The organism is Nocardia grenadensis (assembly GCF_050942415.1).
Classification (GTDB): domain Bacteria; phylum Actinomycetota; class Actinomycetes; order Mycobacteriales; family Mycobacteriaceae; genus Nocardia; species Nocardia grenadensis.
Genome location: NZ_CP192054.1, coordinates 3,835,417 through 3,893,087 on the forward strand (window position 1 = coordinate 3,835,417; position 57,671 = coordinate 3,893,087).

Consider the following 57,671-nt stretch of genomic DNA (forward strand, 5'->3'; position numbering starts at 1 on the left):
CGAGCCCGCGGCCCGTCTCGATTTCGGCGACCCCACGGTCCGAACCTTCGCACAACTGCTGGTGAACGTGCTGCTGGTGTCGTTCATCAACTTCACCGTCTGGTTCGGCATCACGTTCTTCGTGTACCTGCAGACCCGGTCGGTGTTCGCTACCGGGATGATCGCCGGCCTCTTCCTGGTCGCCATGGCCGGCACCGGGGTGTGGTTCGGCAGCATCGTCGACCACCACCGCAAGAAGAGCGTCATGCAGGTGTCCGCGCTCGTCTCGCTGGGGATCTATGCCGCCGCGCTGGTCTACTATGCGATCACCCCGGCCGAGTCATGGCGTGATCCGGCGAGCGTCCGGCTGTGGGTCCTCGTCATACTCGTGATGAGCGGGGTGATCACCGGTGGTCTGCGCACGATCGCGCTGCCCACCGTGGTCACCGCCATGTTCGACGAGCACCACCGGGATCGGGCCAACGGGCTGGTCGGGACGACGGGCGGTATCTCCCAACTGGCCACCTCGGTGGTCAGTGCGCTGCTGGTGGGCTGGAACGGCATGCTGGGTGTGCTGATGCTGGCCGTCGTCGTACTCACCGTCGCGGTGGTGCATCTGCGGGGGCTGATACTGCCGGAAGCGCTGGCCCACGCCGCCGCCGCGGGCGAACCACAGCAAGTCGATCTGCGCGGGACCGTCCGTGTCGTGCGGGCGATTCCGGGTATGGTCCCGCTGATCGTGTTCGCGGCGTTGAACAATCTGTTGTTCGGCGGGCTCATGGCACTGATGGACCCGTACGCGCTGTCGATGATGTCGGTTCAGGCATGGGGCGTCATCTGGGGAGCGCTCAGCGCGGTGATGATCGTCGGCGGGCTACTGGTGGCCCGTACCGGGACGTCATCGAACCCGGTGCGATTGATCCTGCTCGTCAATCTGGCGCTGTGGGCGGTGATGCTGATCTTCCCGATCCAGGATTCCGTCCTCCTGCTGATCGGCGGAATGGCCGTGTTCATGGTGCTCATGCCGTTCGCCGAGGCGGCCGAGCAGACCGTGCTGCAGAAGGTCGTGCCCTATCAGCGTCAGGGCCGGGTCTTCGGCTTCGCGCAGAGCGTCGAACAGGCCGCCTCCCCGCTCACCGCGTTCCTGGTCAGCCCGCTGACGCAGTTCTTCTTCATCCCGTTCATGACCGCCGGACCGGGCGCCCGCTGGATCGGCGGCTGGTTCGGCACCGGCGAGGCCCGGGGCATGGCCCTGGTCTTCGTACTACTGGGGGTGCTCGGCCTGCTCTTCACCGGCTATGCACTGGGCAGCCGGCACTACCGGCGACTGAGCCGTAGCTTCCGCACCGGCACCGATGCCGCGGAAACGGCCGCCGTGGGCCCGGCCGTCCCCGGCCCCGAGTCCCGACTCGCGGAACCGGACGCATTGCCGGACCGGCGGCACGACATACCGTGCCCGCAGGGCGCGGGAGCCGCCTGATCGCTCGCGGACGGCTGCACCGGAAATTCGGTGGACCGGTCCGCCGGGCCCGCCTAGGGTATGGCCCCATGGGATCTTTGGGCAGCAACGGAGTGTGCGCGGTCGGCGCGTGCTACATCCGGCAGCGCACGGCAGCTCGGACTCTGCCGGTGCATCGCTCACTCCGCTGACCGATCCGGGCGGTCCCCACCGCGGGGCCGCTCGGCGGTGATCGGCGCCGGTTCATTCGAACCGCCGCCGCGATCGTTCGGCGCCACTGCGCGCCGCCTCCTGCCCCGGCATGGGTCCGGGCGAATCAGCGTCTGTCGATTCGGCCCACTCTTCGGAGGATCCCATGTCCCGCCCTGCCTCGGGTCCGCGTACCCGCACGTCCGCGACCCGCAAGCGGCTGTCCCAAAATTTTCTCACCGATCCACGCATCGCTCGCCGTATCGTGCGGGCGTCCGGTATCGGCCGCGACGATCTCGTCCTCGAAATCGGCCCCGGTGACGGTATGCTCACCCGTCATCTCCTCCCCGCCGCGGCCCGGGTGGTGGCCTACGAGAAGGACCCGCACTATGCCCGCCGGCTCGCCGTCCGATATGGCGGTGACCGCCGTATCCGGGTGCACAACCGGGATTTCCGCTCGGTCGTCGCGCCGCGGGAACCGTTCGCCGTGGTCGCCAATATTCCGTTCGCGGTGAGCACCGATATCGTGCGCTGGTGCCTGGCCGCACCGCGGCTCACCTCGGCGACACTGCTCACCCAATACGAATTCGCCCGCAAGCACAGCGGAGACTACGGCCGATGGACCAAATTGACCGTCGCCCACTGGCCGGAGTCGGAACTGACGCTGGGCGAGCGGATCGATCGCCGGGAGTTCTACCCGGTCCCGCGGGTGGACGGGGCGGTGCTGCACATCGCGCGTCGTCCCATTCCGCTCTTACCCGACGCAGCCCGCGCGCAATACCGGCACCTGGTCGAACTCGGCTTCTCCGGTGTCGGCGGGTCGCTCGCCGCCTCGTTGCGCCGCATCCACCCCGCGCGCGCCGTCGCCGCGGCGTGTACGGAGGCCGCGATACCGACCGACGCACCGGTGGGCCTGGTGCCGCCGGACGCGTGGCTCACGATCTATCGGCGGCTACACGAGACACCTCGTCACGGACCGGGTACCAGGCGCCGCTGACCGGACACGGCGACGGGGACGAACCCGTGGTGGATTCGTCCCCGTCGCCCTGGGCAACTGCCCCGTCTACACCGGCGTGAACTCGCGATCGGCGATATACGCCGGCCGCCGGGCCGGTGCGGCGAACGGTTCCTCCAGGGTGTTCTCGACACTGTTGAACACCAGGAAGATATTCGACCGCGGGAACGGCGTGATGTTGTTGCCCGACGCGTGCATGATGTTCGAGTCGAACAGCAGCGCCGAACCGGCCGCACCGGTGAACTGGGTTATCCCGTATTTATGGGCCAGGTCGGTGATATCGGCCTTGGTCGGCACTCCGGTCTCCTGCTCACGCAACGACTCCCGATAGTTGTCCGCCGGCGTCGCGCCCTGGCAGGGCACGAATGTCCGGTGCGACCCCGGCATCACCATCAGGCTGCCGTTGTACGGGTAGTTGTCGGTCAACGCGATGGACAGGCTCACCGCCCGAGGCGCGGGCATGCCGTCCTCGGCGTGCCAGGTCTCGAAATCGGAATGCCAGTAAAAACCGGTGCCGAATCCGGGCAGGTAGTTGACCCGGCTCTGGTGGATGTACACATCCGATCCCAGTACCTGCCGGGCCAGGTCCACGACCCGCGATTCCCGCACCAGCTCCGCCACCGCCGGACTCAGTTTGTGCACCTCGAATACCGAGCGCACCTGCTGCGACGATTTCTCCACGACGAGCCGGTCGTCACCCCGCAGATCCGGATCGCCTGCCAGCCGGTCGATCTCGGCGGCGTACTCGGCAACCTCCTCGGGGGCCAGCAAGCGGTCCATGATCGCGAAACCGTCGGTATCGAACGCAGCCAACTCCGCGTTGCCGATCCGGCCCCACACAGTCGCGTCGTGCCGCTCCTGCAACGGCAGACGCTCGGCGGTTCTGGTCGGATAGCGATCGATCCGATTGTCTACCAACGTCGTTCGTCCTTCCTCTCAGTCGGCCGGAACGGCGATCAATGGATAAACGCCGTTCTCGTCATGCACCTCCTGCCCCGTGACAGGGGGATTGAACACGCACAGCATCCGCATCCGTGTCCGGGTCCGCACCTCGTGCTTCTCGTGCCCGTTGAGCAGATACATGGTGCCTGGGGCGAGGTCGTAGGTGCGGTCGTTGGTCAGGTCGTGGAGGGTGCCTTCACCCTCGACCAGCCAGACCGCTTCCACATGGTTCTGATAGTGGAAGACGTGAGAGGTGCCGGCTTCGATGGTGGTCTCGTGGAACGAGAACCCGACCCCATCACCGCCCAGCACGATCCGCTTGCTCCGCCAGCTCTCGGCGCCGACATCGCGGTGTGTGCCGGTGATCTCCTCGGTGGTGCGCACGATCATCGGTTGTTTCCTTTCAGCTGCAAACGGTCTCGACGGCGTCGCTCAGAATGTGCAGACCCTGGTCGAGTTCGTCCTCGGCGATGGTCAGCGGCGGAAGCAGTTTCACGACCTCGTCGGACGCACCCGAGGTTTCGGCCAGCAGGCCACGCTCGAACGCGACCTGGCAGACCTTCCCGGCCTGTGAGGCGTCGTCGAAGACCAGCCCGTGCACGAGGCCACGGCCCCGAGTGGACACCCCCGGGACGGCCCCGGCGATCTCCTCGAGCGCCGTGGCCGCCCGCTTACCCTTGGCGAGGGTGGACTTCTCCAATACATCATCGGACCAGAAATGCTCGAGCGCCACCTGCGCGGTCACGAAAGATGGATTGTTACCGCGGAAGGTGCCGTTGTGCTCGCCGGGTGACCACACATCGTGCTCGGGCTTGAACAGCACCAGTGCCATCGGCAGGCCGTAACCGCCGACCGACTTGGACAGCGTCACGATATCGGGGGTGATACCGGCCGATTCGAAGGAGAAGAACGGGCCGGTCCGGCCGCAACCCATCTGGACGTCGTCGACGATGAGCAGGATGCCACGCGCGGCGCACAATGAGGCCAGGTGGCGCAGCCATTCGTCGCGCGCCAGATTGACGCCGCCTTCACCCTGCACGGTTTCCACGATGACGGCGGCCGGCCGGTCCATACCCGATGACGAATCGTCGAGCACCCGTTCCATCCACAAGAAGTCGGCGGTGGCGCCGTCGAAGTAGCCGTCGTACGGCATCGGGGTGGCATGGTTGAGCGGGACGCCGGCGCCCGCGCGCTTCATGGCGTTACCGGTCACCGACAGTGCGCCCAGCGTCATCCCGTGGAACGCGTTGGTGAAGCTCATGATGGTCTGGCGACCGGTCACCTTGCGGGCCAGCTTGAGCGCGGCCTCGACCGCGTTCGCACCCGTCGGCCCGGGGAACTGGACCTTGTAGTCCAGGCCGCGGGGGGCCAGCAGGGTATCGCGAACGGTTTCGAGTAGTTTGCGCTTGGCGATCGTCGACATATCGAGGCCGTGCGTGATTCCGTCGCCGGCAATGTAGTCGACCAGCGCCGATTTCAACACCGGGTTGTTGTGCCCGTAGTTGAGCGCGCCCGCCCCGGCGAAGAAATCGAGAAAATCTTTACCGGACTCATCTCGCAGCCATGCGCCCTGCGCGGTCTCGAAGACTGTCGGCCAGGAACGGCAGTAACCGCGGACATTCGATTCGATTTCGTCGAAGATCGTCGTTTCGGCGGCAATCATGAGTGATCCCTTTCGGTTTTACGGGCGATCGGGGAAATGTGGTAGAGGTCCTCGGCAGCATGGCTGTCCGGGAAAACATCCGGCTCGAACAGCTCGCTGCGTACCATTTCGGCACCGCGGCGGCGGGCCAGCGACGCGAACATGGCGATCGAGGCGGGATTGTCGGGGGATACGGTGGTCTCCAGCGCCTCGACGGCGCCGCCGACCGGATGGCCGGGCGCGGTGACGGTGGATACCAGCCAGTCCAGCATGGCGACCCCCAGGCCACGGCCACGCTGGTCGGCGTCCACGGCGACCTGCCATACGAACAGGGTGCCGGGCGCTTCGGGTCGTACATAGCCGGTCACGAATCCGACGACTCGGCCTTCGCTCTCGACGACTACCGAACTGGCGGCGAAATCGCGACACCACAGCAGGTAGGCGTAGCTCGAATTGACATCCAATACTTGCGACTCGTCGGCGATCTGCCACAGCCGCGCGGCGTCGGTGATCCGCGGTGCCCGCAGGACCACACCGGTACTGGCGGGCTCCGCATCGGTGGCGGCGGACGAAGTGGCCGAGCCGTTGCCGGCGGCGCCGGCGGTCTGCGTGGACTCAGTTTGTAAAGACATACAACTCCGATGTCTGCGTGCAGTACTTTCCCAGGCTCACGAAATAACTCCGAAGCGACTGGTCGAGCTCTTTACGGTCGTGTTACAGGCGTGTTACGTGGGCCCCTCTCGTTGAATAACCGGAATCCGGAGAACGAAACGCACGATTCGGCGGGGCGCTCCTCACATTCCATCCCGCCGGGGTATACGGCCGCCGCCCCGCCCCGACCGGGCGGGTGCCCACCACGGAGCAGACGCCGCGGCGGTCTCCGCGCACGATCGCTCTCGGCGAATCCAGACGCAACCGGCCCGGATCGCCGGCTTCCGGGCTCACCCGGTGCGGCGCCGGGCGTGCACGCCGCGCACCGTCCTCGCAATACCGATCCAGTACACCCATCGCGGTGGCCGGCGCGGTCAGGGGGGTGCGCAGTTCGTGGCGCAAGTCACCGGAGAGCGGCCCCGCCCGGCCGGCGCGTTCCCGTCCGGGCGCCGCCGAGTCGGAGGGCGACGGGACAGCGGGGCATATCCGGCCGCGCAGCATCCAGCGGCCCGTACCGAGACCGATACGAGTTGCGCTCGTCGCGCTGCCCATGAGCTAGCGCTGGACGTCCAGCAGATGACCGAGGCCACCGACGGCGGCCACGATTCGCGAATCGGACAGATCCCGGTCGGCTCCACCGCCGGGCCCAGGATCGACAATGAGCACGCCGGAGACACCGGTCGCGCACGGAGTGAGCGCGGCCTCGGCTTCCTCGGCCGTCGCGACGTCGTAGCCCTCGTTCGGCACGGCCGGACGCACAGCACCTCGGACCCGCTCGCCGTCTTCCACGATCATCAGGTTCGCGCTCAATATTCAATCCCTTGCAGACACACGTGCGTGCCGCGGCGCGGGGTTTCGCATCCCCGTGCCGACGCGACAGCCCGCTACTCAGCTTACTCGAGCAACCTTTCGGTTATACGAATAGCCAGAAGGCCTGCCGGGTAAACCCCCAAAGTGAAATGCCTCACGTTCAGATCTCGCCGGACCGTTCCAAGCGGAAGAAATTGCTGGGCGTGCCGTCGGGACGCATCTCCTGGTATCGGAAGTTCAGTTTCCGGGCGTCGAAGGTTGCAAACCAGTCCGCCCAGCTGACCGGCTGCAATACCGCACCACCGTAGTGCGGGAAATCCAGCCGCAGGACCCCCACCTCACCGCCGTACTGACTGCCGGGTGTCGTCGCCGGGTTCGCACCGCGCCGCCGGGCCCACTGGCGGATGACCTCATGATTCGTGGTGACCATGGTTGTTCCGGGAGCGGCGGACAGGCCACCCTTCATGACGAACCTCCTTGCGGTAGGTGCGTGCGAGCTCTCCCGACGCGACCTCGGTAGCCGCACCGGCTTTCCCTCTTTTACCCGGCTTCGCACTATTGCAAACACAGCGGACACCGAGATGTCCGTTGTGCCCGTCGTCCGGTTCTCCGCCGAGCCGCCGCCGCAGCGACCGGTTCACCATATTGCCCGAGATTCGCCGAGACCGGCCGACAGATCATCCGGCGGCGGGAATCGGGGTCAGCGCGACTGTGATGTTATCGCTGCCACCACAGACGACGGCGTAATCTACGAGCGCCCGCGCGCCTTCGGTGATCGGCACGCCGAGCACGCGCCGCGCCAGATCGGCCGCGCCCGGTAGATAGTTCCACAGTCCGTCGGTGCACAGCAGGAGCGATCCGGGCGTATCCACGTAGTAGGTACGGATACTGTCCGCGGACCACGGCTGCTGCCCGGCGTCGGCTCCCAGCCAACGCATCAGGGTGTGCGCCCGAGGATCGGCCATGGCGGCCTTCTCGTCCATGGCGCCGGCTTCCACCAGCGTCTGCGCCCACGAATCGTCCAGGGTGAGCTTCTGCGCCCCGGCCAGCACCTCCGGATGACCCGGTCGGGCCGGTTGTCCGGCCGCGGGCTCGCCGGCCGCCAGCCAGTAGGCACGGCTGTCGCCGATATTCGAGACGGTGATCGAGATATGGCCCCCGGTTTCGGTGCGCACGATCGCCGAGACATAGGTGCACGACGGTGCGTCACCGTCGGGGCCGACCAGATTGCGCACCGCTTCCGAGGCCGCCGCCATCCCCGCGGCGGTGGCCTCCTCGGCCGTTCTGTCACCGGCCAGCGCGGACACACACGCATCGACCCCGGTGCGCACGGCAGTGCCCGAGGCGGCCTGCGGATCCGGTGAGGAGGAGACTCCGTCGCAAACCACCAGCACAATCGTCCCGGGCTCCCCGTTGTCATCCGGTACCACCGCGGCGGCCACGGCATCCTCGTTGCGCGCGTGCAGGATTCCGCGGTCGGTGACCAGAGCGGCGACACCCAGATCGGCCTCGAACCGGTCCTGGACACGATGCGGATGCTCGCAGGTGGGACAGCGCGGGCCCCGGCTCTGCGTCCCGCAGTTCACGCACACCACTTCGGCGAGTTCGTCGTCCGGCAGGGCGACCCGGTGGATGCCCGAGGCCAGTGACTGCCGCGGCACGGTCGCTTCCGCGGCGGCGGCGCGGCGACGGGTGTCGAACGTTTCCCGCACCCGCGGCACCGGCTCGGTCACCGCGTCGAGAATCTCCGCCGGGTCGGCGTCTCCGGTGTTCGCGTCAGGGTTCATCCGGCCGCCACATTCATGAGTAATTTCCGGTGCTCGCCGATCCGGACGAACCAGATATATCGGGTCCGCACACCGTCCCCCTTCGTTCGCCCGTTCCGTACTGACGATCGACGATAGTACGCGGTACGCCGATGAGTGAGTTCACCCGCGCTCCCGCACCGCTCGTACCGCTTTGCGCGCCGCCACCAGCACCGGATCCCAGACCGGCGAGAAAGGTGGCGCATAACCGAGATCGAGTGTGGTCATCTGCGCCACCGTCATTCCCGCGGTCAGCGCCACGGCCGCGATATCGACCCGTTTGCCCGCCCCTTCCCGGCCCACGATCTGCACCCCGAGCAGCCGGCCACTGAGCCGTTCCGCCAGCATCTTCACCGTCATCACGGGCGCGTCCGGGAGATATCCGGCGCGACTGGTGGATTCGACGGTCGCGGTGACGTACTGCAGACCCACGGCACGGGCGTCTCTCTCCCGCAGCCCCGTTCGCGCCACCTCCAGATCGCAGACCTTGCTGACGGCCGTGCCGACGACACCGGGAAAGGTCGCGTATCCGCCGCCGATATTGGCGCCGATGATCTGACCGTGCTTGTTCGCGTGCGTCCCCAGCGCGATATGCCTGCGCATACCCGAGACCAGGTCCAGCACCTCGACACAGTCTCCACCGGCCCAGAGGTTGTCGTACCCCGTCACGCGCATGGCCGAATCGGTGAGCAGCCCGCCGTGGTTCCCGATCGGTAGCCCGGCCGCGGCGGCCAGTGTCGTTTCGGGCAGCACCCCGATCCCGAGAACCACCACATCCGCCGGGTGTTCGCGACCGGCGGCGAACACCGCCCGGACGCGGCCGTCGTCTCCGGTGCGGATCTCGGTGACCTCGCTGTTCCCGGCCACATTCACGTCCAGGCCCCGGAGCGCCTCGCGTACCAGCACACCCATATCCGGGTCCAGAGTGGACATCGGCTGCGCGCCGCTGTGCACGATGGTGACCTCGTAACCGCGCCGGATCAGTGCCTCGGCCATCTCGACCCCGATGTAGCCGGCCCCCACCACCACCGCCCGCCGTCCGGTACCGGCCGCCAATGCCGCGATGAGCGCCTCGCCGTCGTCCAGGGTCTGGACACCGTGCACTCCGGGCGCGTCGATCCCGGGCAGCGCCGGCCGGATCGGGCGCGCCCCGGTCGCCAGGACGAGGTGGTCGTAGCCGGTCCAGGTTTCGGTACCGGTAGCCAGTTCCCGGCTGCGCACCCGGCCCCCGGCCACATCGAGTTCGACAACTTCGTGGCGCAGGCGCACATCGATTCCGCGTGCCCGGTGTTCCTCGGGGGTCCGGGCGATCAGGTGATCGCGCTCCCGCACATGGCCACCCACCCAGTACGGGATACCGCAGGCCGAGTACGAGGTGAAGTGCCCGCGTTCGAACACCATGATCTCGAGGTCCGACACATCCCGGTGACGCCGGGCCTGGGCGGCCGCCGACATTCCGGTCGCGTCCCCACCGACGACCACCAACCGCTCTGTCATGAGATCAAACTACCCAGCGAGCGCCCGATATCTCTCGGACCGCCCGCCTACGGGCTCGTCTCCGGCCCGAAGCCACCACGGTCGGCCGCACTGTGGGCCGATACCGAGCCGAGGTACCCACCGCCGGAGCCGGCCGGTCGGCCGCCGCCGTTCCCGTACCAGAGCACCGACCCCCGACCGGCTCCCGTCATCGGCGGTGCGGCCCGGAATCTTCCCTCCCACGGTCCGGATGACCTCCGGCGGCCGGCCGGGCCGGCTCAGGCGGACCGGCCACCGATGAGCGGAAGGCGGCTCGCCGCGCCGCGCGTCCGGCCCCCGGAGCGCGTGGTCTCGGCCCCGTCGCGGTCGGTGAAGGTCAGGATGCCGTCCTCGATCGGGCTCTTGCGCAGGTAGGAACGGTCGCGGAAGTAGCTGTTGACCACCTTCCACGGGCCGCCGGTCCCCTGCCGCGGCATCACCGCGTCACCGCGTTGGATGTACCCGGAACTCAGCGCCCCGCCCATCACCGAGGCCTCGGAGCGATCGGACTCCGCGGCCCGAGCCACGAACCGGGTGTACCCCTTGTCGCGCATCCGGTTCAGTACGCGGCAGAAGTACTCGGCGGCCAGATCGGCCTTGAGTGTCCAGGAGGCGTTCGTGTATCCGAGGACCATCAGCGCGTTCGGCACGCCGTCGAGCAGCGACCCCTTGTACATGACCCGGTCCCGGGTGACCACCGGTTCACCGTCCACGTCGAGCGCCATACCGCCCAGGATCTGGATGGTCAGCCCGGTGGCGGTGATGACGATATCGGCTTCGATCTCCTCGCCCGAGGAAACCCGGATGCCTCTTTCCGTGAAGGTCTCGATGGTGTCGGTGACCACCGAGGCGTCACCGCGCCGCAGAGCCTTGAACAGGTCGCCGTCGGGTACGACACACAGGCGCTGATCCCACGGCGCGTATCCCGGGGTGAAATGCCGCATGTCCACCGCGGGGCCGACCGCCATCCGGACCCATTTCAGGAACATCTGCCGGGCCAGCTTCGGTTGGCGCCGCGACAGCTGGTAGCCGGCCTGCTGCACCGCGATATTGCGGGCGCGCCCGACCTGATAGGTGAGCCCGGCGGGGGATCCGGCCTTCGTCATCCCGACCGCCACCGGGTCCTCACCCGGGATGGAGGCGATATAGGTGGGTGATCGCTGCAGCATGGTCACATGGGCGGCCTCGCCCACCATGGCGGGCACCAGCGTGATCGCGGTGGCGCCGCTGCCGATCACGACCACCTTCTTGTCCCGGTAGTCCAGGTCGTCGGGCCAGTGCTGGGGATGCACGATCCGCCCGGTGAACGCGTCCTCGCCGGGAAAGGACGGCCGGTGGCCGTTGTCGTAGTCGTAGTAACCGGTAGCCCCCACCAGAAAGGTACCGGTCCAGATCTCCTCGGCACCCGTCGCTTCCTCGAGCACTCGAACCGTCCACCGATTGTCGGAGCCGGACCAGCTCGCCGAAACCACCCTGCGGCCGAACCGGATCTTCGGTGTCACTCCGTATTCATCGGCGGTCTCGGCGATATAGCGCCGGATACCGGCGCCGTCGGCGAGCATGCGGGTACCACGCCAGGGGCGGAAACCGTAGCCGAAGGAGTACTTATCGGAGTCGGAACGGATTCCCGGATAGCGGAACAGGTCCCAGGTGCCGCCGACGGCGGTGCGGCGCTCCAGGATCGCATAGCTGCGCCCGGTGTTCTCCTTCTCCAGGTGACAGGCCACATCGATACCGGAGAGGCCGGCTCCGATTATCAGTACGTCGACATGCCGCGTCATTGCGTTCCTCGTCCGCTCGTGCCCGGGGCGTCGCCGATCACGACAGACCCACCCTTTACATGTAACCGAGAGTACTTGACAAATTCCCGGTCACGCGTCGGGTACGCACGCCGACCCCATGAGCCCCCGGCCGCCGCGACTTCCGGAGCCGAAGGCCCGAACCTTCCCACCGGAGTCCGGGTGTGATCTAAAACATATTTCTTCCATATCGGCATGGCTACCGCGGCGCCCGGAGACGGGTTCCACAATTCCCGCCGCGCGCCGGACCCGGCACAACGAACTCCCCGCACGATCGAATCCCGCTGCCGCCGCGGCCGACTCGGCATTCGGCAGAACTCTCAGCAGCAGACCACCGCCACCGCGGTCGTGATAGCACCCACCGAGGTGAGCGCGATCGGCACTGCGGCCCGCGCATTCCGCCATCGGAATCCCTCCTCCGGCCGGGCCGATGCACCCTTCCCCGACGTGCGGCCGTTGCGCCACCGGCGCCCCAGCGCACCCAGGGTGATCAGCAATGTCGCTACCAGCATCCCGGCCTCCTCACACCCCGGCCGCCGGCACCCGGCGCCCACTCGGACCGGATCCGGCCCGCCCGGGGTCCGGCACGCCCCGATACCCGCGCGGCCGGCGAAGCCGCCTTCGGCGTACTGGCCGCCGCGGTCGAGGACTGCGTGACCGCCGGTGCACTGCCGCCGGAGCGCGCCGAACCGACCACCCTCACACTCTGGGCGCCCGGACACGGTCTGGCGTCGTTGTGGCTCGACGGCCAGTTGGACAAGCGCGGCACCCTGTTCGGTACGACCGCGGCGGCCCTGGTCGATTCGGTGGTCGACGGCATTCCCGGATTCCTCGGCGCCGACCCTGGAGCACCGCCCGTCCTCCCGCCGCAGTGACCCGGCCCGAGCCGGTCGACCGCGGTCCAACCGGCGGGATCCACAGCGACCGCGTCCTCGCCGCTTACCCGCCACGTTGGCGGGTAAGCCCGGCATAGAGTGAAGTGGACCCGGGTCCGCACCGCGCGCGACCCGAGCCGACCAGGAGGATTGTTGTCGATGAACACCACGAAAGCCCGCACGGGCCTGCTGATCGCGGTCGCCGTGCTCACACTGGCCGGCTGTACCGAAATCGAACGGGCCATGAACAGGGGCGGCGATACCCCGTGCCGCGAGTACGTGGAACAGGACCAGAAGACCCAGCGCGTCACCATCACCAAGGCGCTCGAGGAACAGCAGGGCGCGGAACCGAGCGGCACGAACGTGGATCTGTCCATGGCGGCGGTCAACGCGCTCTGCGGTGTGCAGGCCAACGCCGACACCCCGATCGAACGGGCCGATATCGCGGGAATCTTCATCCGCAAATGAGCTGGGCCGCATCGGTTTCCGAGATATCGGAGCGGGCCCGCCCGGGCGACCCTGCCGCATAGTCGTGCCGAGCCTACGAGCACAGAGGGTTATACCACAAGCGTTTTCGGCCGAACAGGGACACCCGCTCGCCCCGGCGACCGCAATACGCAAGAATGTGTTCGCAAAAGTGCCGGCCGCGATGAGCTGGTATCTCGGACGGCGGGTGTATCGAATCCCCGGACCGTCCGATCCGGGGACGGCGACGATGCACAAGGGAGCGAGATGTTCTATCGGACCGATTCGTTAATGCCACCGCGGTGCCACGGCACGGCACGGAACTGCTGATGGCGTATCGCAGCGACCGGGTCGCAGTCACCGATCGGGCCCGCAACGCGTTACGCGAGTTGATCGAACAGCACGGGCCCATCCTGCTGTATCTCCCGCACCGCGATTCCACCGATCCACGACCGGATTGGCTACCGATACGTGATTTCCGCGCCGCCGAGGGCGATACTCTGTTCGGCCGCCTCGCCTGGCACACCGAACTGTGGATGAGCGCGGCGGCGTACACACGTTTCGAGCGCGAACATCTCACCGTGGACGTTCCCGCCGACGCCGGTCCGGCTCCGAGCGGTGACCCGGACGGCGGATCGCCGCCGGAGGAGGCCGCGATCTTCCTACTCCGCGCCCGCCGGCTCAGTGCCGCGGAAGCCGCCGCGCTCGACGGCCGAAAACGCGGCGGCCACGGCGGCGCGACCTGACCGGGCGCCTCAGCGGCCGGGCAGAAACCGCAGTGACCGGGCGAACGTCATCAGCACCCGCTGCCACAGGTCCCGGGGGACCAGTGGCGGCGGGTCGAGGTTCAGGAAGCGGGTCGAGACCACCGATTGCGGTTCGGTGTATTTGAGCAGTCCCTCGGGCCCGTGCCGACGGCCCACACCGGAGATCCCGGTCCCGCCCATCGGCGCCGCGGTCGTCCCCCAGGCCGGCGCGTATCCCTCGTTCACACAGACGGTGCCGGTCTTCAACAACCGCGCGATCCGCTCACCTTCGGCGAGACCGCCGGCCCAGACGCTCGCGTGCAACCCATATTCGGTGTCATCGGCCGCTGCCACCGCCTCGGCCACGGAATCGACCGGATAGATCGAGACCAACGGCCCGAAGGTTTCCTCGCGCGCGCAGACCATCTCCTCGGTGACCCCGGTGAGGACCGTCGGTTCGAAGAACAGTGGGCCGATATCGGGTCGCGCCTCACCTCCGACGCGTACTTCGGCGCCCTTGGCCACGGCGTCGGCGAGATGGTCGGTCACGGTGCGCAACTGTGTCGCGGAGATGAGCGAGCCGATATCCATCGAGTTGTCGTAGGCGGCACCGAGCCGTGCGGCCGATACGGCGGCCGTGAACTTCGCGGTGAACTCCTCGGCCACCGCGCGCTGTACGTAGATCCGTTCGATGGAGATGCACAACTGGCCGGCATTGGAGAAACACGCGCGGACGGCCGCCCGCGCCGCACGGTCGATATCGGCATCTTCGGTGACGATCATCGGATTCTTACCGCCCAGTTCGGCGGAGAACCCGATGAGCCGCGCGCCACATCGCTGGGCAAGCGTCCGCCCGGTGGCCGAGGAACCGGTGAACATCAGATAGTCACAGCAGTCCACCATCGCCTCGCCGACCACCGGGCCGGGGCCGGTGACCACCGCGAGTAGATCCCGGGGCAGCCCGGCACGGTAGAGCAGTTCGGCGCCGGCGAGCGCGGAGAACGGCGTCGAACTGTCGGGTTTGAGGACCACCGCGTTGCCCGCCAGCAGCGCCGGAATCGCATCGCCCAGGGAGAGCACCAGCGGATAATTCCAGGGCGCGATCACCGCGACGACCCCCTTGGGCCGGACATCGACGAAGGCGCGGTTCAGCACCGGGAAGGCACCGGGCACCCGCCGCTGATCCAGTAGTGCGGGCGCCACGCGCGCGAAATATCGCGCGGCGAACATCAGCCCCATGACCTCTTCCTGCGCCGCCCAGCGCGCCTTACCCGTCTCCGCCTGGATCACATCCATCAGCGCCGCCCGCTGCGCCACGACCAGGGACCGGTAGCGGTGAAGCACCCGGGCGCGTTCCCGCGCCGGGCGGGCCGCCCAGTGGGACTGCGCCACGCGGGCGCGGGCGACGGCCGCGGCGACATCCTCGGCCGTGCCGACCGGCACCGAGCCCAGCGATTTGCCGGTGAAGACCTCGTCGATCGTCCGAGGTGGGCGGGCTGCGGCAGCGTCGATCGCGACCAGAGTGCGCAACCGGTCGAAGACTTCGGGTTCCGGTACGGGCATCACGCCTCCTACCTGTCGGTATTCGCGAGGTGAAGACAAATCTACCCACCGTGTCCCGGTCGGCGGCGCCGCCGCCACGCCGCATATGCCGGGTTCGGTGTCAAAGTGAGTCCTGTTCAATGGGATTCGATGTGCAGGAAACCGGTCGAACGGTTAACTTGTGGCGATGTTCAGAGCGAGGCTCGGTGTCCGCGCCCGGATCCTGGCCATCGCGCTCATCCCGAGTCTGACCCTGTTGGTGGCCGGTGTGGGTGCGACGGGCTATCTGATCGACCAGGGACAACACAACCGGCAGGTGACCGAGGCGTTACGGGAGGTATCGGGTCCCACTCGCAATGTATACGAGGTGGTCCAGAACGAGCGCCGCCTCACGCTCGCACATCTCGCCGGAGATCCCACCGCGGCCGCCGCCCTCGCCGCCGTCCGGCCCGACACCGAACAGGCCCTCCGCGATCTGGTCGCCGGAGCGCAGCGGATCCGGGAACTGCAGCCGGCGGAGATCACCGACGATGTCGGCTCGTTCACCACGCTTACCCAGCAGCTCGGCAATATCCGCACCGCGGTCGACTCCCGCGCGGTGCCGACCGGTGACGCCTATACCTTCTACGTCCGCGTTCTCGACGCCTTCAACACCGGCGCCCAGCTGTCGCACACCTTCGAGCAGGACCCGGAAGCGGTCACCCAGCTGGGACTGGTGTCGCGCATCATGCACGCGCTGGAAGCGGCTTCGCGTAGCCACGCCCTGGCCGGCGCGGCGCTGCGCACCGGCAACCCGGTCGCGCTGCCCGACGAATTCGTCCAGCAGACGGGCTTCTACCGCACCGAAACCGCCCTGCTGGCCACCCAGCTGGATCCGGAGATCGGCGAGCGGGTGCGCACCCTGATGGACAGTGCGGAATGGCGACTGCTGGCCCGCACCGAGAACACACTCATCGCCCGCAGCGTCGGCGGGGCCGAGGGCACCGCAGCCGCGCTCTCTCCCGGGCAGCTGACGGCCTGGCAGGCGGCAGCCGACCACGTCAACCAGGAGATGCTGGATCTCTGGGACGGCCAGAACCAGCTGATGCAGGAGTTGTCGCTGGACGCGGCGGCCCGCACCACCAATCAGTCACTGTTGATCGGCCTGGCGGTCCTGGTGGTGTCCGCGGCGGCGTTCGGGGTTTCGCTGGTCCTGGCCAATCGGTTCATCCACCGCCTGGTGCGGTTGCGCGACCATACGCTGGCCCTCGCCGACGAACGCCTGCCCGATATGCTCGAACGCCTGCGCGCCGGGGAGGACGTCGACGAAACCGCGGCCGCCGCGAAGCTCGACTTCGGCCGGGACGAACTCGGCGCGGTGGCCACTGCCTTCGAACACGCGCATGCCGTGGCGGTCAATGCCGCGATCACCGAGGCACGCACCCAGGAGGGTGTGAAGGCGATCTTCCTCAACATCGCCCACCGCAGCCAGATCGTGGTCCACAAACAACTGGAGATCCTCGACGACGCCGAACGGCGCGAAGAAGACCCGGCCATGCTGGACATCCTGTTCAAACTCGACCATCTGGCCACCCGGGAACGCCGCAACGCCGAGAACCTCACCATCCTCGGTGGCGGGAAACCGGGCCGCCAGTGGCGAGCCCCCGTACCGCTGGTAGACCTGGTACGCAGCGCGGTGGGGGAAACCCAGGACTACACCCGGGTACGGCTGGCCCGGCTCCCCGAACTCCGGATCGCCGGTAACGCCGTCGGCGACCTCATCCATCTGCTCGCCGAACTCGTCGACAACGCCACCTCGTTCTCCCCGCCGCAGTCGCGGGTGCAGGTCACCGGTTCGGTGATCGGCAAGGGTGTGGCCGTGGAGATCACCGATCAGGGCATGGGCATCTCGGCGGAGGATCGAGACCGCCTCAACGAACTCCTGGAGAACCCACCGAACTTCGAGGTCGCATCCCTGCAGAAGGATTCGCGGCTGGGTATCTTCGTCGTCGCGCAGCTGGCGGCCCGCCACGGTGTCGCGGTGCGGCTGTGGGAATCCGAATACGGCGGTGTCCGGGCGGTGGTCATCGTGCCCGCGACGCTGCTGACCGATCCCGCCGAGGAGACCACACCGCTGACCGGGCTGCCCCGTGCCCCGGCTGCGGGGCCCGAGGCCGGCACGGAGACCCACACCGGCCCCCTCCCCGAGAGTTCCACCATCGCGACACTGCTCGCCGACCGGCCCCACCACACCGAGCAGGCCGCCGAGCAGGCCGGCGCCGCGGCGACGGGTACACCCGACACGGTGCCGGTCGCCCGCCCCGAAGCCACGGAGACCACCGCCGAACCGACCCTGCTGGCCGACGGTCGTCCGGCTTTACCCCGCCGTAGCAGGCAGGCTAAAGTCGCACCGCGACCGGAAGTTTCGGACGCCGATCGGACGGTCGCAACGGCGCGGCCACGCTCGGCCGAACAGGCCAGGGATCTGATGTCGGCGATCGAGAACGGCACCCGGCAGGGCCGCAAGCCATTGCCCGCCGCAGAAGCCGCCGCCGGGAACCCGACGGCGGATGGCGCATCCCCGGATGAACAGGAAGGCTAAGTGTCCACTTCCACACAAGGTGACCTGAACTGGCTGCTCGACGACCTGGTCGAGCGACTCGCGGGAGTCCGCCTCGCGGTCGTACTGTCCACCGACGGCATGCTGCTGGGCCATTCCTCGAAAATGGATCGCACCGAGGCCGAGCATTTCGCCGCGATGTCGTCCACCCTGCACGGCCTGGCCCGCAGCGCCGGCGCGCGATTCGACGGTGGTGCCGTACGGCAGGCGGTGATCGAACTCGATCGCGCCGTACTGTTCGTCACCTCGGCCGGTGACAACGCATGCATCGCCGTACAGGCCGCCGCGGACGCGAACCTCGGCATGGTGGCCTACGAGATGAACCTCACCGTCCAGCGGGTCGGCAGCCATCTGTCGACCGGCTCCCGCGGCGGGACCGGGGCCGAGCCTCGGTAACCGCGGAAACAGCAACGGCGCCATGACGGGTATGCGGGTATGACCGGGCCACGGGAGCCCTGGTTCGACGACGACGCCGGACCTCTGGTGCGGCCGTACGCCATCACCAAGGGTCGCACTGTGGGCGCGGGACACGATCTGGATATGCTCACCGTCGTGGTCAAAGCTCGTGGTGCCCCGCCGTTGCGCCGGATCGAACCCGAGTACACCGATATCGTGCACCTGTGCACGGAAGCACAAACCGTGGCGGAGGTGGCAGCCGCCTTGAAACTGCCGCTGGCGGTGACCAAGATTCTCGTCGGAGATCTGATCGGTGACGGCCATCTGATCTTCCGGGCTCCAGTGCAGATGGAGTCCGGTCCCGGCGACTTCAACATATTGCGAGCGGTACTGGATGGAATCCGAAAAATTTGACCCTGCCCGGATGGACCCCGGGGCTCCGGCTCTTGCTGCGTCGGTGAAGGTCCTCATCGCCGGTGGCTTCGGCGTCGGCAAGACCACGATGGTGGCCTCGATCAGCGAGATCCCGCCGCTACGCACCGAGGAGATGATCACCGAACTCAGTACCGGCATCGATGATCTGTCCGGTGTCGAGTCCAAGACCACTACGACGGTGGCATTGGACTTCGGCCGGATCACCATCGACAAGGACCTGGTGCTCTACTTGTTCGGCACCCCGGGCCAGGATCGCTTCTGGTTCCTGTGGGACGAACTCGCTCGGGGCGCGCTGGGCGCGGTGGTCCTGGCGGATACCCGCCGGTTGGGGAATTCCTTCGCCGCCATCGACTATTTCGAGCGGCGCGGCCTGCCCTTCCTGATCGCGGTGAACTGTTTCGACGGGGCGCCGCGGTACACGATCGACGAGGTCCGCGACGCGCTCGATCTCGACCCGTCCATCCCGGTCATGCTGTGCGACGCGCGCGACCGCGTCTCGGCGAAGAATGTGCTGCTCAGTCTGATCGAGCATCTCATCGAACGGGCCACCCGCCCGAATCTCACCACCAAGTAGGCCGGCCCGGGCGGGACCACACCGGTTCCGCCCGCCGGGTCAGGCTGCCAGGTGGCCCGCCGCGTGAAGCTCATCGAACAGCAGCTGGTCCACCGGCGGCACCCGCGACCGGTCGCCGAAGCCGAACCACGCGAGTTCGGTGATCTCACTGCTCGCGGTGAGTGTTCCGCGATAGTCCGCCCGATAACAGCTCATCCGGACCCGCGCGCCGCCGTCGACCGCTTCGTAGACCCCCACCGGCTCGACCGTCTGCGGTACCAGCGCGACGGTGAGTTCCTCGGTGACCTCGCGCAGCAACGTCTGCTCGTCGGATTCGCCGGCTTCCCGTTTTCCGCCCGGAATATAGAACACGTCCTTACCGCGCGGACGTGCGCACAGTATCCGCCCGTCCACGATGAGGACCCAGGCGACCGTATCGATGAGTTCCCCGACCAGCTCGTCCGTCACCGGAGCATCCTATCTGGGCCAAGCTGCCACGCATCCCATGGTCGCGGACGTACCATGCGAACGTGGCCGATGCGAATCCTCCCGCCGTGCTGCGGGTCCTGGTCTACAGCAACGACGCCGACACCCGGGGTCAGGTGATGCTGGCGCTCGGCCGCCGGCCGCATCCGGATCTACCGCCGCTGGAGTACCTCGAGGTGGCCACGGCCCCGGTGGTATTGGAGCGGATGGATGCCGGCGCGGCCGATCTCGCCGTCCTGGACGGGGAATCCGCGCCGGTGGGCGGGATGGGCCTGGCCAAACAGCTCAAGGACGAGATCCGCGGCTGCCCGCCGCTGGTCGTGCTCGCCGGGCGCGCCGACGATGCCTGGCTGGCGAACTGGTCACGGGCCGAAGCCGTCGCCACCCATCCGATCGACCCACTGCGGCTCACCGAGATCGTGGTGGATCTGTTGCGCCGGCGCCCGGCTGCCTGAGCGCTGATTAGGTTCATTCGCTCATAAATCTCAGTCGCGAATTCGATCAAAGCCATCTCCGAATCCGCGTTCGTCCTGCCACGACAGTTGTAGGCTGTGCTTTAGCTCACATGAGCGCGGGAGATGACATATAACCCGCGTCGACTGATCCTCCCCCACCCCTGTGTCGATTCCGGGGACGATCCGGCGGCGTGGGGAATACCCATCGACCGCCGACCCCGTTCGCGGAACCCGGTGGCACCACCGCGGGGTTCCAGTTCGCAAGGAGGGGAAGCGCAGTCGTGAACACCGAACTGCCGATACTGGTCCTCGGCGCGGTCGCCGCCGCCTTCGCGGTGATCTCGATCCTGATCGCCGGCCTCATCGGCCCCAAACGCTACAACCGCGCCAAGTTACAGGCCTACGAATGCGGTATCGAACCCACCCCGCATGCGACGGCCGGAGGCGCGGGAAATGTTACCGGCCAACGTTTTCCGGTGAAGTACTACCTCACCGCGATGCTGTTCATCATCTTCGATATCGAGATCGTGTTCCTCTACCCGTGGGCGGTCCATATCGATGCGCTCGGGGTGTTCGGACTGGCCGCGATGGCACTGTTCATCGTCAATGTCTCGGTCGCCTACGCCTACGAATGGCGGCGCGGCGGCCTCAGCTGGGACTGAGCCGCGAACCTCCGATCAGCCGCACCGCGCCCGGCGCGGGCCGATATCCAGGGAGTAGTCGGACATGGGTTTGGAAGAGAAACTGCCCAGTGGTTTCGTGCTCAGCACGGTCGAAGCCATGGCGGGATACATGCGCAAGGGGTCGGTGTGGCCGGCCACCTTCGGCCTGGCCTGCTGCGCGATCGAGATGATGGCCACCGGCGGTGGCAGATTCGATTCGGCGCGTTTCGGTATGGAGGTCTTCCGTGCCTCACCGCGGCAGGCCGATCTGATGATCGTGGCCGGGCGGGTGAGTCAGAAGATGGCGCCGGTACTCCGTCAGGTCTACGACCAGATGACCGAACCGAAATGGGTACTGGCGATGGGGGTGTGCGCCTCCTCCGGTGGCATGTTCAACAACTACGCCATCGTGCAGGGCGTGGATCATGTGGTCCCCGTCGATATCTACCTACCGGGCTGTCCGCCGCGGCCGGAGATGCTGCTCAATGCCATCCTCGCGTTGCACGAGAAAATCCAGGCGACCCCGATGGGGGTGAACCGGGACGAGGCGATCCGCGCCGCCGAGGCGGCGGCGCTGGCGGCCACCCCGACCATCCGGATGGAAGGGCTGCTGCGATGAGCACCGAGGGCCCGGGCTCCACCGACAGCCGCGCTGCGGAACCCGAACAGCCGACCGGCCCCGAGGACGAGGTCATCGGGGTGCGCCGGGGTATGTTCGGCATCTCCGGCAGCGGTGACACCTCCGGCTACGGGCGCCTTGTCCACCGGGTCGCGCTTCCGGGCGGCAGCGCACCGCCCTACGGGAGCTATTTCGACACCGTGGTCGACCTGCTGCGCGCGGCCCTGGCGTCCGGCCCCGCGTTCGATACCGCGATCGAGAAGGTCGTGGTGGACCGTGGCGAGCTCACCCTGCACGTCGACCGCGACCAGCTGGTCGCGGTGGCGCGGGTGCTGCGCGACGATCCCGGGCTGCGGTTCGAACTGTGCCTCGGGGTGAACGGGGTGCACTACCCGGACGAATCCGGCCGGGAACTCCGCGCGGTCTATCACCTGAATTCGATCACGCACGGCCGCCGGCTGCGGCTCGAGGTGTCCGCACCGGACACCGATCCACATATCCCGTCGCTGTACCGGGTGTATCCGACCTGCGACTGGCACGAACGGGAGACCTACGACTTCTTCGGCATCCTGTTCGACGGGCATCCCTCACTGACCCGCATCACCATGCCCGACGACTGGCGCGGTCACCCGCAGCGCAAGGACTACCCGCTGGGCGGGATACCGGTCGAGTACAAGGGCGCGCGCATACCGCCGCCCGATGAGCGGAGGGCATACAGCTGATGAGCGAGATCGATTACCGGCCCGGAGTATCCGGCGGGCCGGACAACGACGACTCCGGCACCGCCCCGACGGCGGCCGGCCGCAGTGGCGCGGACCCGGCCGAACAGGTACTGACGGTCGCCGGCCAGGACTGGGACGAGGTCGCCGATGCCCTGCGCGGCGCGGGTGAGGAACGCATCGTCGTCAATATGGGCCCGCAGCATCCGTCCACGCACGGGGTTTTGCGGCTCATCCTGGAGATCGAGGGTGAAACGGTCGTCGAGGCCCGGTGCGGTATCGGCTACCTGCACACCGGCATCGAGAAGAATCTCGAATTCCGCGCCTGGGCCCAGGGCGTCACCTTCGTCACCCGGATGGACTACCTGTCCCCCTTCTTCAACGAGACCGCCTTCTGCCTCGGGGTGGAGCGGCTGCTGGGTATCACCGACGACATCCCCGAGCGCGCCACCGTGATCCGGGTGCTGCTGATGGAGCTCAACCGCATCTCCTCGCATCTGGTGGCGCTGGCGACCGGGGGAATGGAACTGGGCGCGCTGACCCCGATGCTGTTCGGCTTCCGGGAACGCGAGCTGATCCTCGACGTCTTCGAGAACATCACCGGCCTGCGGATGAACCACGCGTACATCCGGCCCGGGGGTATCGCCCAGGACCTGCCCGGCGACGCGGTCGGCAAGGTGCGCGACCTGCTGGCGCTGATGCCGAAACGATTGCGGGATATGGAGCACCTGCTCACCCACAACCCGATCTTCAAGGCACGCACCCAGAACATCGGCTACCTCGATCTGACCGGTTGTATCGCGCTCGGCGTCACCGGCCCGGTCCTGCGCTCCACCGGTCTGCCGCACGATCTGCGCAAGGCCATGCCCTACTGCGGGTACGACACCTATGAATTCACCGTCCCCACCACCGACACCTGCGACTGCTACGGCCGCTACCTCATCCGGATCGAGGAGATGAAGCAGTCCCTGGCGATCGTCGAACAGTGCCTGGACCGCTTGCGGCCGGGACCGGTGATGGTGGCGGACAAGAAGATCGCCTGGCCCGCGGATCTGAAGCTGGGCGCGGACGGTCTGGGCAATTCGCCACAGCACATCGGCAAGATCATGGGAACGTCGATGGAGGGGCTCATCCACCACTTCAAGCTGGTCACCGAGGGCATCCGGGTGCCGCCGGGGCAGGTCTACGAGGCGGTGGAGTCGCCACGCGGCGAACTCGGTGTCCATTTGGTCAGCGACGGCGGTACACGGCCCTACCGCGTGCACTATCGCGATCCCTCCTTCACCAACCTCCAGGCCGTGGCGGCGATGTGTGAGGGCGGCATGGTCGCCGATGTGATCGCGGCCGTCGCCAGTATCGATCCGGTGATGGGCGGTGTGGACCGATGAGGGGCGATATCGCCGCCACCGAACGGCTTCTGCCGGCTCGGAGGGAGCTCCCATGAGGCGAGACCTCCGCCCCCGCCGTGGACCGCACGCACCGGCTTCGAAGGAGAAGCGATGAGCGAGATCCTGTTGCGCCTGAGTGTTCGGCCGCAGCCCTACCCCGACGGTGTCCGCGCCCGGCTCGAACCGGACGCGAAGGAGATCATCGCACGGTACCCGCAGCCCCGCTCGGCGCTGCTACCGCTACTCCACCTGGTGCAGTCGGAAGAGGGCTATGTCAGCAGTACCGGGATCGAGTTCTGCGCGGAGTTGCTCGGGCTCACCGGTGCCGAGGTGACCGCCGTCGCCACCTTCTACTCCATGTACCGGCGCACCCCCACCGGCGACTACCACGTGGGCGTCTGCACCAACACCCTGTGCGCGGTCCTCGGGGGCGATGCCATCCTCGCGGAACTGCGCGAACACCTGGGGATCGCGCACGGCGAGACCACCGACGACGGAGCGATCACCCTCGAGCACATCGAATGCAACGCGGCCTGCGATTACGCGCCGGTGATCATGGTGAACTGGGAGTTCTTCGACAACCAGACCCCGGGATCGGCCCGTGAACTGGTGGACGCACTCCGCGCGGGCCGTACCGTCACCCCGACCCGCGGCGCGCCGCTGTGTACCTTCCGGGACACCGCGCGGATACTCGCCGGATTTCCGGACACCCGGCCCGGCGTACTCGACGGAGAGCCGGGCGCCCCGACGCTCACCGGCCTGGAAACCGCGCGCGAGCAGGGTATGCGGGCCCCGGAGGTACCGGACGAAGAGGGTGCCCGATGACCCTGACGCCCGTCCTCAGCAAGTACTGGAATCTGCCGAATTCCTGGACCCTCGACACCTACCGGGCCCACCGGGGATACGAAGCGCTGCCGATCGCGCTCGGCATGACGCCGGACCAGGTGATCACCACGGTCAAGGACGCCGGGCTGCGCGGCCGCGGCGGGGCCGGGTTCCCGACCGGTATGAAATGGGGTTTCATACCGCAGGGCCCCGAACCCGACGGCTCGACGAAACCGCACTACCTGGTGGTGAACGCGGACGAGTCCGAACCGGGCACCTGCAAGGACATCCCGCTCATGCTCGCGGCGCCGCATTCGCTCATCGAGGGGGTGATCATCGCCGCCTATGCCATTCGCGCCGCGCACGCCTTCATCTATCTGCGCGGTGAGGTGGTGCCGGTACTGCGCCGGCTGCAGGCCGCGGTCGCCGACGCCTACGCCGCCGGGCTGCTGGGCCGCGATATCCTCGGCTCCGGCTACGATCTGGAGCTCACCGTGCATGCCGGCGCCGGCGCCTACATCTGCGGTGAGGAGACCGCCCTGCTGGATTCGCTGGAGGGCCGGCGCGGACAGCCCCGGTTACGCCCGCCGTTCCCGGCGGTCGCGGGTCTGTACGCCAGCCCGACCGTGGTGAACAATGTCGAATCCATCGCCAGTGTGCCGCCGATAATCCGCAACGGCCCCGCCTGGTTCCGCTCCATGGGCAGCGAGAAATCACCCGGTTTCACGCTGTACTCGCTGTCCGGGCATATCGCGAAGCCCGGCCAGTACGAGGCGCCGCTCGGCATCACGCTGCGCGAACTGCTCGGGTACGCGGGCGGGGTCCGCGCGGGGCGGGAGCTGAAGTTCTGGACGCCCGGCGGTTCCTCGACCCCGCTGTTCACCGCCGAACATCTCGATGTGCCCTTGGATTACGAGAATGTGATGGCGCAGGGATCGATGCTGGGTACCAAGGCACTGCAGATCTTCGACGACACCACCTGCGTGGTCCGTGCGGTACTGCGCTGGACCGAGTTCTACGCCCACGAATCCTGCGGTAAGTGCACCCCGTGCCGGGAGGGTACGTACTGGCTGGTCCAACTACTGACCCGGCTCGAATCGGGCCAGGGCACACCCACCGACCTGGACAAACTTCTGGATATCGCCGACAACATCAACGGCAAGTCCTTCTGCGCGCTCGGCGACGGCGCGGCCAGCCCCATCATGTCCTCGCTGAAGTACTTCCGCGACGAATACCTCGCGCATATGACACACGGCGGCTGCCCGTTCGATCCGGCCCGCACGACCGCCTGGGCCGGATCCGCAGCCGGAGAGGGGATCCGATGACCGCCACCGTCCGTTCCGATTCCGCCGATCTACAGCCGGCCGACCTGGTCACCGTCACGATCGACGGCACCACCGTCGCCGTCCCGGCCGGCACCCTGCTCATTCGCGCCGCCGAACTGATCGGTATCCAGATCCCCCGGTTCTGCGATCATCCGCTACTCGCCCCGGTCGGTGCCTGCCGGCAGTGCCTGGTGGAGGTCGAAGGTCAGCGAAAACCTGTGGCCTCCTGCACCATGACGGTCACCGAGGGCATGGTGGCGCACACCCAGCTCGATTCCGCGGCCGCGGAGAAAGCGCAGGAGGGTGTGATGGAACTGCTGCTGATCAACCATCCGCTCGACTGCCCGGTCTGCGACAAAGGTGGGGAGTGCCCGCTGCAGAATCAGGCCATGTCCACCGGACGGGCGGAGACCCGCTTCGACGGGGAGAAGCGCAAGTACCCGAAACCGATTCCACTGTCGACCGCGGTCCTGCTCGATCGTGAACGGTGCGTGCTGTGCGCGCGCTGTACCCGTTTCTCCCAACAGATCGCCGGGGACCCGTTCATCGAGCTACTCGATCGCGGCGCGCTACAGCAGGTCGGGACCGCCGCGCACGAGCCGCTCGATTCGTACTTCTCCGGTAACACCGTGCAGATCTGCCCGGTCGGTGCCCTCACCGGTACCAGCTACCGGTTCCGGGCCCGCCCGTTCGACCTGGTTTCCAGCCCGAATGTCTGCGAGCACTGCGCCTCCGGTTGCGCCCAGCGCACCGACCACCGACGCGGAAAGGTCCTACGCCGACTGGCCGGCGACGATCCCGAGGTCAACGAGGAATGGAACTGCGACAAGGGACGCTGGGCATTCGCCTACACCGGTGAACGCGATCGGATCACCGACCCGCTGCTGCGCGGCGCCGACGGGGCGCTGACACCGTGCTCGTGGTCCGAGGCGCTCGCGGCCGCCGCGCGCGGTCTGCGCGCCGGCGTGGGTAACGCGGCGGTGCTGCCCGGCGGCCGGATCACCGAGGAGGAGGCGTACGCGTACGCCAAATTCGCGCGGACGGTACTGGGCACCAACAATATCGACTTCCGAGCCCGGGCCCAGACGGCGGAGGAAGCGGAATTCCTGGGCGCTTGGGTCGCCGGGCACACCGGCACCGTCACCTACGACAGTCTGGAGAAGGCACCGGTCGTGCTCCTGGCGGGGTTCGAACCGGAGGAGGAATCGCCCATCGTCTACCTGCGGCTGCGTAAAGCGGCCCGGACCGGCGGGGTGCCGGTGTTCTCGATCGCCGCCCACGCGTCGCGCGGGCTGGAACGGATGTCCGGCACTCTGGTCCCGGCGGTCCCCGGCAGCGAGGCCCGGATCCTCACCGAGCTGATCGAACCCGGCGCCGAACCCGGCCCGGCGCGGTTGCTGCGGGAACCCGGCGCGGTGATCCTGGTCGGCGAACGGCTGGCGACCGCCCCCGGTGCGCTGTCGGCGGCGATCCGGCTCGCCGCCGATACCGGCGCCGCGCTCGCCTGGGTGCCGCGGCGGGCCGGCGAACGCGGCGCGGTGGAGGCCGGCGCGCTACCCGGTCTGCTCCCGGGGGGCCGGCCCGTCACCGACCCCGACGCCCGGCAGCAGGTGGCCGAGATCTGGGGTGTCACCGATCTGCCCGATTCTCCCGGCCGGGATACCGCTTCGGTTCTCGACGGCACCGCGACGGTGGGCACGCTGGTGGTCGGCGGTATCGAACTCGCCGACCTGCCCGATCCCACCGCGGCGCGGGCCACCCTGCGGGCCGCCGATTTCGTGATCTCGCTGGAACAGCGGCACAGTGAAGTCACCGCATACGCCGACGTCGTGTTCCCGGTGGCCACGGCGATGGAGAAATCCGGCACATTCCGCACCTGGGAGGGCCGCCCACGTCCGTTCGCCGCGGCGCTGACCGCCAGCACGGTGCGCCGCACCGCCGCACCGCTGTCCGATCTGCGGGTGCTGCACAGTCTGGCGGCGGAAGTGGGAGTAACGCTCGGTCTTCCCGATACCGCCGCCGCACGGGCCGAACTCGACCGTCTCGGTCCCTGGACCGGTGCCACGGTCGCACCCCCCGGACGGCCGGCCGCGCCGCCCGTCCGCCCCGAACCCGGTACCGCGGTGCTGGCGAGCTGGCGGATGCTGCTGGACCGGGGCCGGATGCAGGACGGCGAAGCGAATCTGGCCGGTATCGCGCGCCCGCCGGTGGCCAGGTTGTCGGCGGCGACCGCGGCGGAGGTGGGGGCGGCCGAGGGTGATCCGATCACCGTCACCACCCCGCACGGCGCCGTGACTCTGCCGCTGGTCGTCACCGACATGCCGGACCGGGTGGTATGGCTTCCCATGAACTCACCCGGATGCTCGATCCACACCGATCTCGGCGCCCGACCGGGCGACGTCGTGACCCTACGACGCGCCGACCAGCGGACGGAGGTATCCGACCATGACTGATCTGTCCCTCTTCGGTCACGACCCGCTGTGGCTGGTCGCCGCAAAAGCCGTCGCCATTTTCGTATTCCTGCTGCTGACCGTGCTGTTCGGGGTGCTGATCGAACGCAAGGTCGTGGCCTGGATGCAGATGCGGGTCGGCCCCAACCGCGTGGGCCCCAAGGGATTGCTGCAGAGCGCCGCCGACGGCGTGAAGATGGCGTTCAAGGAAGATATCGTCCCCGCGATCGTGGACAAACCCATCTTCGTGCTCGCGCCGATCATCTCGGTCGTCTCGGCCGTCCTGGCCTTCGCCGTGATCCCGTTCGGACCGGAGGTCTCGATCCTGGGGCAGCGAACCGCCCTGCAGCTCACCGATCTACACGTCGGTGTTCTCTATATCCTCGCGGTCACCTCGATCGGTGTGTACGGGATCGTGCTGGCCGGCTGGGCCTCGGGCTCCACCTATCCCCTGCTGGGCGGGCTACGCTCCACCGCGCAGGTGATCTCCTACGAGATCTCCATGGCGCTCTGCTTCGGGGCGGTGTTCCTGCTCGGTGGCACCATGGCGACCTCCGGCATCATCGCCGCCCAGCAGCCCACCTGGTATGTATTCCTGCTGTTGCCGTCGTTCCTCATCTACTGCATCTCCATGGTCGGGGAGACCAACCGGGCGCCGTTCGACCTGCCCGAGGCCGAGGGCGAGCTCGTCGGCGGGTTCCACACCGAGTACTCCTCGCTGAAGTTCGCAATGTTCATGCTCGCCGAGTACGTGAACATGGCGACGGTCTCGGCGCTGGCGACCACCATGTTCCTCGGCGGCTGGCGGGCCCCGTTCCCCGTCAACCTGTGGGAGGGCGCGAATTCGGGCTGGTGGCCGCTGCTGTGGTTCACCGCCAAGGTCTGGATGTTCCTGTTCGTGTTCATCTGGCTGCGCGGGACGCTGCCGCGGCTGCGCTACGACCAGTTCATGAGCCTGGGCTGGAAACTGCTCATCCCGACCTCGCTGGCCTGGGTGATGGTGGTGGCCACCGCGCGGGTTCTCGATCTCGAGGGATACCCCGTGCGCACCCCGATTCTGGTGATCGGTGGCCTGCTGCTCACCGGGCTCCTGATCGGGCTGTTCCTGCGGGCCGGAAACGCACCGGCCACCGCGCCCGAGTTCGGTCCCGAGGACGATCTACCGGTGGGGAGCGCTGTACCGGGTGCCCCGGGGGGAAACCAGGTGTTCCTGGGATTCCCGACCCCGCCGTTGCCGGAGCGGACCTCGACCATCACCTCGTCCCCCGGGCTCTTCGAACCGCTGGCGGGTTTCGCGGTCACCGCGCTCACCATGTTCAAGAAGCCCAATACCGAGTTCTATCCCGAGGAGAAGGTCCCCACCGCGCCGCGCTACCACGGACGCCACCAGCTCAACCGGCATCCCGACGGCCTGGAGAAATGCATCGGCTGTGAGCTGTGCGCCTGGGCCTGCCCAGCGGACGCGATCTACGTCGAAGGCGCCGACAATACCGACGAGGAGCGCTTCTCCCCCGGTGAACGCTATGGGCGGGTATATCAGATCAACTATCTGCGCTGTATCGGTTGCGGCCTGTGCATCGAGGCATGCCCGACCCGGGCGCTGACGATGACCAACGAGTACGAACTCACCGACGACAACCGCGCCGATCTCATCTACGAGAAGGACCGGTTGCTCGCCCCGCTGGAGCCGGAGATGCAGGCCCCGCCGCACGAGATGCAGCCGGGCAGCACGGAAGCCGACTACTACCTCGGCCGGGTGGGCCCCGTGACACAGCGGCCCACCGCCGAGACCGCGCCGGGAGGCAAGCGATGACCGGCACCGAAACAGCCCTGCTGGCCGCCGCCCCGCTTACCGCGGCCGGCACGGGTGAAACGGTCCAGTTCTGGATCCTCGCACCGCTGGCGGTGCTCGGCGCGCTCGGTATGGTCTTCGCGGCCAAGGCCGTGCACTCGGCGATCTGTCTGGCGGCCACCATGATCACGCTGGCGGTGTTCTACATCGCTCAGGACGCGCTGTTCCTCGGAGTCGTGCAGATCGTGGTGTACACCGGCGCGGTGATGATGCTGTTCCTGTTCGTCCTGATGCTGGTGGGCGTCGATTCGGCGGAATCGCTGCGGGAGACGCTGCGCGGGCAGCGGATCGCCGCCGGAGTGGTCGGCGTCGGCTTCGGGATCCTGCTGTGCACGGGTATCGCGCATGGCGTCCGCAATTCCGGTATCGAATTCCCCGCCACCGGTTTCCCCGGTCGTGACGTGATCGGCGCGTTGGCCGAACTGATCTTCATCCGCTACGTCTGGGCCTTCGAACTCACCGGCGCCCTGTTGATCGCCGCCACCATCGGTGCCATGTTGCTGGCGCATCGGGAGAAGTTCGGTCCGAAACTCGGCCAGCGGGAACTGTCGCGCCGGCGGTTCCGCGACGCCGGGCACCGGCCCACCCCGCTGCCCACTCCCGGTGTCTACGCCCGGCACAACGCGGTGGACATCCCGGCGCGGCTCCCGGACGGATCCTTCGAGGAGCTGTCGGTGTCGACCATTCTGCGACACCGCCGCACCCAGGCACTCACCGATGCGGCGGTGCTCTCGGTCGGCTCCGCGTCCACCCCCGGACCCGACGACGCCCGCGCCACCCGCCCGGCCGACGAGGAAGGTATCCGGTGAATCCCGAGAACTATCTGTTCCTGTCCGCGCTACTGTTCACCATCGGCGCCGCGGGCGTGCTGCTGCGACGTAACGCGATCATCGTCTTCATGTGCATCGAGCTCATGCTCAATGCGGTGAACCTCGCGTTCGTCACCTTCGCGCGGATGCACGCGAATCTCGACGGCCAGGTCTTCGCCTTCTTCACCATGGTGGTCGCCGCGGCCGAGGTCGTGGTCGGTCTGGCCATCATCGTCACCATCTTCCGTGCCCGCCGCTCGACCTCGGTCGACGACGCCAACCTGCTGAAGTTCTGACGTGCTCGGGTCAAACACGGAGGCGGTAGCGCAGCGTCACCACGCAGCGCTCCCGAGCATGCCGAAAGGACCTGACATGTTCGGGTCAAGCGCGGAGGAGGCAGCGCAGCGTCACCACGCAGCCCTCCCGAACATGTCGAGAGGACACTGACGTGGATACCGCAACACTGTGGTTGCTGCCCGCCCTGCCGCTGGCCGGCGCCGCCGTACTGCTGCTGACCGGGCGTCGCTCCGACGCGTGGGGTCATCTGCTCGCCACCATGACCGCACTGGCCTCGTTCGTGGTGGCGGTGCTCGCCTTCCTCGGGATGCTCGGCCGTTCCGGCGCCGATCGCGCGGTGGCACTGGATCTGTTCAGCTGGGTCCCGATAGCCGGGCTGCGCGTCGACTTCGCGCTCGCACTGGACCAGCTGTCCATCTGTTTCGCCCTGCTCATCACCGGCGTCGGCTCGCTCATCCACATCTACTCCGTCGGATACATGAGCCACGATCCCGGCCGCCGCCGGTTCTTCGCCTACCTGAACCTGTTCCTCGCGGCCATGCTGCTGCTGGTACTGGCGAACAACTACCTGGTGCTGTATCTGGGCTGGGAGGGCGTCGGTCTGGCCTCATATCTGCTGATCGGATTCTGGTACCACAAACCGACGGCGGCCACGGCTGCCAAGAAGGCATTCGTGGTCAACCGGGTCGGCGATATGGGCCTGGCGATCGCCATGATGATCATGTTCGCCACCTTCGGATCCCTCGATTTCGGTGCGGTGTTCGCCGGCGCCCCGGGGGCGAGCGACGCCACACTGACCGCCGTCGGCCTGTTCCTGCTGCTGGCCGCCTGCGGTAAATCCGCCCAGGTACCACTGCAATCGTGGCTCGGGGACGCCATGGAGGGCCCCACCCCGGTGTCGGCGCTCATCCATGCCGCCACCATGGTCACCGCGGGTGTGTACCTGATCGCCCGCTCGAATCCGCTCTACGATCTCGCGCCCACCGCCCGGGTCGCGGTGGTGGTGGTCGGTGCGGTGACCCTGTTGTTCGGCGCGATCATCGGTTGTGCCAAGGACGACATCAAGAAGGCGCTGGCCGCCTCCACCATGAGCCAGATCGGCTACATGGTGCTGGCCGTCGGCCTCGGTCCCGCGGGCTACGCGGTGGCCATCATGCATCTGCTGACCCACGGCTTCTTCAAGGCCGGCCTGTTCCTCGGAGCGGGTTCGGTCATGCACGCCATGAACGACGAAACCGATATGCGGCGCTACGGCGGGTTGCGCACCCTGCTGCCGATCACCTACATCACTTTCGGTCTCGGATATCTCGCTATCATCGGTGTGCCGCCGTTCGCCGGGTTCTTCTCCAAAGACCGCATCATCGAAGCGGCCTTCGCCGCCGAAGGCGCCGCCGGTCCGATCCTGGGCACCGTCACCCTGCTCGGCGCCGGACTCACCGCCTTCTATATGACGCGGGTGATGCTGCTGACCTTCTTCGGCGCACGCCGCTGGAAACCCGATACCCACCCGCACGAATCCGCCGCCGTGATGACGGGTCCGATGATCCTGCTGGCACTCGGATCTCTCGGCGCCGGAGCGGTTTTCGTCTGGGGATCCTCGCTGCAGAACTGGCTGGCACCGGTCGTCGGCGAGCACCACGGTGAACCGATACTTCCGGTACCGGTGATCACCGGGCTCGCCCTCGCGGTGGTGGCGGTGGGCGTAGCGGTCGCCTACCGGCAGTACGGGCGCAGCGCGGTGCCCGACAGCGCACCGCGGGAGGTGACCGCGCTGACCGTGGCCGCGCGCCGCGATCTCTACGGAGACACCGTCAACGAGGCCGCCTTCATGCGGCCCGGCCGCCACCTGACCCGCGCCCTGGTCTTCCTCGACAACCGCGGGATCGACGGTCTCGTCAACGGCACCGCCGCCGTCATCGGCGGCCTGTCCGCACGGGCCCGCCGGATCCAGACCGGTTTCGTCCGTTCGTATGCCCTGTCCATGTTCGCCGGCGCGGCCCTGGTGGCCGCAGCCCTGCTGGCCGTGAGGATCTGGTGAGCGCCGTGCCCTGGTTGTCTGTGCTCTGGCTGTTGCCCGTGGTGGGCGCGGCGGTCGTACTCTTGCTGCCGGCCGCGCAGCGACTACTGGCCCGCTGGGTCGGGCTGCTGTTCACCGTGGCCACCTTCGGTGTGGCGCTGGGGGTGGCAGCGGCCTTCCAACCCGGCGGCGAGCAGTTCCAGTTCGTCGAATCCCACACCTGGATACCGGCGTTCGGCGCCGGGTACACCCTCGGCGTGGACGGGATCGCGCTGGTCCTGGTGCTGCTCACGGCGGGTCTGGTCCCGCTGCTGGTCATCGCCGGCTGGCACGACGACCGCGAGGTCGGCACCGGGAAACGGGTGGCACACACCTATATCGCGCTCACCCTCCTGGTGGAGGCGATGGTGCTGGTGTCGTTCCTGTCCCTGGACATCCTGCTGTTCTACGTCTTCTTCGAGGCAATGCTGATCCCGATGTACTTCCTCATCGGCGGTTTCGGGCCACGTACCGACGATGCCCAGGTCCGGCAGCAGCGTTCCCGCGCCGCGGTCAAATTCCTCCTCTACAACCTCTTCGGCGGCCTGATCATGCTCGCCGCGGTGATCGGCCTCTATGTCCTCACCGTCCAGCAGGATCTCGGCGCGGACGGCGCCGGTACCTTCGACCTGCGCACGGTCGTCGCGGCCGCCAACTCCGGACAGCTCGGCGCCGGACCGGCGGTGCTCAACGCCCTGTTCCTCGGTTTCATGTTCGCGTTCGCGGTCAAGGCGCCGCTGTGGCCGCTGCACACCTGGCTGCCGGACGCCGCCGTCTCGGCGACCCCGGCGAGCGCGGTGCTGATGATGGCGGTGGTCGACAAGGTCGGCACCTTCGGGATGCTGCGTTACTGTCTGCTGTTGTTCCCCACCGCGGTCGACACCTACGCGCCGCTGGTGATCACGCTGGCCGTGATCGGCATCCTCTACGGTGCGCTGCTGGCCATCGGCCAGACCGATGTGATGCGCCTTATCGCCTACACTTCCATCTCGCATTTCGGTTTCATCGTGCTCGGTATCTTCGCCATGACCAGTCAGGCCCAGACCGGCGCGACCCTCTACATGGTCAATCACGGCCTGTCCACGGCGGCGCTGTTCCTGGTGGCCGGTTTCCTGGTCTCGCGGCGCGGCAGCCGGCTGATCGCCGACTACGGCGGAGTGCAGAAAGTGGCGCCGGTACTGGCCGGCACGTTCTTCATCGCCGGTCTGGCCACCCTCTCCCTGCCCGGACTCGCCCCGTTCGTCAGCGAATTCCTGGTTCTGATCGGCACATTCAGCAGGTATCGGGTGGCCGCGGTGATCGCCGCCGCCGCGCTGGTCCTGGCGGCGATCTATGTGCTGTGGCTGTACCAGCGGATGATGACGGGGCCGGTACGCGAGGGCAGCGAACGTATCCGTGATTTGGTGCCGCGCGAACTCGTGGTCGTGGTGCCGCTACTCGGTGCCCTGATCTTCTTCGGCGTCTATCCGAAGCCGGTACTGGATTTCATCGACCCGGCGGTGACCCAGACCCTCACCACGGTCGGCAGTGTCGATCCCGCACCGCCGGTCCCGGCCCGGCCGGAGGCGGCGAACCCCGGAGGTGTGCATCATGAGCGCTGAGTTGTCCGCCGGCGCGGTCCTGGCCGCGACCGTACCGGCGCCGAGTATCGAATACCACGTGCTGGCGCCGATCCTCATCGTGTTCGGCGCGGCTGTGGTGGGTGTACTGGTGGACGCGTTCTTCCCGCGCCCGTGGCGGTATCCCGCACAGCTGGTCCTGACCTTGGCGGCCCTGGGGGCCGCCCTGGTCGCTGTACTTCTGCTGTCCGGGACCGCGACGACGGCCGCGGTCGGCGCGGTCGCGGTCGACGGGGTCACTCTTTTCCTGCAGGGCACTCTGCTGATCGTCGGCATCCTGTCGGTACTGTTCGTCGCCGAACGCGGGCCGCTGCCCCGGCCGCGCTCCGGTCCAGGGACCTGGAGCCGCGCCGCCGCGACCCCCGACTATGGAATGGACGCCTTCACCCCGCAGGCCTCCGCGGTCCCGGGCAGCGGGGCCGAGCGGTCGGCCGCGACCGCGGGCATCACACCCACCGAGGTCTTCCCGCTGCTGATGCTGGCGCTGGGCGGTCTGCTGCTGTTCCCGGCCGCCAACGATCTGCTCACCATGTTCGTCGCGCTCGAGGTGCTGTCTTTGCCGCTGTACCTGCTGTGCGGTCTGGCCCGGCGGCGCCGGCTGCTCTCCCAGGAAGCGGCGCTCAAGTACTTCCTGCTGGGCGCGTTCTCCTCGGCGTTCTTCCTGTACGGGGTCGCGTTGCTCTACGGCCAGACCGGCACGGTCCGGCTTGCCGGAATCGCCGACGCGCTCGCCGCCGAGACCGGCACGCCGACCCTGGCGCTGCTGGGTGTGGCCATGCTGGCCGTGGGTCTGCTGTTCAAGGTCGGCGCGGTGCCGTTCCAGGCATGGGTGCCCGATGTGTACCAGGGCGCACCGACGCCGATCACCGCGTTCATGGCGGCGGCGACCAAGATCGCCGCGCTGGGCGCCCTGCTGCGTGTGCTGTCCGTCGGTGTGGCGGATATTGCCGACGACTGGCGGCCGGTACTGGCGGCCGTCGCGGTGGCCACCATGGTGGTCGGCGCGATCCTGGCGATCACGCAGACCGATATGAAGCGGATGCTCGCCTATTCGTCCATCGCGCATACCGGGTTCCTGCTCACCGCGCTGGTCGCCGCCGACGCCCGCGGCATCGCCGCGACTCTGTTCTATCTGTTCGTCTACGGCCTGGGCACCCTGGGCGCCTTCGCGATCGTGAGCATGGTGCGCGATGCCGACGGGACGGAGGCGACGGCGCTGGCGCGCTGGGCCGGGCTGGGCCGCCGGGCCCCGTGGCTCGCCACCATGTTCGCGCTCCTGCTCCTGTCGTTCGCGGGTATCCCGATCACGGCGGGATTCGTCGCGAAGTTCGCGGTATTCCAGGCCGCGGCCGGCAGTGACGCCGGTCTGCTGGTGATCGTCGGTGTCCTGGCCAGTGCGGTCGCCGCGTTCTTCTATGTCCGGGTGATCGTGTTGATGTTCTTCACCGATCCGCCGGCCGACCCACCCGTGGTCGCCGGTCCACCCGCGGCGACCACGGTGGCGGGCATCGCGGCGCTGGCCACGCTGATCTTCGGCATCCTTCCGCAACCACTGCTGGATCTCGCCGGCCGTGCCGGGGAATTCGTGCGGTAGACCGAAGCCCTCCGCCTCCGGTTTCCGGATCGCCGCGCTCGGCCGTGAGGATCCTGCCGACCACGCGGCGACTTCGGCTCCGGGCGGATCCGGGCCGGCACCCGGCGGCCAGCTCCCCACCGACGCGTGGCTCGCCGACCACAGACGGCGGTAGGCGACCGGCGCCGTCGCGGTATCGCATCGCGCAGCCCGCGCCGCCGCGGCACGTCGTATGAACCCGCGGTCAGACAGCGGCGCCGGCGGACGGGAGGGCCACGGTCTGCGGGGCACTGGCGCGGCAGACCGCGTGACTGCCCGAAACCACGGAGTCATATCACGTAGAGCCGCCGGCCGCGGATCGAACCACAGGGTCACGATGGGCCGTACGCGGTGAATGACGGCGGAACACGGGCGTGTACTTCGCCCAAGCGCGCGTTGTCCCCGATCCATATGTGGGCACGCGCACACCTTCTATTTGTTGATTAGCGCAAGCAACAAACTTATAGTTGATTAGCGCAAGCAACTAATAAGGTCTGGAGCACGCATGGGAGTTCCCCCCGACACCGCACAGGGCATCCTCGACGAACTGTTCCTCATCAGTCGAGCGCTCCGCCGATCCCTCGCGCAACCCGAGGAAGGCCGGCTGCTGCCGGGCGGGATCAGCGTCCTGGTCAACCTGGAATCGGCCGGCCCGTGCCGGCAGGTCGACCTGGCCACCCAGATAGGTATCAGCGCCTCGGCCATGAGCCGGCACATCACCGAACTGGTCGCCGACGGTTACGTCCTGCGCAATACCGATCCCAGCGACGGACGAGCCATCCGCGTCGAGATCTCTCCCGCCGGCCACGAACTACTGGCCCGGATCCGGGAATCACGGGTCCGGGGCCTGCAGGAGGTCTTGGCCGATTGGAGCGTGGACGACTCCGAACACGCCCACCAGATCCTGCACATTCTCCGGAGCCGACTCATCGCCCGGGACAGTCGCGACGCCGCGACCGACAACCAGAAACTTCCGCACAGCTCATCGTCGGCGGATACGCAGCGCAGCGTCACCGAACAACACGAGCCGGAATCCAAAGAAAGTCAGGAAATAGATGTCTAGTCCAGTCGAGGCGGTGACGCGGCGGGACCCCTACGCGATGAGCCACCGTGAGGTCCTGGAATCGCTCACCGGGCTGCTGGCCGCACTGTTCACCGCGCTGCTCAGTACCACGATCGTGGCGACCGCGTTGCCCACGATCATCGGCGATCTACAGGCTTCGCAGACCGCCTACGCATGGGTGATCACCACCGCGCTGCTGGCCAACGCGGCGTCCACCCCGATCTGGGGCAAACTCGCCGACCTTTTCAACAAGAAGGTCCTGGTCCAGACAGCCATCGTCATCTTCGTGGCGGGCTCGGTCCTCGCCGGGTTCGCCCACGATGTGACGCTGTTGCTGACCGCCCGCGTCGTCCAGGGCATCGGGATGGGCGGGCTGACCGCGCTCGTCGTCGCCATCATCGGCAGTATCGTCGCACCGCGGGAACGCGGCCGGTACTCCGGTTATATGGGCGCGGTGATGGCGGTATCCATGTCGGGCGGACCCATTCTCGGAGGCGTCATCGTGGACAGCCCGCTCGGCTGGCGCTGGTGCTTCTTCGTCTGCGTACCGCTCGCGCTCATCGCACTGTTCCTGCTGCAGCGCACGCTCCGGCTGCCCACCGAGCGTAAGGACGATGTGTCCATCGACTGGCTCGGCGCCGTCCTGATGACCGCCGGTGTCTCGATTCTGCTGATCTGGGTCTCCTTCGCGGGGAAGGCCGGCTACTACGAGTGGTTCTCCCGGGAATCGCTGCTGTACGTGGCGGCGGGCGTGGCACTGCTCGCGGCGACCGCCTGGGTGGAGGCACGCGCGAAGTCGCCGATCGTGCCGCTGCGGATCGTCACCGAGCGCACCACCGGTCTGGCGATCATCGCCTCCGTCGCGGTGGGTATCGGCATGTTCGGTGCGACCACCTTCCTCGGCCAGTACTTCCAGACCTCGCGCGGTTATTCACCGACGATCGCCGGCATCCTGACCATCCCGATGGTCGCGGGCATGCTCGTCTCCTCGGTGGTCTCGGGCCAGCTGATCACCCGGTTCGGTAAGTGGAAGGGATTCGTCGTCGGCGGCGCCACACTGCTCGTGTTCGGCTTCGCGCTGCTCTCCGCGCTCGACCACGAAACCAACCTATGGCTGGTCGGCGCGTACATCGCGGTGGTGGGCCTGGGCGTCGGCATGATGATGCAGAACCTGGTCCTGGCCGTACAGAACACCGTGAGTGTGCACGATATCGGCGCGGCCTCCAGCAACGTCGCCTTCTTCCGCACCTTCGGCGGCGCCATCGGGGTCTCGGTGCTGGGTTCGGTTCTGGCGACCCGGGTCGGCGAGTTGTCGGCCCAGGGATTCGCCCGGCTGGGTATCCAGACCTCCTCGGGTGGCGGCAGCAATCTCGATCTGGACAGCCTGCCCGCACCGGTCGCCACCATCGTGCGCACCTCCTACGGCGACGCGACCGGCCGGATCTTCCTGATCGCCGCGGTCGCGGCGGCGGTCGCGCTCCTGGCGACCACACTGTTGCCGAACCGCCCGCTGCGCCGCACGGTCGATATCGATCCGGAGCTCGACCCGATGGGCTCCGGTGACGAGCCGGACCGGATCGACGAGGCAGAGTTCGGCGAATTCCCTCGCCGGGAACCCGCGCTGCAGAGCTGAGCGGGTAACACGTCCACCGGACCCCGGGTATCGCAGTGATACCCGGGGTCCTCCGTATGTGCCGGCTGCCGGATCCCACACCGGCACCGCGGTTCTCCCCCGGCCGCGCCGGTGACCGATGCCCTACGACCGGGCGTAGTATCAAAGCGTGCCAGCCTCCGGACCGACCCCCGCGCACCTGCGCGGCGCGTTCGTGGGCGCGGCGTCGGCGACGGTGAGTATCGCCGCCCACGCGGCCGGTGGCGGTGTGGTCACGCTCGGATGCACGGCGACCGTCCTGCTGTCGGCCGGGTGCGCGCTCGCCGGTGCGCTGGCGTTCTCACTGCGCCCGGGACACGGACCGGTGTCACTGATGGCGCTGCTCGCGCTGGGGCAGACGATCGGCCACAGCGCGCTCGCCGTCGCCCCGGGGCACCACCACGGCGTGATACCGAATGCACCGATGCTGGCGGCGCATCTGCTGGCGATTCCGGTGGGCGCCGTACTCATCCATACCGCGGAACGTGCCGTCCGCTGGGCGGTCTCGCGGCTGCAGAAAGCACTGCGCGAGCACGCCTTCCGCGGCTTCTCACTCCCGCGCGCCACAGCCGTCGCGGAGTCGGATCAGCCAGCGGCCCGGCACCCACTCCTGTCCTCGGGGTCCGGGACCCGCGGACCGCCCCTGCTGCCCGCCTAGCATTTTCGCCCGCGGCTCCCCGATGCGTATCCGGATCCGGTGCCCGGGCGACCACGCGTCGACAAGCCCGTTCACCACTGCCCCGCACGACGCGGCACACCGGCCCGCGTCGGCGCCGGTGTGCGCCGACGACCGTCGTCGGTACCGGGCTGCGGCCGCGTCGGCACATCCCGTCCTCGATCGGAGTAGACCCATGCCATTTCGTCCTCCGGCGTCCCCTGCGGACGCCTCCCCCTTCCGTGTCCTGCGCGCGGTCGCCGCGGCGACCGCGGCGCCACTACTGATCCTCGGCTGCTCTTCGGCAGGCGACGTCCCGGCCACCGCCGCCGATTCGGTGACGATCAGCGACCAGTGGGCCAAGGCCGCCGACAGCGGCATGTCGGCCGCATTCGGTGAACTGCACAATGCCGGCGACCGGGAGGTCACGGTCGTCGCGGCGAGCAGTCCGGTCTCCGCCACAGTCGAATTGCACGAAGTGGCCACCGACAGCGGCGGAACACCGTTCATGCGCCCCAGGGCAGGCGGCTTCGTCATCCCGGCCCGCGGCGAACTGAGTCTGGTGCCGGGCGGGGAGCACATCATGTTCATCGGCCTGCACGGTGCCCTGCGCACCGGAACCGATGCCCCGATCACCCTGACCTTCTCGGACGGATCCGCCACCACCTTCACCGCGCAGGTGCGTGATTTCTCCGGTAACCAGGAGGACTACCGGCCCGACGGCGGGGCCCAACCGCCCGCGCACAGTGACTGAGCGCGCCCGGCCCGGGGTGGCCCGGCGCCGCTTCCTCGGCGGCAGCGCCGCCGGTGCGGTGGGACTCGGAGTAGGTGCGGCGGTATTCGCCGGGGCGCGCGGGTCCGGCGCCACAGGCCCGGCGACCGAACCGTTCCACGGCGCCCACCAGGCCGGAATCGCGACCACGCCGCAGGCCCACGCCACCTTCGTCGCCATGGATCTGCGTCCTGGGACCGCGCGCGACGATATCGTGGGCGCCCTGCGGATCTGGACCGACGACGCCGCCCGACTCACCCAGGGTCGGCCCGCCCTGGCCGATACCGAACCGGAACTGGCCGCACGGCCCGCCCGGCTCACTGTCACGATCGGGCTGGGCGCCACGGTTTTCCAACGCTGTGGGCTCGAGGCGCGGCGCCCACCCTGGCTGGCGCCGTTACCGCCGTTTCCCATCGACCGGCTCGACCCCGGCTACTGCGGCGGGGACCTGCTGTTGCAGGTATGCGCCGAGGAGCAGACGACGGTGTCGCACGCGGTGCGGGTGCTGTGCCGGAGCGTGCGATCGCTGATGTCGGTGCGCTGGGTGCAGCGCGGCTTCCGGGACGGTCCGCCCGGTGGCACGCCCCGGAATCTGATGGGCCAGATCGACGGCACCGCGAATCTCACGTCCGGTCCCGATTTCGATCGGCTGGTGTGGGACGACGGGGCTGCGCACCCGTGGCTTGCCGGGGGGACCTCGCTCGTAGTGCGCCGGATAGCGATGACGTTGGACACCTGGGACGAGATCGACCCCGCCGCCCGGGAGTTCACCGTCGGCCGGACTCTCGGCACCGGCGCACCGCTGACCGGTACGGAGGAATTCGACGAACCGGATTTCACCGCGGTGGACGCGAACGGGATCGCGGTGATTCCACCGTCGTCGCATATCGCCCGCGCCCATCACCGGCACGACGGTGAACGATTCCTCCGGCGCGCCTACAACTACGACGACGCCCCGGACCCGGCTGCGATCTCGAATTCCGGCCTGCTCTTCGCCGCCTACCAGCGCGATGTGCTGACCCAGTTCCTGCCCGTCCAGCAGCGGCTGGCCGAATTCGACGCACTCAACGTCTGGACAACTCCGATCGGCTCGGCGGTGTTCGCCGTGCCGCCCGGAGCCCGTGGCGCCGACGAGTACATCGGCCAGACCCTGTTCGAAACGTGAGCCGGTGGCCGATGCCGGTGCCGGACATCGGCATCGGCCATCCGGATCAGGTCCAGAGCACCGCGATCAGCACATTCACGATCGCCAGACCGCCCGCGGCATCCGGCATCCACGTGGGATCCTTGCCGCGCTTGACGTCGGCCCGGCTCATTTCGGCGAAGGCGGCCACCAGCACGGAGATCACCAGCTTGACCCCGATCTTCACCATGTTCAGATCTTTGTCCAGGGAGGTCAACGACTCCGCCAGGCCGACCAGCACCACCCCGGTGATGAGCTGCGCCCGGGCACCCCAGACCATCACCGCGTTCACGGTGGGCCGACCGGCGGCATATCCGCCGACCACCGCTGCCATACCGAGCAGATGGGTGACGACTACGACGTTGTAGACAATTTGTGACACGTTCACGTGCAAGATCCTGCCAAATACGGTGTCCGTGGGACATTCGGGCATCGGGCGGCCGACTGTTGGCACGACATGGAAAGGTCAGCGGTCTGGCCTGCGGATACGACAACCGTGTCAGGAACAGGCGACACGCGATGTCAGTAGCCGACGACGGGTTCTCCCGGACGGCATCGACGCACCAGCCTGCGGAACCGGCCGCGCTGGTGAACTGTCCGTCACGGGTCTACTGCTGGGAAATTGTGGCGTGTTCGCCGGTCGCACAGGCCCTGATGAGCCCGAGATCGGCTACGAGATCCGCCGGTCCCGTCAGGGGCAGGGGTTGGCCGGCGAAGCTGCTCAGGCTGTCCTCGACGAAGCGCTGTCCAGCGGCATACCGCGGATCTGGGCAACCATCCGCCCACACAACACCGCCTCGCAACGCGTCGCGACCCGGATCGGCATGCAGCACCACAGCGTCGGTACAGACAGCAAAGGACGACTGCTCTACCTGGTATCACCCCGACACAGACGCCAGCCGGGTGAGCGTCCCAGCAGGATTAGGGATCATCGGATAATCTCTCATCCCCGACCGCCGGATCCGAACAGGCCGACCTCGGTGTCGAATCGATCGGGTAAGGGGTGGGGCAGCATTTCGGGTTGCGCCAGGCCGGTGATGGTTCCGACGATATCCGTTCCGATCCGTCCGAAGGCGGCGTCGAAGTAGGCGCGCAGATAGTCGCGCTGCAGGTCGATCGACCGGTCCGGGTCGATACCGCCAACGGTCCGGGTCACGGTGTCCGCGGGTAAAAGACCGGCCGCGGCGAGTTGCGGCAGAATCGCTTGCTGGTCGCAGAAGGACATGTGCTCGGTGCCTTCCATACGCAGCGGGATTTTCAGCCCGGTGTTGTTCGGCCAGCCCGGCTGCCAGCCCGGATCATCCGACCACGGATAGTTCCCACTGGCCAGCATCAGCAGCGGCCGGTCGAGGCCGTCGGAAGCGACCGAGCCGAGGATGGGGCCGTCGAGGTTGGCTCCGGCGCGGAGCCGGGGATCGTCGTGGATCGCCTGGGCGGTAGTCGATCCGCCGAGTGAATGGCCGAACATCCCGACCTTCGACAGATCCAGGCGGGCGGCCAGTGCAGGCGGGAGTACCTGTTGAGAGTCGGGGCCGCCGGCGGCTTCGGCGAGCCGGTCCAGCACGAACCGGGTATCGGCGACCCGGGTCGGTAACAGGAGGTCGCGCAGCACTTCCTGCGGAGAGTCCAGCGCCACCTCGGTCACTGTTTCCCGGCCGTCGGGGAAGTGGACCGAGAACGCTTCGTGGGTGTGGTTGATGGCCACCACCGCGTAGCCGTGGCCGGCGAGATCCTCGGCTTGGGCGGTACTCCAGCCGGTGGTGTCGGTCATTCCCGGGGAATTCAGCAGGATCGGAAACCGGCCGTGACCGGTCAGGGCCGGCGCGTCCTGGTGGCTGTGGCTGGGCGCGAGAATCCAGCTTCCCTCGGGTACTCCGAGTTCGTCGAGATAGGCGTTCTGCGCCTGTCGGCCGCCGGACGGCATCCATGGCGCCGCCGGCGCTCCGCGATCCACGGCGGCGGGGTACCAGATTTGGACCATCAACTCCCGCCGCTCATCCGGATGCCACGGGTCAGCGCGGCCGGAATCGACCAGATGCACTTCGGTGACACCCACCGAATACGGCCCGGTCGGGGCAGGAAGCGTGAGCGCCACCGCCGCGGCCGGCGGCGCCGGGTCGGTATACGCCACACCGGCATTACCTGTGACGGCCGCCAGTACGACAGCCAACACGAGCCCGAATCGCCGTAACTTCATGCGCGTCAACGCAACCCCCAAACCACGCTACTGTTGGCCGGAACCCTACAAGATCGGCCAGCGCCCTCACAGCGTAGTGGCGTGAGTCTTCATGAATGGGCGGTTGCTGGACGAAACCGCTGCGGTAATCATCGCGGACCAGCAATGATTACCGCAGGGTTTGTCCGAGAACGCCACCAGACGCCGGCGAGATCGATCGTCCACGGGCACCGGCGCCGAACGAGCGAGCATCCACTACCGGCCGAGTCGCCCGGTGATCCACTCGGCCGAGGGGGCCGAGCACACAACCTCGGCCGGAAACCCGCCGCGGTGACCGGTCGACCAGGGACGCGGCCGGCCGGGTGCCCGTCCGGCCGGCACCGTAACCGAGACGAGTTGGGCGGCGTGCGATCCAAGGCTCCGCCGCGATCGCGCGACGCTGTCGAACTCGTGTCGCCCGACTCGAGCAACGCCGGGCCGTCCTCACCCACCTCGGCAGAGAACAGGATCGGATCCGGGCGCGCCGTTACGACTCCAGGCGCACCGCGTAGCGCACGGCCGGACGCCCGGCGCCACTGCCGACGGTGCCGACCGGTTGCGCCAGACCCGACCGTTCGAGCTGTTTCAATGTCCGGCGCGCCGAACGGCGTTCGATGCCCAGGGCGGTGGCGATATCCGCCGCGGTGACCTCGCCGCCGGGGTGGGCGGCGACGGCGGCCTCGAGTTTGACCAGTGTCGCCCGGGACAGCCCGGCCCGGTGGGCGGCGACGTGCAGGCTCACCGGTTCCTCGGCCCGGGTGGGATCGGACTCGGTCTCGGTGATCACGAAGTCGCGGCCGGAACCCACCGATATGATCGCGGTGAACGGGCCCGCGGTACGGCATCGTTCGACCGCCCGCCGGGCCAGTGCCTCGGCGTCGGCGGCGGATCGGCCCACACCGAACCCGATCCGCACCCAGTGGTGCCGTTGCGCGAGTTGTTCGAGCAGCGGCATGACCGTCCAGTCGCAGGTGTGCTGGGCCAGCACACCACGGGTGCTGACCAGTACATAGCTTGCCGGGCCGACCGGGAACAGGCTGCCGGCCAGCGCGCGGATATCGACGGCGAGCCGGTCGTCCGGCTCGGGTAGTTCGATCATGCCGAGGACGACCTGGGCATCGGAGGAGATCCGGCCCGCGAGTTCCATGGTCACCGTTTCGAGCGCGGTGCGCACGGAGGCGATCGCGGGGGCCAGGCGGATCGTGTAGACGTCGTCGCGAATCAGGTCGTACACCGACCGGACACAGGTGATGGCGACCGCGCCCGGCCGGGTGCGGGCGTGGTCGCGATGGAACTGCGCGAAGCGCCGCACATCGGTACCCCGGCGATACTCGGCGGTGGCGATATCGGCGGTGGCGATCCCGACATGGGACAGGCTCTCGACCACCAGCGGGCGGGCCAGCGTATCGATGGAGATACGGGCCGGATCGTGCCCGGCCGACATCAGCTCCACCAGGGCGCCGTAGAGAGTCGCTCCGGTGTAGTCGATATAGGCGGCCGGTTCGGTGAGCACCCCGGCGGCGTGGGCGAGTGTGTAGGGGATGACACCGGTGAACAGCAGGGCGTCCACGTCGGGGCGGGCCGAGATCACCTCCACCGCCTGCGCCTCGTTGCGGTAGGTCAGCGGTACGACGCGATGATCGGTGAATTCCAGTGCGGCAACACGTTTGACCAGGGAAACCAGATCCGACGGTCCGACCACGCCGATCCGGTAGGCGTGCTCAGCATTCGACGACATTGACGGCGAGGCCCCCCATCGATGTTTCCTTGTACTTGGACTGCATGTCCGCTCCAGTTTCGCGCATTGTCTCGATGACAGTGTCCAGGCTGACCCGATGTGTACCGTCACCGGCCAGGGCGATCCGCGCGGCATTGATGGCCTGGACGGCCCCGACCGCGTTGCGTTCGATACACGGGATCTGGACGAATCCGCCGACCGGATCGCAGGTGAGTCCGAGATTGTGTTCCATCGCGATCTCGGCGGCGTTCTCGACCTGAGCCGGCGTACCGCCGAGCACCTCACACAGGGCACCGGCGGCCATGGAGCACGCCGACCCGACCTCCCCCTGACAGCCGACCTCGGCGCCGGAGATCGAGGCATTCCCCTTGTACAGCGCACCGATCGCCGCAGCGGTCAGCAGGAAACGCCGGATCCCCGCCGCATCGGCGCCCGGGTCGAAGCGGTCGTAGTAGTGCAGTACCGCGGGGACGATACCGGCCGCGCCGTTGGTGGGGGCGGTGACGACGCGGCCCCCGGCGGCGTTCTCCTCGTTCACGGCCATGGCATAGGCGTTCACCCAGTCCAGTCGGTGCAGGGGGTCGGCACCGGCGCCGGATGTGGCGAGCCGGCGTGCCAGGTCCGGGGCGCGGCGGCGGACGGCCATCGGCCCGGGGAGCCGCCCCTCGGTGCGCAGGCCCGCGGCCACACAGTCGCGCATGGCCGACCAGATGCGGTCCAGGCCCGCGACGATATCGGCGTCCGGCCGCAGCGCTCGTTCGTTGGCCAGCACGAGAGCGCTGACGGGCAGGCCGGTTTCGGCCGTGCGGGCGAACAGTTCGGCACCGGACCGGAACGGGTGGGGCACCACGACCTCGTCCGGCGACTCGGGCGGGGCCGCGGCATCGGTGACGAATCCACCCCCGATCGAGAAGTAGGTCCGCTCGCGTCGGGTGCCGTCGACGAGGTCGGCGGTGAATATCACGGCATTGGGATGGCCGGGGTGCCGGATCGAACCGTCGAGTACCAGATCCGCCTCGGTGAACGGGATCGTATGCCCGCCGGGCAGGCCGAGCAGGCCGGTCGCGGTGACCGCCGCGTGCAGCCGGGCCGGTTGCCGGGGGTCGACGGTTTCCGGATCGGCGCCGTGGAGGCCGGCGATCACCGCGGAATCCGATCCGTGCCCGCGGCCGGTCGCGCCGAGCGAACCGCACAGCAGGACGCGGACCCGGCGGATTCGCGTCAGGTCCGTGGTCGTCCCGAGTTCGGCGACGAACATACCCGCGGCCCGCATGGGGCCCACGGTGTGTGAACTCGACGGCCCGATACCGATCGAGAACAGGTCGAACACGCTCACGGTCACGGTCCGGCGACTCCTTCCTATTGCACTTTCCCCCACAGTCGCCCATTATTACGGTCCTGACCGAAATAGTCCATCCGAAGAAGGGCCGATTGATGTTCGCGGATGAGAAGGAGCTCGAGCGGGAGCTCGGCCGGCCGGGTGCGGGGCTGGTCGCGGAAGCCGCCACATGGGAGGGCGATGTGATCGTCCTGGGTGCGGGCGGAAAAATAGGGACCGGTGTCGCCACCATGGCACGTCGCGCCTTGGACGAGGCGGGACGCAAGGAGGTGCGGGTGCTGGCCGCGTCGCGCTGGACCGATGAGGGGTCCAGGGCGCGTATCGAAGCGACCGGAATAGATACGGTCACGACCGATTTATCGGATCCGGCGGCGGTGGACGCGCTTCCGGACGCGAGCAACGTGGTCTTCCTGGTGGGCGCGAAATTCGGGACCTCCACCAATACCGACGAAGCCTGGATGACCAACACCGTGCTGCCCGCCTATGTCGCGCGCCGGTACGCACACTCCCGGATCACCGCGCTGTCGACCGGCAATGTCTATCCGCTGAGCTCTCCGATGACGGGTGGTCCGGTGGAAACCGACGAAACCGGACCGGTCGGCGAGTACGCCATCACGTGCCGCGGCCGGGAACAGGTCTTCACCCATGGCGCCCGCACCCGGGGCACCCGTGTCGCGCTGGTCCGGCTGAACTACGCATGCGAACCGCGCTACGGCGTGGTCTCCGATATCGCGCGCCGGGTACACGCGGGTGAGCCGGTCGACCTGTCGATCGGCGCCGTGAACGTGGTGTGGCAGCGCTACACCAACGAAGTCGTCCTGCGCACTCTCGGTCACGCCGACACGAGCCCCTTCCTGCTCAACCTGACCGGTCCGGAAACCGCTTCGGTGCGCGGTATCGCCACCCGGCTCGGCGAAGAACTCGGCGTCACACCGGTCTTCACCGGCGTGGAAGGAGAGACGAGCCTGCTCAGCAATGCCACCAGATGCCACACCCTCTTCGGCTATCCCGACCGCACCCTGGGCGAACTGATCCGGATGCAGGCCGCCTGGATCGGGGCGGGCGGACAGCTGTGGAACAAGCCCACCAAATTCGAGCGACGCGACGGGAAGTTCTGATGCGCGGACAGTTATCCGCGGCCGAGCACGCGTTGCTGCACCGGGGCACCGTCATCCCGGCGCACCCGCTCGCTCTCGACAGCACCCGCCACCTCGACGAACGTCGTCAGCGCGCGCTCACCCGCTACTACGTCGACGCGGGTGCCGGTGGGATCGCGGTCGGCGTACATACCACGCAGTTCGAGATCCGCCGCCCCGAGATCGGTCTGCTCCGGCCCGTCCTGGAACTCGCGGCGGCCGAACTCGACGCGCGAGCCGCCGACCGCCCCTTCCTGCGCATCGCCGGTGTCGCCGGACCCACCGGCCAGGCCGTGGCCGAGGCGGAACTGGCCCGTGAACTCGGGTACGGCGCGGTACTCGTCTCCCCCGGCGGCCTCGCCGACCGGGACCTCGAGTATCTGCTCGACCGCTCCGCCGCGGTCGGCGAGGTCCTGCCGGTGATCGGGTTCTATCTCCAGGAAGCGGTGGGCGGCCGCTACCTGCCGCGGGAGTACTGGCGGCGACTGGCCGACCAGGATTCCACCATTGCGGTGAAGGCGGCCCCGTTCGACCGCTACCGCACTCTCGAATTGGTTCAGGGCATCGTCGACTCCGGGCGCGGTGATCAGGTCGCGCTCTACACCGGCAACGACGACAATATCGTCGCCGACCTGCTGACCCCCTACGACCTGCCCGGTCCGGACGGGCCGGTGTCCCGGCGTTTCGTCGGTGGTCTGCTCGGTCACTGGGCGGTGTGGACCCGGGCCGCGGTACAACTGCACGAACTCGTCGCGCGGGCCTGGGCGGGCGACGCGCAGGCGCGCACCCGGGCGCTGTCGCTGGCGGCGGCGGTCACCGACGCCAATGCCGCGGTGTTCGATGTGCGCAACGACTTCGCCGGGGTGATCGCGGGGGTACACGAAGTGCTCCGGCGCCAGGGACTGCTCGCGGGCACCTGGTGTCTCGACCCCGACGAAGGCCTTTCCGACGGCCAGGCCGCCGAACTCACCCGAATCTCCGACGCGTACGAATGGTTGCGCGCCGAGGACGGCTTCATCGCCGCCGGATCAGAAGGATGGATGTCATGAGATCGACCGCAGTCGAGGCGCCCGCGTTGCCGGGTGCCGAGAAGGGCAGCCGGGCGAAGAAAGCGGTGTTCGGGGCCTGGCTCGGCTTCTACGTCGACCTCTTCGATATCTATCTCCCGGTGATCGTGCTCGCCCCGGCCTCGGTGTACTTCCAGGCCACCGGGGTATCGGCGGGGACCACCGCCCTCATCAACGGGTCGGTGTTCGCCGCGACCCTGATCGGCCGACCACTGGGCGCGATGCTGTTCGGACATCTGGCCGATAAATTCGGGCGGCGCCGGATCACTGTCGTCTCGGTAACCGGTTTCGGTGTGACCACCATGGCGATCGGCCTGCTGCCCGGCTATCAGCAGATCGGCATCCTCGCCGTGATCCTACTGATCGCGCTGCGCTTCATCGACGGAGTGTTCCTCGGCGGTGAATACACCTCCGCCACCCCGACCGCGCTGGAACAGAGCGCGAAAGAACGCCGCGGCCTCAACGGGGCGATCATCTCCACCGGCTTCCCGCTTGCCTACTGTTCGATCGCGCTGATCACCCTCGGTCTCCTGCAGATCATGCCGGCCCAGGGTATCGACTCGGCCTACGTGCAGTGGGGCTGGCGGATCCCCTTCTTCGTGGGCGCGGTGCTGTCGGTCGGTTTCGCGATCTGGTACGCGCGCAATGTCGAGGACAGCGACGAGTGGCAGCAGTCGGAGAAGGTGAAGACCCCGCTGCTGGAACTGTTCAAGGGCCGGTCCGGCCGCGACTTCCTGCAGGTGTTCGTCCTTACCACCGGCCTGTGGTTCACCAGCTATATGCTCACCACCGTCCTGCCCGGCCTGATGAAGAGCGAAGCCGAACTCAGTCCCAATGCCACCACGCTGGCGCTCGTCATCGCGAACGCGATCGTGGTGGCGGTGTACATGGGCAGCGGTCTGCTCTCGCAGAAGGTGGGCCGGCGACCGATGCTCATCGCGGGTGGGTTGCTGTGCCTGTTCGTCGCACCCGTGCCCTACACCTTCATCGCCTCCGGGACCGTGCACAGTTTCGGCACGGTCCTGCTGCTGCTGATCTCGGTGACGGTCCTGATCAGTGTGCCGTGGGGCTGTCTGACCACCTACCTCACCGAGCGGTTCACTCTCGGTGTCCGGGCTTCGGGGTACGGTCTCGGTTATTCGCTCGGCATGGTGATTCCCGCCTTCTACGCCTATATCCAGAGCGGGCTGTCGGCCTTCATGCCGTTGCCGTACACGGCGGTGGCGCTGCTGTGTTTCGGTGGACTCCTGACCGTCGTGGGTGCCGTGCTCAGTCCGGAGACGCGGGACGTCGATATGAAGTGAGGGAGATCGTATGCGCATCGGTTTCGCCGGAGTGGCCCATTCACATCCTTTCAGCGACGCGCGCAACGCGCGGACGCTCGGGGTGGACGAGCTGGCCGTCTGGGATCCCGACGACCACTCCCGGCGCGCGGACTTCGCCCGGGAATGGCAGGCGACCACGCACGAGAGCCTGGCAGATCTCCTGGACCGGAAACCGGATGTCGTGATCGTGACGCCGCGGCCACACCGGATCGCCCCGGTGGTGGCGGCGGTGCTCGACCGCGGAATCGCCTGCTTTCTCAACAAGGTTCCGGCGGCCGATATGGCCGGACTGGCCGCGCTGGACGCGGCGGTCGGCGCCCGGTCCGGCCGGTTCTGCACCGGCTCGGTGCTCAGATTCGCCCCCGGAATCCGGGCGCTGGCCGCGGAACTCGCCGGCGAGGAACCGATTGCCGCGCATGTTTCGGTGCGGCACGGCATCGGCGCGTTCACCACCGCCGCCCGCCGCTGGCAGGACGATCCGGCCGACGGGGGCGGTACCGCCGTATCGATGGGATTGCACGCGTGGGAAATGCTCGACTCGGTCCTGGAACGGGAGGTCACACCGTTGGGCGGGGTGACCTCCCGTATCCCGGGCAGCGTCACGATCTCGGAGAACACCGCCGCGCTGCACGCCGTCGCGGCCGGAGGGATCCCGGTGAGCGTGGATATCGTCGGGGCGGGCACCGGGGAGTGGTACGAGGTGGTGGTACACACCGAGGCCGGGATCCGGCGGGTAGCGCTCGACCATCCGGACGGTCTCGGCTACCTCGATTGTCTGCGGGCGGTACTGGCCATGGCCGAGGGCGCGCCGCCGCCGGTGCCATGGGCGCGGAGCCGGGCGGTGGTGCGGACCACGCTCAGGGCGGCTCAGTTGGCGCGAACCGGCAACTGAACGGTCGTGAGCGCCCGGTGGACGCTCAGGACCTGCTCCCGCTCATCGTCCGGGAGTGCCGGCGCGTAGGGATCGGTGAGCAATTCGCCCGGCAGCGATCCCTCGGCTCCGGCGATCCAGGCCATACGCTGCACGTATCCATCCATCGGCTCCCGGAATGTCGTCGCCGCGAGGGTATCGAGACGCCGGGTGGCCGCCAGGAACGCGGGCAGATCGTTGCCGGTGAAGGTATCGAGTACCGCGCGCGTGATACCCACTGCGGCTGCGGCGATCCCGACGAGCGCGGCCTCGGCACCCCAGGTGAGCGAGGCGCCGAACATCCGGTCTTCGCCGGTGACGGCGAGTTTGCCGTGCTCACGGACCAGCGCGATCCGGTCCTGGCAGGCGATCGCGTCGGACAGCCGGGCCAGTTTCACCGCGGCCACCGCCGGATGGGTGACGACGGCGGCGAAAACATCGTCGGGATACGGCGCGGTGTAGAGGTCGAACCCGATCAGCGGCAACCCGCCTGCTTCCCACAGCCGGTCGAGGTGGCGCCGCACCGCCCCGGCGTCACCCGGTGCCGGGAACACCAGCACTGCTTCGGCACCGGCCGCCGCCGCCACCCGGACTTCCTCGGCGGTCACCGCACCGGCGACGGTCGCGGCGCCCGCCCGGCGGGCCGCGCCGATCAGTTCCGTACGCACTCCGGCGGGCAGATATGGGCCGCGACCGGTGTGCGCGGCGATCGCCAGCCCGTCGGCTCCGGCGGTGACGAGCGCACGGAAATAGTTCTCCGCGAACTCCGGCCGTGCCCGGCCCGCGGAATCGAAAGGTGTGGCGGGTGCCGCGTACAGGCGACCACGTGCCGCGGCGGCCCAGTCGCGTGCTTGTCCGAACCACTCCATGCCGCCAACCCTATCCATACCGGACCGATCGTCCCCGAACAGGAGTGACCGATGACCGTTTCGATTGCCGATGCGATCCTGTTGCGTCGCGAGCTGCACCGCAACCCGGAGGTCGGGCTCGACCTGCCGTGGACCCGGGCGCGCATCCTGCGCGCGCTCGACGGACTCGGCCTCGAGGTGTCCACCGGGACCGCCACCACGTCGGTCACGGCGGTCCTGCGTGGCGGCGCGGTGCGCGGCGGCCCGGCTCCGGTGGTCCTGATCCGGTCGGATATGGACGCGCTCCCGGTCACCGAGTCGACCGGGTTGGACTATGCCGCCGGCAACGGCTCCATGCATGCCTGCGGGCACGACCTGCACATGGCCATGCTGGTGGGTGCCGCGCACCGGCTCACCGCCCGGCGCGCCGAACTGGCCGGGGACGTGGTTTTCGTCTTCCAGCCCGGCGAGGAGAACTGGGGCGGGGCGCTGACGATGCTGGCGGAAGGCGTACTGGACGCGGCGGGCCGACCGGTGGATGCCGCGCTGGGCCTGCACGTGTTCTCCTACGATCTACCGCACGGAGTTTTCGGAATGCGCCGCGGGCCGATGATGTCGGGTTCGACTACGTTCACCGTCTCGTTCACGGGTAGCGGTGGGCACGGTTCGGCACCGCAGACCGCCCGGGACCCGATCGTCGCCGCCGCGGCTTTCGTTTCCGCGCTCCAGACGGCGATCACCCGCACGTTCGGGATGCTGACCCCCGTGGTTGCCACGGTCGGCCAGATCAGTGGTGGTCACAGCGGGAATGTCATCCCGGATACCGCGCAGCTCAGCGGTACGGCCCGCGCGTTCACCGCGGCGGATTCGGCCCGGTTGCGGACCCTCGTCACCCGGGTGGCCGACGGTGTGGCCGCCACCCACGGAGTCGAGGCGGACACCGAACTGACCGAGGTCGCGATCCCGACCGTCAGCGCCGATACCGAGGCCGATTTCGCGATCGCCGCAGCCCGGCGGCTGTTCGGAGATTCCGCGGTCGAGGTGATGGAACATCCGTGCACGGCCTCCGAGGATTTCTCGTGGTTCCTCGACCGCGTACCCGGGGCGTTCGTCCTGCTCGGCGCCTGCCCACCCGGCCGTGACCCCGCATCGGCACCGTCGAACCATTCACCGTTCGCCGTATTCGACGATGCCGTGATCGAACGCGGGATCCGCTTCGAAACCGAATGGGCGATCACCCGGTTGGACGCGCTCGCCCCCGGTTCGCCCGGCCGCGGCCGCGCGTAGCGTCCGGCGGGACCAACCGGTCGCCGACCGCTGAGATACCCGGCGCGCGTAGGCAGCAGTGCGGCCCCGGCGTACCGGAACGACCCGCGGACGGGTGGTCGGCGCACCCGGCGAATCGCCCCTCCGCCGGCGCGGCGGGACCGGCGAACTGGAGCCGCTCGGACTCTATTGGCCGGTGCCGCACGGATCTATGCTTCAGAAGTGGCCGTTGTCGGCGTCGTCAAGCGACTGCTGGTAGGGCCCGCGTTACGTACCGAACGCGAGCGGGGGCAATTGCTGCCCAAGTGGCTGGCCCTTCCGGTGTTCTGCTCGGATCCGATCTCGTCGGTGGCCTACGCCACCGAGCAGATCCTGCTGATAGTCGGTCTCGGCGGCGTCACCTACCTGGGATTGGCCGCACCCGTCTCGGTGGCGGTCGGGGTACTGCTGGCGGTGGTCGTGCTCTCCTACCGGCAGACGTGCCATGCCTATCCCGGTGGCGGCGGGGCGTTCGTGGTCAGCATGGACAACCTCGGGGAGAAGGCCGCGCTGACCGCTGCCGCGGCCCTGCTGGTCGACTACGTGATGACCGTGACCGTGTCCGTGGTGGCCGGGGTTCTCGCCATCACCTCACGGTTTCCGGCTCTGCAGCCGTATGCGGTCGAGCTCGCGGCCGGTGGTGTGATCGTGCTGGCCGTGGCCAACCTCCGCGGGGTGAAGGAGAGCGGGAAGGCGTTCGCCGCTCCGACCTATGCATTCATTGTGCTGGTCTTCCTGCTGCTCGCCACCGCGGCCGCCCGCGACGTGTTCGGCGTCGGGATCCCCCTCGCGTCGGGGGCCGGTGAGCAGCTGGTCGCGCGCGAACCGACCGGCGGATACTTGACCGTTTTGTTGGCGCTGCGGGCATTCGCGTCGGGCTGCACCGCCCTGACCGGTGTCGAAGCGATCAGCAACGGCATTCCGTCCTTCCGCCCACCCAGGGCCCGCAATGCGGCCACCACGTTGACGATCATGGGTGCGCTGGCCATCGCCATGTTCACTGGGCTCACCGCTCTGGCATTGAAAATGCATGCCCGGGCCTATCCCGACGGCTTCCCGTCGGTGATCAGCCAGCTCGGTGCCGGAATATGGGGAGCGAATTCGATAGCGTTCCTGCTCTTCCAGCTCTCGACCGCGGCAATTCTGATCCTTGCCGCCAATACCGCATTCAACGGTTTCCCGGTCCTGGCCTCGATCCTGGCACGGAACCGGTACCTGCCACGGCAGCTGCACCACCGCGGTGACCGGCTCGTCTATTCCAACGGTGTGCTCCTGCTCGCGGGCTTCGCGGTCGTGCTGATCATCGGTTTCGACGCCAATATCGACAAATTGATCCAGCTCTACATCGTCGGGGTGTTCACCTCGTTCACACTGAGCCAGACCGGTATGGTCCGCCGCTGGCAACGCCTCCGCGCGCAGACCTCCGAGCCGGTGACCCGCACCCGTATGCGCCGGTCACAACTGATCAATCTCACCGGCGCGGTGACCACCGGACTGGTCCTGATCATCGTTATCCGCTACAAGTTCGCCGGCGGCGCCTACCTGGCGATCATCGCCATGGTGGTGCTGTACGCGATGATGAAGGCGATCAATGTCCACTACCGCCGGGTCGGTGCGACGATGTCGGTGCCCGAGCACGCCGAACTCGTCCAGCCCAGCCGCAATCACGCGATCGTGCTGGTCTCCCAGGTCAACCGACCCACCGTATTCGCCCTCGGGTACGCCAAGCTCACCCGTCCGGACCGGATCACCGCACTGTCGGTCGCCATCGACGAACCCGAAGCCCGGCGGCTCCGCGACAACTGGGAGCGGCAACACTTCGACATCCCGTTGACGATCGTCGAATCCCCCTATCGGGAGATCACCCGGCCGATCCTCGACTATATCCGCCGACTACGCCGCGGTTACCCGCGCGATGTCGTGACCGTCGTGATCCCCGAGCACGTCGCCGGACACTGGTGGGAACAACTACTGCACAACCAGAGCGCACTGCGCCTGAAGACCCGGTTGCATTTCGAACCCGGGGTCGTCGTCGCCAGCGTGCCCTACCAGCTGCGGCCCGCCCTCGGCCCGGAGCCGGCGGCGGACACCGAACCCGGACAGCACCGGATATCCGGGCAGCGACGCCGGTGACGAGCCGCAGCCGGACCGGTACCGATCCGACGGTAGGGTCGAAGCGTGACGATCGGTGAGGGGGAACCACATGCCCGGCCCGACCCGCCCGGCCCATCCGCCACCGCGGAACACCTCCGCCGGGCCGTTTGGTCGGCGAATGCCGAATCCGCGCGCGCCACACGCGTCGCGCACGAGGCGGGGTTCGGGTTGAGCCGGGACTCGATCGAGCTGATCGAGTTGCGACGCCGAGTCCTTTCTATCGCCGACACACTCGACCGCGGCGACAGCACGCACATAATCGAGCACCCCGCGAGTGCGGCCGGAGCGTCATCGCACCGGCACGGTTCACTCCACGGCACCGCGGAACCCGGTCACGGACCGACGTTCCGGTCCGTGCCACGTCTGGACATCGCAGCGGTGAGAACCGCGGATCCGGTACCGATCCCCGCGTCCACGACTCCTCTCGGCGGGCACCATACCGGGGGTCGTACCGAAAGAAAAGGAACCGGCAGGGGCGTCGCTCTCGCCGAGGGCGGCAATGTCTCGCTGTACGAACAGGCTCCGAACCTGACCGCGGTCGCGGTCGGGCTGGGCTGGGATGTGCGCGCCACCGCCGGCACGGACTTCGATCTCGACGCCAGTGCCCTGGCCACGGGTCCAGATCGAAAAGTACTCTCCGACCGGCATTTCGTCTTCTACAACAACCTGCGCTCCCCCGAGGGCAGCATCGAGCATACCGGCGACAACCGCACCGGTGAAGGCGAGGGAGACGACGAAGTGATCAATGTCGACCTCGCGGCCACACCACCGACGATCACCAATATCCTCTTCCCCGTCTCCATCCACGACGCCCACGCCCGGCAACAGTCGTTCGGCCAGGTACGCAACGCGTTCATTCGAATCGTCGACCGCGCCACCGGCGCCGAACTCGCCCGCTACGATCTGACCGAGGACGCCTGCTGCGAGACCGCGATGGTCTTCGGTGAGCTCTACCGCCACGGCGACGAGTGGAGGTTCCGTGCCAGCGGACGAGGTTACGCGTCCGGACTGGCCGGGATAGCCCGCGACCACGGCGTCGATATCTGAGTCGCGGTCGCGATGATCATCCGGAGGTTGCGGCCGGCGACGGGGATGGCGTGGCCGCGGTCGCCGGTCGGGGTCTCGGTGATCGAGAACGGTTCGTCACGTGACTGCCTCGGCGATCTAACTTCCTACTCGTGACCCGCACGCAGACCTTTCCGCACCTCCTCGCTCCCGGGACCATCGGTCCGATGACCCTGACCAACCGCGTGGTCATGCCGGCGATGGATATGAACCTCTGCGACGACGGCGAGATAGAGCAGGGCGATATCGACCATTTCGCCGCCCGCGCGGCCGGCGGGACCGGGCTGATCATCACCGGTGCCTGCGCTGTCGCCTATCCGATCGGGTGCGCGAGCACCAAGGAACCCGGTCTCTCCGAGGACCGCTTCGTACCCGGGCTGCGAGAGCTGGCCGACGCCGTCCACGCCGCGGGCAGCAAACTATGCGTGCAGATGACACACCACGGCAAAATCGCGCGTATCGACACCGTCCAGGGCCGGCCGCTGCTGGTCCCGTCGGCGCCGGGCGCGCCCGGCGATCTGTCCGCACTGGCGGACAGCACCCCCGATGAGCTGCAGAAGATGGGGGCCGTCACCGGTGGCAGGCATGCCACATATCATGAGGCGACGAAGGACGATATCGACTGGTTGGTGCGCTGCTTCGCCGCGGCCGCCG

53 protein-coding genes and 1 pseudogene (2 of these 54 only partly in view) are annotated in these 57,671 nt (G+C 68.1%); 37 read left to right on the forward strand and 17 right to left on the reverse strand.

Annotated features, from left to right (window positions below; all coding sequences use genetic code 11):
- Together ACQPYS_RS17460 and erm are read left to right on the forward strand one after the other, a co-directional pair.
- Positions 1 to 1,459, forward strand: the 3' portion of a protein-coding gene (locus ACQPYS_RS17460) for an MFS transporter (protein ID WP_433490197.1). Its footprint begins 32 nt before the window's first position; the window shows 1,459 of its 1,491 coding nt (coding positions 33–1,491); its start codon lies off the left edge, out of view; it ends in the stop codon at positions 1,457 to 1,459.
- A 334-nt stretch (positions 1,460 to 1,793) separates the two neighbouring features.
- Positions 1,794 to 2,624 (forward strand): 23S ribosomal RNA methyltransferase Erm, encoded by an 831-nt coding sequence (gene erm, locus ACQPYS_RS17465; protein ID WP_433490198.1) that lies wholly within the window; start codon positions 1,794 to 1,796, stop codon positions 2,622 to 2,624.
- A 66-nt stretch (positions 2,625 to 2,690) separates the two neighbouring features.
- Here the strand turns inward: erm and thpD are convergent, their stop codons facing one another.
- The 10 genes from thpD to ACQPYS_RS17515 all read right to left on the reverse strand — a co-directional run bounded on the left by thpD (position 2,691) and on the right by ACQPYS_RS17515 (position 12,318).
- Positions 2,691 to 3,560: an ectoine hydroxylase gene (gene thpD, locus ACQPYS_RS17470; RefSeq protein ID WP_063035042.1), complete on the reverse strand. Its 870-nt coding sequence runs from the start codon at positions 3,558 to 3,560 to the stop codon at positions 2,691 to 2,693.
- An 18-nt stretch (positions 3,561 to 3,578) separates the two neighbouring features.
- On the reverse strand, positions 3,579 to 3,974 hold the full coding sequence (locus ACQPYS_RS17475; RefSeq protein ID WP_063035043.1) for an ectoine synthase: 396 nt from the start codon (positions 3,972 to 3,974) through the stop codon (positions 3,579 to 3,581).
- Between the two features lie 13 nt (positions 3,975 to 3,987).
- Positions 3,988 to 5,247 (reverse strand): diaminobutyrate--2-oxoglutarate transaminase, encoded by a 1,260-nt coding sequence (ectB, locus tag ACQPYS_RS17480; RefSeq protein WP_433490199.1) that lies wholly within the window; start codon positions 5,245 to 5,247, stop codon positions 3,988 to 3,990.
- The gene (gene ectA / locus ACQPYS_RS17485; RefSeq protein WP_084480398.1) at positions 5,244 to 5,858 is read right to left on the reverse strand and encodes a diaminobutyrate acetyltransferase; all 615 of its coding nucleotides are present in this window, start codon (positions 5,856 to 5,858) and stop codon (positions 5,244 to 5,246) included. Before ectA ends, ectB begins: the two co-directional genes overlap by 4 nt.
- Positions 5,859 to 6,432: 574 nt before the next feature.
- Complete coding sequence (locus ACQPYS_RS17490) at positions 6,433 to 6,687, reverse strand: hypothetical protein (RefSeq protein ID WP_157107133.1); 255 nt, start codon at positions 6,685 to 6,687, stop codon at positions 6,433 to 6,435.
- A 160-nt stretch (positions 6,688 to 6,847) separates the two neighbouring features.
- A complete protein-coding gene (locus ACQPYS_RS17495; RefSeq protein ID WP_063035047.1) occupies positions 6,848 to 7,153 on the reverse strand; it encodes a hypothetical protein in 306 nt (101 codons plus the stop codon).
- A 211-nt stretch (positions 7,154 to 7,364) separates the two neighbouring features.
- Positions 7,365 to 8,474 (reverse strand): PP2C family protein-serine/threonine phosphatase, encoded by a 1,110-nt coding sequence (locus tag ACQPYS_RS17500; protein ID WP_431937693.1) that lies wholly within the window; start codon positions 8,472 to 8,474, stop codon positions 7,365 to 7,367.
- A 141-nt stretch (positions 8,475 to 8,615) separates the two neighbouring features.
- Positions 8,616 to 9,989 carry an FAD-dependent oxidoreductase gene (locus tag ACQPYS_RS17505; RefSeq protein ID WP_433490200.1) on the reverse strand — a complete coding sequence of 458 codons (1,374 nt, stop codon included), beginning with the start codon at positions 9,987 to 9,989 and terminating at the stop codon, positions 8,616 to 8,618.
- Between the two features lie 257 nt (positions 9,990 to 10,246).
- Entirely contained in the window at positions 10,247 to 11,788 is a 1,542-nt protein-coding gene (locus ACQPYS_RS17510; protein WP_433490201.1) for a flavin-containing monooxygenase, read from the reverse strand.
- Positions 11,789 to 12,126: 338 nt separating this feature from the next.
- Positions 12,127 to 12,318, reverse strand: a complete 192-nt coding sequence (locus ACQPYS_RS17515) for a hypothetical protein (protein ID WP_063035051.1) — start codon at positions 12,316 to 12,318, stop codon at positions 12,127 to 12,129.
- Positions 12,319 to 12,369: 51 nt separating this feature from the next.
- On the opposite strand from ACQPYS_RS17515, the gene ACQPYS_RS17520 reads away from it, so the two are divergent.
- The 3 genes from ACQPYS_RS17520 (at position 12,370) to ACQPYS_RS17530 (ending at position 13,892) form a co-directional block, all read left to right on the forward strand.
- Positions 12,370 to 12,681: a TetR-like C-terminal domain-containing protein gene (locus tag ACQPYS_RS17520; protein WP_433493068.1), complete on the forward strand. Its 312-nt coding sequence runs from the start codon at positions 12,370 to 12,372 to the stop codon at positions 12,679 to 12,681.
- Positions 12,682 to 12,840: 159 nt separating this feature from the next.
- Positions 12,841 to 13,149 (forward strand): hypothetical protein, encoded by a 309-nt coding sequence (locus tag ACQPYS_RS17525; protein WP_433490202.1) that lies wholly within the window; start codon positions 12,841 to 12,843, stop codon positions 13,147 to 13,149.
- A 326-nt stretch (positions 13,150 to 13,475) separates the two neighbouring features.
- Complete coding sequence (locus ACQPYS_RS17530) at positions 13,476 to 13,892, forward strand: DUF779 domain-containing protein (protein WP_433490203.1); 417 nt, start codon at positions 13,476 to 13,478, stop codon at positions 13,890 to 13,892.
- Positions 13,893 to 13,901: 9 nt separating this feature from the next.
- On the opposite strand, the gene ACQPYS_RS17535 is transcribed toward ACQPYS_RS17530, so the two are convergent.
- Complete coding sequence (locus tag ACQPYS_RS17535) at positions 13,902 to 15,455, reverse strand: succinic semialdehyde dehydrogenase (RefSeq protein ID WP_433490204.1); 1,554 nt, start codon at positions 15,453 to 15,455, stop codon at positions 13,902 to 13,904.
- A 166-nt stretch (positions 15,456 to 15,621) separates the two neighbouring features.
- Between ACQPYS_RS17535 and ACQPYS_RS17540 the strand changes: the two genes are divergently transcribed.
- The 4 genes from ACQPYS_RS17540 to ACQPYS_RS17555 are packed head-to-tail and all read left to right on the forward strand — an operon-like array spanning position 15,622 to position 19,438.
- Positions 15,622 to 18,015: a sensor histidine kinase gene (locus tag ACQPYS_RS17540; RefSeq protein WP_433490205.1), complete on the forward strand. Its 2,394-nt coding sequence runs from the start codon at positions 15,622 to 15,624 to the stop codon at positions 18,013 to 18,015.
- Positions 18,016 to 18,429, forward strand: a complete 414-nt coding sequence (locus ACQPYS_RS17545; RefSeq protein ID WP_063035056.1) for a roadblock/LC7 domain-containing protein — start codon at positions 18,016 to 18,018, stop codon at positions 18,427 to 18,429.
- A gap of 39 nt (positions 18,430 to 18,468) precedes the next feature.
- The gene (locus ACQPYS_RS17550) at positions 18,469 to 18,843 is read left to right on the forward strand and encodes a DUF742 domain-containing protein (RefSeq protein WP_063035057.1); all 375 of its coding nucleotides are present in this window, start codon (positions 18,469 to 18,471) and stop codon (positions 18,841 to 18,843) included.
- A 10-nt stretch (positions 18,844 to 18,853) separates the two neighbouring features.
- Positions 18,854 to 19,438, forward strand: coding sequence for a GTP-binding protein (locus ACQPYS_RS17555; RefSeq protein ID WP_036512093.1), 585 nt, complete (start codon positions 18,854 to 18,856; stop codon positions 19,436 to 19,438).
- Between the two features lie 39 nt (positions 19,439 to 19,477).
- Here the strand turns inward: ACQPYS_RS17555 and ACQPYS_RS17560 are convergent, their stop codons facing one another.
- Positions 19,478 to 19,885: an NUDIX hydrolase gene (locus ACQPYS_RS17560; protein ID WP_084480399.1), complete on the reverse strand. Its 408-nt coding sequence runs from the start codon at positions 19,883 to 19,885 to the stop codon at positions 19,478 to 19,480.
- A 62-nt stretch (positions 19,886 to 19,947) separates the two neighbouring features.
- On the opposite strand from ACQPYS_RS17560, the gene ACQPYS_RS17565 reads away from it, so the two are divergent.
- From ACQPYS_RS17565 to ACQPYS_RS17655, 19 genes are all read left to right on the forward strand, one after another.
- Positions 19,948 to 20,358, forward strand: a complete 411-nt coding sequence (locus ACQPYS_RS17565) for an Rv3143 family two-component system response regulator (RefSeq protein WP_063035058.1) — start codon at positions 19,948 to 19,950, stop codon at positions 20,356 to 20,358.
- Positions 20,359 to 20,639: 281 nt separating this feature from the next.
- A complete protein-coding gene (locus ACQPYS_RS17570; RefSeq protein WP_063035059.1) occupies positions 20,640 to 21,020 on the forward strand; it encodes an NADH-quinone oxidoreductase subunit A in 381 nt (126 codons plus the stop codon).
- 64 nt (positions 21,021 to 21,084) lie between these two features.
- Positions 21,085 to 21,639, forward strand: coding sequence for a NuoB/complex I 20 kDa subunit family protein (locus ACQPYS_RS17575; protein ID WP_039824617.1), 555 nt, complete (start codon positions 21,085 to 21,087; stop codon positions 21,637 to 21,639).
- Entirely contained in the window at positions 21,636 to 22,361 is a 726-nt protein-coding gene (locus ACQPYS_RS17580) for an NADH-quinone oxidoreductase subunit C (RefSeq protein WP_063035060.1), read from the forward strand. The genes ACQPYS_RS17575 and ACQPYS_RS17580 overlap by 4 nt, the downstream gene beginning before the upstream one ends.
- Positions 22,361 to 23,746 (forward strand): NADH-quinone oxidoreductase subunit D, encoded by a 1,386-nt coding sequence (locus tag ACQPYS_RS17585; RefSeq protein ID WP_433490206.1) that lies wholly within the window; start codon positions 22,361 to 22,363, stop codon positions 23,744 to 23,746. Before ACQPYS_RS17580 ends, ACQPYS_RS17585 begins: the two co-directional genes overlap by 1 nt.
- 111 nt (positions 23,747 to 23,857) lie before the next feature.
- A complete protein-coding gene (gene nuoE, locus ACQPYS_RS17590) occupies positions 23,858 to 24,571 on the forward strand; it encodes an NADH-quinone oxidoreductase subunit NuoE (protein ID WP_433490207.1) in 714 nt (237 codons plus the stop codon).
- Positions 24,568 to 25,896: an NADH-quinone oxidoreductase subunit NuoF gene (nuoF, locus tag ACQPYS_RS17595; RefSeq protein WP_433490208.1), complete on the forward strand. Its 1,329-nt coding sequence runs from the start codon at positions 24,568 to 24,570 to the stop codon at positions 25,894 to 25,896. The genes nuoE and nuoF overlap by 4 nt, the downstream gene beginning before the upstream one ends.
- Entirely contained in the window at positions 25,893 to 28,349 is a 2,457-nt protein-coding gene (locus ACQPYS_RS17600) for an NADH-quinone oxidoreductase subunit G (RefSeq protein WP_433490209.1), read from the forward strand. The genes nuoF and ACQPYS_RS17600 overlap by 4 nt, the downstream gene beginning before the upstream one ends.
- Entirely contained in the window at positions 28,342 to 30,159 is a 1,818-nt protein-coding gene (gene nuoH, locus ACQPYS_RS17605; protein ID WP_433490210.1) for an NADH-quinone oxidoreductase subunit NuoH, read from the forward strand. Before ACQPYS_RS17600 ends, nuoH begins: the two co-directional genes overlap by 8 nt.
- Entirely contained in the window at positions 30,156 to 31,007 is an 852-nt protein-coding gene (locus tag ACQPYS_RS17610) for an NADH-quinone oxidoreductase subunit J (protein WP_433490211.1), read from the forward strand. Before nuoH ends, ACQPYS_RS17610 begins: the two co-directional genes overlap by 4 nt.
- On the forward strand, positions 31,004 to 31,303 hold the full coding sequence (gene nuoK / locus ACQPYS_RS17615) for an NADH-quinone oxidoreductase subunit NuoK (protein ID WP_030519458.1): 300 nt from the start codon (positions 31,004 to 31,006) through the stop codon (positions 31,301 to 31,303). Before ACQPYS_RS17610 ends, nuoK begins: the two co-directional genes overlap by 4 nt.
- Positions 31,304 to 31,455: 152 nt before the next feature.
- On the forward strand, positions 31,456 to 33,342 hold the full coding sequence (gene nuoL / locus ACQPYS_RS17620; protein WP_433490212.1) for an NADH-quinone oxidoreductase subunit L: 1,887 nt from the start codon (positions 31,456 to 31,458) through the stop codon (positions 33,340 to 33,342).
- On the forward strand, positions 33,339 to 34,961 hold the full coding sequence (locus ACQPYS_RS17625) for an NADH-quinone oxidoreductase subunit M (RefSeq protein WP_433490213.1): 1,623 nt from the start codon (positions 33,339 to 33,341) through the stop codon (positions 34,959 to 34,961). The genes nuoL and ACQPYS_RS17625 overlap by 4 nt, the downstream gene beginning before the upstream one ends.
- The gene (nuoN, locus tag ACQPYS_RS17630; protein WP_431937678.1) at positions 34,951 to 36,573 is read left to right on the forward strand and encodes an NADH-quinone oxidoreductase subunit NuoN; all 1,623 of its coding nucleotides are present in this window, start codon (positions 34,951 to 34,953) and stop codon (positions 36,571 to 36,573) included. The genes ACQPYS_RS17625 and nuoN overlap by 11 nt, the downstream gene beginning before the upstream one ends.
- A 523-nt stretch (positions 36,574 to 37,096) precedes the next feature.
- Positions 37,097 to 37,654 carry a MarR family winged helix-turn-helix transcriptional regulator gene (locus ACQPYS_RS17635; RefSeq protein ID WP_433490214.1) on the forward strand — a complete coding sequence of 186 codons (558 nt, stop codon included), beginning with the start codon at positions 37,097 to 37,099 and terminating at the stop codon, positions 37,652 to 37,654.
- Positions 37,647 to 39,287, forward strand: coding sequence for an MDR family MFS transporter (locus ACQPYS_RS17640; protein ID WP_433490215.1), 1,641 nt, complete (start codon positions 37,647 to 37,649; stop codon positions 39,285 to 39,287). Before ACQPYS_RS17635 ends, ACQPYS_RS17640 begins: the two co-directional genes overlap by 8 nt.
- Positions 39,288 to 39,435: 148 nt before the next feature.
- Entirely contained in the window at positions 39,436 to 39,963 is a 528-nt protein-coding gene (locus tag ACQPYS_RS17645; protein ID WP_433490216.1) for a hypothetical protein, read from the forward strand.
- A 244-nt stretch (positions 39,964 to 40,207) separates the two neighbouring features.
- Entirely contained in the window at positions 40,208 to 40,714 is a 507-nt protein-coding gene (locus ACQPYS_RS17650) for a copper chaperone PCu(A)C (RefSeq protein ID WP_063035175.1), read from the forward strand.
- Positions 40,707 to 41,897, forward strand: coding sequence for a Dyp-type peroxidase (locus tag ACQPYS_RS17655; RefSeq protein WP_063035070.1), 1,191 nt, complete (start codon positions 40,707 to 40,709; stop codon positions 41,895 to 41,897). The genes ACQPYS_RS17650 and ACQPYS_RS17655 overlap by 8 nt, the downstream gene beginning before the upstream one ends.
- A 46-nt stretch (positions 41,898 to 41,943) precedes the next feature.
- Here ACQPYS_RS17655 and ACQPYS_RS17660 read toward each other — a convergent pair whose 3' ends face one another.
- Positions 41,944 to 42,249: a hypothetical protein gene (locus tag ACQPYS_RS17660; RefSeq protein WP_174551666.1), complete on the reverse strand. Its 306-nt coding sequence runs from the start codon at positions 42,247 to 42,249 to the stop codon at positions 41,944 to 41,946.
- A 295-nt stretch (positions 42,250 to 42,544) separates the two neighbouring features.
- Between ACQPYS_RS17660 and ACQPYS_RS17665 the strand changes: the two are divergent.
- Positions 42,545 to 42,685 (forward strand): annotated as a pseudogene (locus tag ACQPYS_RS17665) (GNAT family N-acetyltransferase); the annotation flags it as partial.
- Positions 42,686 to 42,858: 173 nt separating this feature from the next.
- Here ACQPYS_RS17665 and ACQPYS_RS17670 read toward each other — a convergent pair.
- The 3 genes from ACQPYS_RS17670 to ACQPYS_RS17680 form a co-directional block, all read right to left on the reverse strand.
- Entirely contained in the window at positions 42,859 to 44,112 is a 1,254-nt protein-coding gene (locus ACQPYS_RS17670) for an alpha/beta hydrolase family protein (protein ID WP_433490217.1), read from the reverse strand.
- Between the two features lie 505 nt (positions 44,113 to 44,617).
- Positions 44,618 to 45,868 carry a hypothetical protein gene (locus ACQPYS_RS17675; protein WP_433490218.1) on the reverse strand — a complete coding sequence of 417 codons (1,251 nt, stop codon included), beginning with the start codon at positions 45,866 to 45,868 and terminating at the stop codon, positions 44,618 to 44,620.
- A complete protein-coding gene (locus tag ACQPYS_RS17680; RefSeq protein WP_433490219.1) occupies positions 45,852 to 47,210 on the reverse strand; it encodes an L-serine ammonia-lyase in 1,359 nt (452 codons plus the stop codon). Before ACQPYS_RS17680 ends, ACQPYS_RS17675 begins: the two co-directional genes overlap by 17 nt.
- A 92-nt stretch (positions 47,211 to 47,302) precedes the next feature.
- Here ACQPYS_RS17680 and ACQPYS_RS17685 point away from each other — a divergent pair, with 92 nt between their 5' ends.
- From ACQPYS_RS17685 to ACQPYS_RS17700, 4 genes are read left to right on the forward strand one after another with little or no spacing between them, the layout of a single operon-like run.
- The gene (locus ACQPYS_RS17685) at positions 47,303 to 48,325 is read left to right on the forward strand and encodes an epimerase (protein ID WP_063035076.1); all 1,023 of its coding nucleotides are present in this window, start codon (positions 47,303 to 47,305) and stop codon (positions 48,323 to 48,325) included.
- Entirely contained in the window at positions 48,325 to 49,392 is a 1,068-nt protein-coding gene (locus tag ACQPYS_RS17690; RefSeq protein WP_431937670.1) for a dihydrodipicolinate synthase family protein, read from the forward strand. Before ACQPYS_RS17685 ends, ACQPYS_RS17690 begins: the two co-directional genes overlap by 1 nt.
- The gene (locus tag ACQPYS_RS17695) at positions 49,389 to 50,714 is read left to right on the forward strand and encodes an MFS transporter (RefSeq protein WP_063035078.1); all 1,326 of its coding nucleotides are present in this window, start codon (positions 49,389 to 49,391) and stop codon (positions 50,712 to 50,714) included. The genes ACQPYS_RS17690 and ACQPYS_RS17695 overlap by 4 nt, the downstream gene beginning before the upstream one ends.
- A 10-nt stretch (positions 50,715 to 50,724) precedes the next feature.
- Entirely contained in the window at positions 50,725 to 51,627 is a 903-nt protein-coding gene (locus ACQPYS_RS17700) for a Gfo/Idh/MocA family protein (protein WP_433490220.1), read from the forward strand.
- Here the strand turns inward: ACQPYS_RS17700 and ACQPYS_RS17705 are convergent.
- Positions 51,603 to 52,514, reverse strand: a complete 912-nt coding sequence (locus ACQPYS_RS17705) for a dihydrodipicolinate synthase family protein (RefSeq protein WP_433490221.1) — start codon at positions 52,512 to 52,514, stop codon at positions 51,603 to 51,605. The genes ACQPYS_RS17700 and ACQPYS_RS17705 overlap by 25 nt on opposite strands.
- A gap of 51 nt (positions 52,515 to 52,565) precedes the next feature.
- Between ACQPYS_RS17705 and ACQPYS_RS17710 the strand changes: the two genes are divergently transcribed.
- From ACQPYS_RS17710 to ACQPYS_RS17725, 4 genes are all read left to right on the forward strand, one after another.
- Positions 52,566 to 53,780 carry a M20 metallopeptidase family protein gene (locus ACQPYS_RS17710; protein ID WP_433490222.1) on the forward strand — a complete coding sequence of 405 codons (1,215 nt, stop codon included), beginning with the start codon at positions 52,566 to 52,568 and terminating at the stop codon, positions 53,778 to 53,780.
- Between the two features lie 201 nt (positions 53,781 to 53,981).
- A complete protein-coding gene (locus ACQPYS_RS17715) occupies positions 53,982 to 55,931 on the forward strand; it encodes an APC family permease (protein ID WP_433490223.1) in 1,950 nt (649 codons plus the stop codon).
- A gap of 375 nt (positions 55,932 to 56,306) precedes the next feature.
- Positions 56,307 to 56,999 carry a TerD family protein gene (locus ACQPYS_RS17720; RefSeq protein ID WP_433490224.1) on the forward strand — a complete coding sequence of 231 codons (693 nt, stop codon included), beginning with the start codon at positions 56,307 to 56,309 and terminating at the stop codon, positions 56,997 to 56,999.
- Between the two features lie 131 nt (positions 57,000 to 57,130).
- Positions 57,131 to 57,671: the beginning of an FAD-dependent oxidoreductase gene (locus ACQPYS_RS17725; RefSeq protein ID WP_433490225.1), read on the forward strand. Its footprint extends 1,574 nt past the window's final position; the window shows 541 of its 2,115 coding nt (coding positions 1–541); its start codon is at positions 57,131 to 57,133; the stop codon falls past the right edge of the window.

Bases quoted from the DNA above. Each gene is read 5' to 3' on its own strand.
- ACQPYS_RS17660 (WP_174551666.1), bottom strand. From the start codon at position 42,249: ATGGCAGCGGTGGTCGGCGGATATGCCGCCGGTCGGCCCACCGTGAAC.
- ACQPYS_RS17525 (WP_433490202.1), top strand. From the start codon at position 12,841: ATGAACACCACGAAAGCCCGCACGGGCCTGCTGATCGCGGTCGCCGTG.
- ACQPYS_RS17555 (WP_036512093.1), top strand. From the start codon at position 18,854: ATGGACCCCGGGGCTCCGGCTCTTGCTGCGTCGGTGAAGGTCCTCATC.
- ectB (WP_433490199.1), bottom strand. From the start codon at position 5,247: ATGATTGCCGCCGAAACGACGATCTTCGACGAAATCGAATCGAATGTC.
- ACQPYS_RS17495 (WP_063035047.1), bottom strand. From the start codon at position 7,153: ATGAAGGGTGGCCTGTCCGCCGCTCCCGGAACAACCATGGTCACCACG.
- ACQPYS_RS17540 (WP_433490205.1), top strand. From the start codon at position 15,622: ATGTTCAGAGCGAGGCTCGGTGTCCGCGCCCGGATCCTGGCCATCGCG.
- ACQPYS_RS17640 (WP_433490215.1), top strand. From the start codon at position 37,647: ATGTCTAGTCCAGTCGAGGCGGTGACGCGGCGGGACCCCTACGCGATG.
- nuoH (WP_433490210.1), top strand. From the start codon at position 28,342: ATGACTGATCTGTCCCTCTTCGGTCACGACCCGCTGTGGCTGGTCGCC.
- ectA (WP_084480398.1), bottom strand. From the start codon at position 5,858: ATGTCTTTACAAACTGAGTCCACGCAGACCGCCGGCGCCGCCGGCAAC.
- ACQPYS_RS17700 (WP_433490220.1), top strand. From the start codon at position 50,725: ATGCGCATCGGTTTCGCCGGAGTGGCCCATTCACATCCTTTCAGCGAC.
- ACQPYS_RS17475 (WP_063035043.1), bottom strand. From the start codon at position 3,974: ATGATCGTGCGCACCACCGAGGAGATCACCGGCACACACCGCGATGTC.
- nuoF (WP_433490208.1), top strand. From the start codon at position 24,568: ATGACCCTGACGCCCGTCCTCAGCAAGTACTGGAATCTGCCGAATTCC.
- ACQPYS_RS17505 (WP_433490200.1), bottom strand. From the start codon at position 9,989: ATGACAGAGCGGTTGGTGGTCGTCGGTGGGGACGCGACCGGAATGTCG.
- ACQPYS_RS17535 (WP_433490204.1), bottom strand. From the start codon at position 15,455: ATGCCCGTACCGGAACCCGAAGTCTTCGACCGGTTGCGCACTCTGGTC.
- ACQPYS_RS17510 (WP_433490201.1), bottom strand. From the start codon at position 11,788: ATGACGCGGCATGTCGACGTACTGATAATCGGAGCCGGCCTCTCCGGT.
- ACQPYS_RS17585 (WP_433490206.1), top strand. From the start codon at position 22,361: ATGAGCGAGATCGATTACCGGCCCGGAGTATCCGGCGGGCCGGACAAC.
- nuoE (WP_433490207.1), top strand. From the start codon at position 23,858: ATGAGCGAGATCCTGTTGCGCCTGAGTGTTCGGCCGCAGCCCTACCCC.
- ACQPYS_RS17500 (WP_431937693.1), bottom strand. From the start codon at position 8,474: ATGAACCCTGACGCGAACACCGGAGACGCCGACCCGGCGGAGATTCTC.
- ACQPYS_RS17550 (WP_063035057.1), top strand. From the start codon at position 18,469: ATGACCGGGCCACGGGAGCCCTGGTTCGACGACGACGCCGGACCTCTG.
- ACQPYS_RS17695 (WP_063035078.1), top strand. From the start codon at position 49,389: ATGAGATCGACCGCAGTCGAGGCGCCCGCGTTGCCGGGTGCCGAGAAG.
- ACQPYS_RS17705 (WP_433490221.1), bottom strand. From the start codon at position 52,514: ATGGAGTGGTTCGGACAAGCACGCGACTGGGCCGCCGCGGCACGTGGT.
- ACQPYS_RS17610 (WP_433490211.1), top strand. From the start codon at position 30,156: ATGACCGGCACCGAAACAGCCCTGCTGGCCGCCGCCCCGCTTACCGCG.
- ACQPYS_RS17710 (WP_433490222.1), top strand. From the start codon at position 52,566: ATGACCGTTTCGATTGCCGATGCGATCCTGTTGCGTCGCGAGCTGCAC.
- ACQPYS_RS17530 (WP_433490203.1), top strand. From the start codon at position 13,476: ATGGCGTATCGCAGCGACCGGGTCGCAGTCACCGATCGGGCCCGCAAC.
- ACQPYS_RS17670 (WP_433490217.1), bottom strand. From the start codon at position 44,112: ATGAAGTTACGGCGATTCGGGCTCGTGTTGGCTGTCGTACTGGCGGCC.
- ACQPYS_RS17690 (WP_431937670.1), top strand. From the start codon at position 48,325: ATGCGCGGACAGTTATCCGCGGCCGAGCACGCGTTGCTGCACCGGGGC.
- nuoN (WP_431937678.1), top strand. From the start codon at position 34,951: ATGAGCGCTGAGTTGTCCGCCGGCGCGGTCCTGGCCGCGACCGTACCG.
- ACQPYS_RS17675 (WP_433490218.1), bottom strand. From the start codon at position 45,868: ATGTCGTCGAATGCTGAGCACGCCTACCGGATCGGCGTGGTCGGACCG.
- ACQPYS_RS17515 (WP_063035051.1), bottom strand. From the start codon at position 12,318: ATGCTGGTAGCGACATTGCTGATCACCCTGGGTGCGCTGGGGCGCCGG.
- erm (WP_433490198.1), top strand. From the start codon at position 1,794: ATGTCCCGCCCTGCCTCGGGTCCGCGTACCCGCACGTCCGCGACCCGC.
- ACQPYS_RS17575 (WP_039824617.1), top strand. From the start codon at position 21,085: ATGGGTTTGGAAGAGAAACTGCCCAGTGGTTTCGTGCTCAGCACGGTC.
- ACQPYS_RS17685 (WP_063035076.1), top strand. From the start codon at position 47,303: ATGTTCGCGGATGAGAAGGAGCTCGAGCGGGAGCTCGGCCGGCCGGGT.
- ACQPYS_RS17600 (WP_433490209.1), top strand. From the start codon at position 25,893: ATGACCGCCACCGTCCGTTCCGATTCCGCCGATCTACAGCCGGCCGAC.
- ACQPYS_RS17580 (WP_063035060.1), top strand. From the start codon at position 21,636: ATGAGCACCGAGGGCCCGGGCTCCACCGACAGCCGCGCTGCGGAACCC.
- ACQPYS_RS17635 (WP_433490214.1), top strand. From the start codon at position 37,097: ATGGGAGTTCCCCCCGACACCGCACAGGGCATCCTCGACGAACTGTTC.